Origin of the sequence: Halomonas sp. IOP_14 (assembly GCF_021021315.1) — a bacterium.
Classification (GTDB): Bacteria; Pseudomonadota; Gammaproteobacteria; order Pseudomonadales; family Halomonadaceae; genus Vreelandella; species Vreelandella titanicae.
On sequence record NZ_JAINWD010000040.1, the window covers coordinates 1 to 51,862 of the forward strand.

At 55.5% G+C, this 51,862-nt stretch carries 51 protein-coding genes and 1 riboswitch; of the genes, 29 read left to right on the plus strand and 22 right to left on the minus strand.

The window, feature by feature from the left end:
• The first annotated feature begins 51 nt into the window (after positions 1 to 51).
• On the plus strand, positions 52 to 738 hold the full coding sequence (gene nfi, locus K7H09_RS19645) for a deoxyribonuclease V (protein ID WP_230805671.1): 687 nt from the start codon (positions 52 to 54) through the stop codon (positions 736 to 738).
• Positions 739 to 762: 24 nt separating this feature from the next.
• Here nfi and K7H09_RS19650 read toward each other — a convergent pair whose 3' ends face one another.
• Positions 763 to 1,479: a glutamine amidotransferase gene (locus K7H09_RS19650; protein WP_230805649.1), complete on the minus strand. Its 717-nt coding sequence runs from the start codon at positions 1,477 to 1,479 to the stop codon at positions 763 to 765.
• Between the two features lie 136 nt (positions 1,480 to 1,615).
• Between K7H09_RS19650 and tpx the strand changes: the two genes are divergently transcribed.
• Positions 1,616 to 2,116 (plus strand): thiol peroxidase, encoded by a 501-nt coding sequence (gene tpx, locus K7H09_RS19655; protein WP_230805651.1) that lies wholly within the window; start codon positions 1,616 to 1,618, stop codon positions 2,114 to 2,116.
• Here tpx and K7H09_RS19660 read toward each other — a convergent pair.
• Positions 2,113 to 2,796 carry a gamma-glutamyl-gamma-aminobutyrate hydrolase family protein gene (locus tag K7H09_RS19660; protein WP_022520653.1) on the minus strand — a complete coding sequence of 228 codons (684 nt, stop codon included), beginning with the start codon at positions 2,794 to 2,796 and terminating at the stop codon, positions 2,113 to 2,115. The two genes, tpx and K7H09_RS19660, sit on opposite strands and share 4 nt — an antisense overlap.
• Positions 2,797 to 2,870: 74 nt before the next feature.
• A complete protein-coding gene (locus tag K7H09_RS19665) occupies positions 2,871 to 3,881 on the minus strand; it encodes an amidoligase family protein (RefSeq protein ID WP_009287187.1) in 1,011 nt (336 codons plus the stop codon).
• 127 nt (positions 3,882 to 4,008) lie between these two features.
• On the opposite strand from K7H09_RS19665, the gene K7H09_RS19670 reads away from it, so the two are divergent.
• On the plus strand, positions 4,009 to 6,543 hold the full coding sequence (locus K7H09_RS19670; protein ID WP_022520652.1) for a mechanosensitive ion channel family protein: 2,535 nt from the start codon (positions 4,009 to 4,011) through the stop codon (positions 6,541 to 6,543).
• On the opposite strand, the gene K7H09_RS19675 is transcribed toward K7H09_RS19670, so the two are convergent.
• Together K7H09_RS19675 and K7H09_RS19680 are read right to left on the minus strand one after the other, a co-directional pair.
• Entirely contained in the window at positions 6,460 to 6,891 is a 432-nt protein-coding gene (locus K7H09_RS19675; RefSeq protein ID WP_022520651.1) for a hypothetical protein, read from the minus strand. The genes K7H09_RS19670 and K7H09_RS19675 overlap by 84 nt on opposite strands.
• Before the next feature lie 59 nt (positions 6,892 to 6,950).
• Entirely contained in the window at positions 6,951 to 7,970 is a 1,020-nt protein-coding gene (locus K7H09_RS19680; protein WP_027959891.1) for a J domain-containing protein, read from the minus strand.
• A gap of 112 nt (positions 7,971 to 8,082) precedes the next feature.
• Between K7H09_RS19680 and K7H09_RS19685 the strand changes: the two genes are divergently transcribed.
• Both K7H09_RS19685 and K7H09_RS19690 read left to right on the plus strand, forming a co-directional pair.
• Positions 8,083 to 9,513, plus strand: a complete 1,431-nt coding sequence (locus K7H09_RS19685; protein WP_027959890.1) for a hypothetical protein — start codon at positions 8,083 to 8,085, stop codon at positions 9,511 to 9,513.
• A 165-nt stretch (positions 9,514 to 9,678) separates the two neighbouring features.
• Positions 9,679 to 10,368: a CBS domain-containing protein gene (locus K7H09_RS19690; RefSeq protein ID WP_027959889.1), complete on the plus strand. Its 690-nt coding sequence runs from the start codon at positions 9,679 to 9,681 to the stop codon at positions 10,366 to 10,368.
• Between the two features lie 43 nt (positions 10,369 to 10,411).
• Here the strand turns inward: K7H09_RS19690 and K7H09_RS19695 are convergent, their stop codons facing one another.
• Positions 10,412 to 11,536, minus strand: a complete 1,125-nt coding sequence (locus tag K7H09_RS19695; protein WP_230805652.1) for an aminotransferase class V-fold PLP-dependent enzyme — start codon at positions 11,534 to 11,536, stop codon at positions 10,412 to 10,414.
• Positions 11,537 to 11,808: 272 nt separating this feature from the next.
• Here K7H09_RS19695 and K7H09_RS19700 point away from each other — a divergent pair, with 272 nt between their 5' ends.
• The 6 genes from K7H09_RS19700 to K7H09_RS19725 all read left to right on the plus strand — a co-directional run bounded on the left by K7H09_RS19700 (position 11,809) and on the right by K7H09_RS19725 (position 16,264).
• Positions 11,809 to 12,588 carry a ThuA domain-containing protein gene (locus K7H09_RS19700; protein WP_230805653.1) on the plus strand — a complete coding sequence of 260 codons (780 nt, stop codon included), beginning with the start codon at positions 11,809 to 11,811 and terminating at the stop codon, positions 12,586 to 12,588.
• On the plus strand, positions 12,585 to 13,634 hold the full coding sequence (locus tag K7H09_RS19705; RefSeq protein WP_230805654.1) for a Gfo/Idh/MocA family protein: 1,050 nt from the start codon (positions 12,585 to 12,587) through the stop codon (positions 13,632 to 13,634). The genes K7H09_RS19700 and K7H09_RS19705 overlap by 4 nt, the downstream gene beginning before the upstream one ends.
• Before the next feature lie 86 nt (positions 13,635 to 13,720).
• Entirely contained in the window at positions 13,721 to 14,710 is a 990-nt protein-coding gene (locus K7H09_RS19710; RefSeq protein ID WP_230805655.1) for a LacI family DNA-binding transcriptional regulator, read from the plus strand.
• Between the two features lie 114 nt (positions 14,711 to 14,824).
• Entirely contained in the window at positions 14,825 to 15,055 is a 231-nt protein-coding gene (gene vapB, locus K7H09_RS19715; RefSeq protein WP_141439728.1) for a type II toxin-antitoxin system VapB family antitoxin, read from the plus strand.
• Positions 15,052 to 15,465, plus strand: coding sequence for a type II toxin-antitoxin system VapC family toxin (locus tag K7H09_RS19720; RefSeq protein WP_141439727.1), 414 nt, complete (start codon positions 15,052 to 15,054; stop codon positions 15,463 to 15,465). Before vapB ends, K7H09_RS19720 begins: the two co-directional genes overlap by 4 nt.
• A gap of 364 nt (positions 15,466 to 15,829) precedes the next feature.
• Positions 15,830 to 16,264: an acyl-CoA thioesterase gene (locus K7H09_RS19725; RefSeq protein ID WP_141439726.1), complete on the plus strand. Its 435-nt coding sequence runs from the start codon at positions 15,830 to 15,832 to the stop codon at positions 16,262 to 16,264.
• Positions 16,265 to 16,293: 29 nt separating this feature from the next.
• Here K7H09_RS19725 and cdd read toward each other — a convergent pair whose 3' ends face one another.
• The 7 genes from cdd to K7H09_RS19760 form a co-directional block, all read right to left on the minus strand.
• Positions 16,294 to 16,713, minus strand: a complete 420-nt coding sequence (cdd, locus tag K7H09_RS19730) for a cytidine deaminase (protein ID WP_141439725.1) — start codon at positions 16,711 to 16,713, stop codon at positions 16,294 to 16,296.
• A gap of 12 nt (positions 16,714 to 16,725) precedes the next feature.
• A complete protein-coding gene (gene deoD / locus K7H09_RS19735) occupies positions 16,726 to 17,451 on the minus strand; it encodes a purine-nucleoside phosphorylase (RefSeq protein ID WP_230805656.1) in 726 nt (241 codons plus the stop codon).
• A gap of 12 nt (positions 17,452 to 17,463) precedes the next feature.
• Positions 17,464 to 18,708 (minus strand): phosphopentomutase, encoded by a 1,245-nt coding sequence (locus K7H09_RS19740; RefSeq protein WP_009287195.1) that lies wholly within the window; start codon positions 18,706 to 18,708, stop codon positions 17,464 to 17,466.
• Complete coding sequence (gene deoA, locus K7H09_RS19745) at positions 18,705 to 20,060, minus strand: thymidine phosphorylase (RefSeq protein ID WP_009287196.1); 1,356 nt, start codon at positions 20,058 to 20,060, stop codon at positions 18,705 to 18,707. The genes K7H09_RS19740 and deoA overlap by 4 nt, the downstream gene beginning before the upstream one ends.
• Entirely contained in the window at positions 20,060 to 20,854 is a 795-nt protein-coding gene (gene deoC, locus K7H09_RS19750; RefSeq protein WP_009287197.1) for a deoxyribose-phosphate aldolase, read from the minus strand. The genes deoA and deoC overlap by 1 nt, the downstream gene beginning before the upstream one ends.
• 85 nt (positions 20,855 to 20,939) lie before the next feature.
• A complete protein-coding gene (locus K7H09_RS19755; protein WP_009287198.1) occupies positions 20,940 to 22,223 on the minus strand; it encodes a NupC/NupG family nucleoside CNT transporter in 1,284 nt (427 codons plus the stop codon).
• Between the two features lie 36 nt (positions 22,224 to 22,259).
• Positions 22,260 to 23,105 (minus strand): outer membrane protein OmpK, encoded by an 846-nt coding sequence (locus tag K7H09_RS19760; protein WP_022520639.1) that lies wholly within the window; start codon positions 23,103 to 23,105, stop codon positions 22,260 to 22,262.
• Positions 23,106 to 23,415: 310 nt separating this feature from the next.
• On the opposite strand from K7H09_RS19760, the gene K7H09_RS19765 reads away from it, so the two are divergent.
• The 6 genes from K7H09_RS19765 to cyoE all read left to right on the plus strand — a co-directional run bounded on the left by K7H09_RS19765 (position 23,416) and on the right by cyoE (position 29,354).
• Entirely contained in the window at positions 23,416 to 24,198 is a 783-nt protein-coding gene (locus K7H09_RS19765) for a DeoR/GlpR family DNA-binding transcription regulator (RefSeq protein ID WP_022520638.1), read from the plus strand.
• Positions 24,199 to 24,543: 345 nt separating this feature from the next.
• A complete protein-coding gene (gene cyoA, locus K7H09_RS19770; protein ID WP_141439717.1) occupies positions 24,544 to 25,551 on the plus strand; it encodes a ubiquinol oxidase subunit II in 1,008 nt (335 codons plus the stop codon).
• Positions 25,552 to 25,554: 3 nt separating this feature from the next.
• Positions 25,555 to 27,531 carry a cytochrome o ubiquinol oxidase subunit I gene (gene cyoB / locus K7H09_RS19775; protein WP_009287202.1) on the plus strand — a complete coding sequence of 659 codons (1,977 nt, stop codon included), beginning with the start codon at positions 25,555 to 25,557 and terminating at the stop codon, positions 27,529 to 27,531.
• On the plus strand, positions 27,531 to 28,151 hold the full coding sequence (gene cyoC, locus K7H09_RS19780; protein WP_009287203.1) for a cytochrome o ubiquinol oxidase subunit III: 621 nt from the start codon (positions 27,531 to 27,533) through the stop codon (positions 28,149 to 28,151). The genes cyoB and cyoC overlap by 1 nt, the downstream gene beginning before the upstream one ends.
• 1 nt (position 28,152) lies before the next feature.
• Positions 28,153 to 28,473, plus strand: coding sequence for a cytochrome o ubiquinol oxidase subunit IV (cyoD, locus tag K7H09_RS19785; RefSeq protein WP_022520636.1), 321 nt, complete (start codon positions 28,153 to 28,155; stop codon positions 28,471 to 28,473).
• A complete protein-coding gene (gene cyoE / locus K7H09_RS19790) occupies positions 28,431 to 29,354 on the plus strand; it encodes a heme o synthase (RefSeq protein WP_141439715.1) in 924 nt (307 codons plus the stop codon). Before cyoD ends, cyoE begins: the two co-directional genes overlap by 43 nt.
• A gap of 88 nt (positions 29,355 to 29,442) precedes the next feature.
• Here cyoE and pta read toward each other — a convergent pair whose 3' ends face one another.
• Together pta and K7H09_RS19800 are read right to left on the minus strand one after the other, a co-directional pair.
• On the minus strand, positions 29,443 to 31,623 hold the full coding sequence (pta, locus tag K7H09_RS19795) for a phosphate acetyltransferase (RefSeq protein WP_009287205.1): 2,181 nt from the start codon (positions 31,621 to 31,623) through the stop codon (positions 29,443 to 29,445).
• Positions 31,620 to 32,804 (minus strand): acetate/propionate family kinase, encoded by a 1,185-nt coding sequence (locus K7H09_RS19800; RefSeq protein ID WP_230805657.1) that lies wholly within the window; start codon positions 32,802 to 32,804, stop codon positions 31,620 to 31,622. The genes pta and K7H09_RS19800 overlap by 4 nt, the downstream gene beginning before the upstream one ends.
• A gap of 186 nt (positions 32,805 to 32,990) precedes the next feature.
• On the opposite strand from K7H09_RS19800, the gene K7H09_RS19805 reads away from it, so the two are divergent.
• From K7H09_RS19805 to K7H09_RS19825, 5 genes are all read left to right on the plus strand, one after another.
• A complete protein-coding gene (locus K7H09_RS19805; RefSeq protein ID WP_230805658.1) occupies positions 32,991 to 33,911 on the plus strand; it encodes an EamA family transporter in 921 nt (306 codons plus the stop codon).
• Between the two features lie 77 nt (positions 33,912 to 33,988).
• Positions 33,989 to 34,501 carry a porin family protein gene (locus K7H09_RS19810; protein ID WP_027959874.1) on the plus strand — a complete coding sequence of 171 codons (513 nt, stop codon included), beginning with the start codon at positions 33,989 to 33,991 and terminating at the stop codon, positions 34,499 to 34,501.
• Positions 34,502 to 34,733: 232 nt separating this feature from the next.
• On the plus strand, positions 34,734 to 35,795 hold the full coding sequence (locus K7H09_RS19815) for an HlyD family secretion protein (RefSeq protein WP_230805660.1): 1,062 nt from the start codon (positions 34,734 to 34,736) through the stop codon (positions 35,793 to 35,795).
• Positions 35,785 to 36,909, plus strand: coding sequence for a DUF2955 domain-containing protein (locus K7H09_RS19820; protein ID WP_230805662.1), 1,125 nt, complete (start codon positions 35,785 to 35,787; stop codon positions 36,907 to 36,909). Before K7H09_RS19815 ends, K7H09_RS19820 begins: the two co-directional genes overlap by 11 nt.
• Before the next feature lie 123 nt (positions 36,910 to 37,032).
• On the plus strand, positions 37,033 to 37,218 hold the full coding sequence (locus tag K7H09_RS19825) for a CsbD family protein (RefSeq protein WP_039859265.1): 186 nt from the start codon (positions 37,033 to 37,035) through the stop codon (positions 37,216 to 37,218).
• Positions 37,219 to 37,352: 134 nt separating this feature from the next.
• Here K7H09_RS19825 and K7H09_RS19830 read toward each other — a convergent pair whose 3' ends face one another.
• The 3 genes from K7H09_RS19830 to tenA all read right to left on the minus strand — a co-directional run bounded on the left by K7H09_RS19830 (position 37,353) and on the right by tenA (position 41,922).
• Complete coding sequence (locus tag K7H09_RS19830; protein WP_230805664.1) at positions 37,353 to 39,062, minus strand: hypothetical protein; 1,710 nt, start codon at positions 39,060 to 39,062, stop codon at positions 37,353 to 37,355.
• A gap of 240 nt (positions 39,063 to 39,302) precedes the next feature.
• On the minus strand, positions 39,303 to 41,207 hold the full coding sequence (gene thiC / locus K7H09_RS19835) for a phosphomethylpyrimidine synthase ThiC (RefSeq protein WP_009287210.1): 1,905 nt from the start codon (positions 41,205 to 41,207) through the stop codon (positions 39,303 to 39,305).
• A 31-nt stretch (positions 41,208 to 41,238) separates the two neighbouring features.
• Positions 41,239 to 41,922 (minus strand): thiaminase II, encoded by a 684-nt coding sequence (tenA, locus tag K7H09_RS19840; RefSeq protein ID WP_230805665.1) that lies wholly within the window; start codon positions 41,920 to 41,922, stop codon positions 41,239 to 41,241.
• Between the two features lie 89 nt (positions 41,923 to 42,011).
• Positions 42,012 to 42,174: riboswitch (TPP riboswitch) on the minus strand.
• A gap of 213 nt (positions 42,175 to 42,387) precedes the next feature.
• On the opposite strand from tenA, the gene K7H09_RS19845 reads away from it, so the two are divergent.
• Positions 42,388 to 43,344 carry an NAD(P)-dependent oxidoreductase gene (locus tag K7H09_RS19845; protein ID WP_230805667.1) on the plus strand — a complete coding sequence of 319 codons (957 nt, stop codon included), beginning with the start codon at positions 42,388 to 42,390 and terminating at the stop codon, positions 43,342 to 43,344.
• Between the two features lie 53 nt (positions 43,345 to 43,397).
• The gene (locus K7H09_RS19850; RefSeq protein ID WP_230805669.1) at positions 43,398 to 44,165 is read left to right on the plus strand and encodes a class II aldolase/adducin family protein; all 768 of its coding nucleotides are present in this window, start codon (positions 43,398 to 43,400) and stop codon (positions 44,163 to 44,165) included.
• A gap of 153 nt (positions 44,166 to 44,318) precedes the next feature.
• On the opposite strand, the gene K7H09_RS19855 is transcribed toward K7H09_RS19850, so the two are convergent.
• The 4 genes from K7H09_RS19855 to K7H09_RS19870 form a co-directional block, all read right to left on the minus strand.
• Positions 44,319 to 45,149, minus strand: a complete 831-nt coding sequence (locus tag K7H09_RS19855; protein WP_041157800.1) for an ABC transporter permease — start codon at positions 45,147 to 45,149, stop codon at positions 44,319 to 44,321.
• Positions 45,150 to 45,158: 9 nt separating this feature from the next.
• Positions 45,159 to 45,878 carry an ABC transporter permease gene (locus K7H09_RS19860; protein ID WP_027959867.1) on the minus strand — a complete coding sequence of 240 codons (720 nt, stop codon included), beginning with the start codon at positions 45,876 to 45,878 and terminating at the stop codon, positions 45,159 to 45,161.
• Positions 45,879 to 45,944: 66 nt separating this feature from the next.
• Positions 45,945 to 46,721, minus strand: coding sequence for a transporter substrate-binding domain-containing protein (locus tag K7H09_RS19865; RefSeq protein WP_009287214.1), 777 nt, complete (start codon positions 46,719 to 46,721; stop codon positions 45,945 to 45,947).
• Positions 46,722 to 46,792: 71 nt separating this feature from the next.
• On the minus strand, positions 46,793 to 47,563 hold the full coding sequence (locus tag K7H09_RS19870; protein ID WP_027959865.1) for an ABC transporter ATP-binding protein: 771 nt from the start codon (positions 47,561 to 47,563) through the stop codon (positions 46,793 to 46,795).
• 324 nt (positions 47,564 to 47,887) lie between these two features.
• On the opposite strand from K7H09_RS19870, the gene K7H09_RS19875 reads away from it, so the two are divergent.
• From K7H09_RS19875 to K7H09_RS19895, 5 genes are all read left to right on the plus strand, one after another.
• A complete protein-coding gene (locus K7H09_RS19875; RefSeq protein ID WP_041157801.1) occupies positions 47,888 to 48,565 on the plus strand; it encodes a TetR family transcriptional regulator C-terminal domain-containing protein in 678 nt (225 codons plus the stop codon).
• A 10-nt stretch (positions 48,566 to 48,575) separates the two neighbouring features.
• Positions 48,576 to 49,763 carry a pyridoxal phosphate-dependent aminotransferase gene (locus K7H09_RS19880; RefSeq protein WP_039859267.1) on the plus strand — a complete coding sequence of 396 codons (1,188 nt, stop codon included), beginning with the start codon at positions 48,576 to 48,578 and terminating at the stop codon, positions 49,761 to 49,763.
• Between the two features lie 372 nt (positions 49,764 to 50,135).
• Positions 50,136 to 50,324, plus strand: coding sequence for a 2-hydroxymuconate tautomerase (locus K7H09_RS19885; protein ID WP_022520619.1), 189 nt, complete (start codon positions 50,136 to 50,138; stop codon positions 50,322 to 50,324).
• Positions 50,325 to 50,614: 290 nt separating this feature from the next.
• A complete protein-coding gene (locus K7H09_RS19890) occupies positions 50,615 to 50,977 on the plus strand; it encodes a DUF1304 domain-containing protein (RefSeq protein WP_041157803.1) in 363 nt (120 codons plus the stop codon).
• Between the two features lie 119 nt (positions 50,978 to 51,096).
• Positions 51,097 to 51,681, plus strand: coding sequence for an HD domain-containing protein (locus K7H09_RS19895; RefSeq protein ID WP_041157804.1), 585 nt, complete (start codon positions 51,097 to 51,099; stop codon positions 51,679 to 51,681).
• The last annotated feature ends 181 nt before the right edge of the window (positions 51,682 to 51,862 follow it).

Sequence of the window (51,862 nt, forward strand, 5' to 3'; positions counted from 1 at the left end):
TTCACCATTCACCATTCACCATTCACCATTCACCACTTCAAGGAGGAAACCATGTCCGCACCACTACACGAATGGAATCTGGCACCCAAGGAAGCGATGGCGCTGCAGTTGCAGTTGGCGAGGCGATTGGAACTTACTGATCGCCTAGCGCCGATAACGCATATCGCCGGGGTGGATATTGGGTTCGAAGAGGGCGGCGAAATCACTCGGGCAGCGGTGGTGGTATTGAAATGGGATCCTGCCACCGCACCCGATTTAAGCGTGGTGGAACAGGTCGTCCATCGCGAGCCCACCCGAATGCCGTATATCCCCGGCTTGCTTTCGTTTCGAGAAATCCCCGCCGCGCTAGGCGCGTTTGAAAAACTCAGCGTGATGCCTGAACTGGTGATGGTCGACGGCCAGGGGATTGCGCACCCACGCCGGTTAGGTGTGGCGGCTCACCTAGGGCTATGGCTCGATCTACCTACCATCGGTATTGCCAAGTCACGCCTATATGGCCAACACGCCGAGGTGGGCGAGCAGCGCGGCGACTGGGTGCCGCTCTCCGCGGGGCAGGAAACCATTGGTGCCGTTTTGCGTTCCCGCACCAAGGTCAAGCCCGTGTACGTATCACCTGGCCAGTGGATCACTTTAGAAACCTCGCTGACCTGGGTGCTGCGCTGCTTAGGGCGTACCAAGCTACCCGAGCCAACGCGGCTGGCGGATCGGCTGGCCTCACGGCGTGATCAGCGTAAGTAGCCGTCGATTGCCAATGGCTAAGGGCTATACAAACGCCAAAAAACGTCGCAGTAGGCTGGAGGCCTCTTGGCAGTCAGTAATGTTCGCCAGCAGGGTGTCGGGCTCTTCGCCTTGGTCGCGTAGGGCGGCGCGTTGGCGTTCAAGGTAAGCACGCATCACCGGCGCCGTAAATTCCGGGTGAAACTGCACGCTCCACTGGCGCGGGCCGTAGCGCAGCGCCTGGTGGGCGTCGTGGCTGTTATGGGCCAGCACCGTGCAACCTTGGGGCGCCTGCATCACCGACTGGGCATGGGTCAGGTGGGCGGCAAAGCTTTCCGGTAGTTGGCTAAACAGCGGGTCTTGCTGGCCCGCTTGGGTGAGTCGCACGGTGTGCGTGCCCGATTCGCGGCCAGCCGGGTGGTAGTCACTCATGCCACCAAAAGCGGCGGCCATTAACTGGTGGCCATAGCAAACGCCTAGCATGGGAATGTCGTTTGCCAGCACCTCCTTCAGCCACGGCTTCAGTGCTTCGCTCCAGGGTTCCGCCTCACTGACCATGCTGTGCGAACCGGTAATCACAATACCCGCGAGTGTATTAAGTTCAGGAGCGCTGGGTTGGCGGGTTGCATCCCACACCTGTAGTTCTAAATGCGCGGGCAGCGCGATGTTAAGCTGCTTTATAAATAGCCTTTCAAAATCACCGTGCTGGTCGACGACTTCCGGAAAAGCGTCGCCGGTTTTAACGATCAATACACAGGCCATATCACTCCCTCGGTATGATGAAACGCAAACATTGAACAAAGGCCTTTCAGGAAGAGCGCAAAGGCGTAAAAATAGCCTACCATGGCTGCTTAAATGGTAAGAACGCATTAATTATGCACATCATAAGGAGACAATAATGCAACAGATTACCCGTGCAGGCGAACCGCTGGATGTGGCTGGCACACTGCCTGCAAAAGGGCAGGCGGCACCGGCGATGACGCTGACCAACACCGATCTGCAAGACGTTACGCTCGATACGTACGCAGGAAAGCGTAAAGTGCTCAATATCATCCCCAGTGTGGATACGCCCACTTGTGCCATGTCCACGCGTCACTTTAACGAGCTGGCGTCTAACCTTGCCGACACCGTGGTATTGGTCGTCTCCGCGGACTTACCCTTTGCGGCCAAACGCTTTTGTGGCGCGGAAGGGTTGGATAACGTCGAAACACTGTCTACTTTTCGCCACCCCGAGTTTCGCGAAGCCTGGGGCGTAGCGCTGTGCAACAACTCCATGGAAGGTCTTTGCGCCCGTGCAGTCGTCGTACTGGATACCGATAACCGGGTGCTGCACAGCGAGCTGGTGAGCGAGTTGAAGAACGAGCCTGATTATGATGCTGCTTTGGCGGTGCTGAGCTAGCTCGTATGCCGTGTAGCATACCGCTCTGACGCCCTCACCAGCGCGCGAATCAAGCGCTGCTGGGGGCGATTGAAAATCAGCCACTCCGGGTGCCACTGCACGCCAATCAAGAAGTCGTGCTCCGGTGACTCAATGCCCTGCACTAGGCCATCCCGGTCGCGTGCAACGATTTCAATCCCTCTGCCTGCCTGATAAACGGCTTGATGATGCAGGCTGTTAACCCGACACCAGGTAACTCCTAGCAGGCGATGCAACTTACTTGCCCCCACGATATCAACGGTTTTTCGCGGCAGAACGGTGCGTCGCCGTTTTAACCCTTCGTGGGTGGTGTAGATATCGGGATCCAGTGTGCCACCAAGATGCACGTTGATTAATTGTGCCCCTCGGCAAATACCCAGCACTGGTGTATGCAGCGGAATAAAACGTTCAAGCAGGGCTAGCTCCAGCTCATCCCTTGCAGGGTCTAAACGAACATCTAATTGTACTTCGCCACCGTAGAGGTGGGCCTGAATATCGTCGCCGCCGCCAATGATCAAGCCGTCCAGGCTTTCCGGCTGCGGGCGCGAAGGCGATAACCGCAACGGTTTGCCGCCATGCCGCCAGACGGCGAACCAATCAAACCACCACGCTAAGTGGCTTTTTTGGTCAGAGGTAGTAATTCCGATAAGCGGCCGAGTCATGTGGATAGTTACTCACTGTGACAGGAAATGAAGAATGCTAAACGGGTTTTATATAGCTGGGCTCTACAACACAATCAGTGTTCGCGGCGAAGCAAACGAACTAGTTTTTCTTTTACGCGGGTCAGCATCGGTCGGTTATGGTCGGCGATATATTCAGCGCAGCGAGCGAGTAACACCTCAGAATTAGCGGCAAGTTTCTCGACTTCCACCCAGCGATTCCACTCGGTCACTGAGCCCCACCCCGGCTGGGAAAGCTGAGCGTTGGGTAAGCGGTAGTGAAAGGTGGGGCGCGGCTTGGTAAGCTGCGTATGCAGCAATTCATGAGAGTGGTCGGGGCGTAGATAGGCAAATAGCGGCAGCATATCCAGCTCGCGATTGCGCGTGGGATTATGGTGCAAGTAGTCGTCAATTAACGTGTCGAGATCAGGCGAATAGTGGCTATCCAGTATTTTTAACGCATAGGCTTTGTGAAATGGATTCGCGTGGGGCAGCATCTCACGGGTAATATCGACTTTAATTTCGTCGCGCAGCCAGCCAGCTAGCAGCAGGTACGCACGCAGCATGGCTAGCAAATAGTCAACATCGAAACGCTCCGCTTCAGGGTTTAGGTGTAAGCCGAACCCATACAGCAGGCTGGCATCGGTGCCCTTAGCGCCATGCTCTCGTAGTGTCTCGAACAGCGCGTCTAAATCTTCCAGCTCATTCCAAGGTATCGGTGGGCAAACGATTTCGGTAGGCACCAGGCCTGTGACCATGTCGCCAATCAGCTCGCGGGTTTTGTGATGGAACTCGACCCGGCGTTGATGCTGATGGCGCGCCCACTCGCTATCTTCTGGGTGAGGGTCGTCGGCCAGCGATTTGTCGGGATGCGCGTATTGGGTGTCGAGCTCGATACCAAATTCTCCCCAGCGGGTATCCTCAACGAGTAGCCGATGGGGGCTTACCACGTTAAGCTCCCCGCCAAACAGTTCACGTACGATCATCGCCGTGTCTCGGGGCGGCAGGCCAGCGAACTCGATTTCAATGCCAACGTGCCGGATTTTCCCCTGGCTGTTTAAGCGGTTAGGTGGAGCTTGTAGCGTCATCTCGGCGTCCTTGAGGTGAACGTTTAAGTCTTCAGCCTATCATAGTCACGCGTTGAGACTGAGCGTATTAATAGCGGCGGCAAATGATAAGCAGGACGCCATCTAAGCTAATTTTCAGGAGTAAGGCGTGCGACAGCACTGGTTAATCAATTCGTTAATAGGTTTTGTCTTGTTTGTATTGGCAAGCCTAGCAATGACGAGCATGGCAATCACTCAAGCCCAGGCGCAAACGGTGTCGCTGCCCGGCCTGAGCAGCGGTTCCGAAGAGGAAAGCGCTGACGTTAGCGGTGAAGAGTTTCAGAAGTCGCTCACTGACGTCATCACCATGCTTGAAAACGAAGAGCGGCGCACAGAGTTGCTTAAATCGCTACGCGAATTGCAAGTAACCGCAGACGCTGCCAGCGCAGATGAGGGCGTAGTACGCCAGGGATTACTGGGTGCTCTCGCCGATACCTTAAGTGACCTGGGTGATCAGGCCCAGGCGGGGGATTCGCCGGTTGATCAGTGGTCACGCCAGCTGGTTCAGGGCGTAGATGATTTGCGCGCGCTTAACGATGATGCCGACCAGGGGGAGGCGATTCGAGCGGTTGCCGAAGGGGCGGTGCTGGCCTTGGTTTGGGGCGTACTGTTGGTGCTGATGATTGCCTTTGGGCGCATGATCGCTACCCGGCGTGAGTGGCCGTTGGATCTGCCTCGGGATCCCAAGGGCTGGCTGATGGCAGTGCACTTTTTGCGCCGCATGCTGCCCTGGGCACTGTCGTTTGCCATTACCTTGGGGATTGGCCAGGTGCTGCCCGATAGCCCTGGGCGTACGCTGGTATTGGTAGTGGCCTATATCTGCCTGTGTGGCAGGGCGCTATCGGTGGTGTTTGAAACAGTCATCGCGTTCTTTAGCCGTGGCCATCGTTTTACTGCGGTTCAACTGCTTCAACAGCGTGCGCTGCGCGGGCTGTTTGTGATTGGTGCTTTGATTGCGCTTGGCGACGCGGTCAACTCCACTCGTCTCGTTGAAATGCTGGGTAGCGAGCTGTCGAGCCTAGCCTCTGTGCTTTCCAATATGCTCGCGGCGTTGCTTGCAGCGCGGTTTATTCTCAAGTTTAAGCGCCCCGTGCGCCACCTGATTTGCAACCGGCCCTTCAAGCAGCGGCGTGACGCCAGCACCGCGGTCGAAATGATTCGCTCCCTGGGGGGGCTATGGCACATACCCGCGCTGCTGTTGGTGAGCGGTTCGCTGCTGGCGATTTTTATCACCGTGGGCGATGTGGGCACTGCTCTGGCGCGCTCGATTATTTCCGCCAGCCTGCTGGTACTGACACTGGTAGTCACCGGGTTGCTGCGCCGCCAAGCGGAACGGATGGGCAAGCGTCGCCACCGCCGCCGTTATAGCCAATATCGCAAACGTTTAGAGCGCTTCGGCTTCGTGTTGGCGCACATCTGCTCGTGGATGGTGTTTGCCGAACTCTCAATGCAGGTGTGGGGCAGTTCGTTCTTCGGTTTGGGCCAACAAGCCGTGGCCAGCGCGCGGATTGGCCAAGCGCTGGTTAGCTTGGGGGCCACGGTGTTGCTTGCATGGCTGGTATGGATATTTGCCGATACCGCCATTCAGCGAGCGCTAACATCGTCAGCCCGTTCACGTGGGCGGCGGGTCAATCAGGCCCGGGCGCAAACCATCACGCCGATGATCCGCAACGTCATCTTTGTAACAATTCTGATTATTGCCGTTATCGCCGGGTTGGCTAATTTGGGTGTCAACGTCACACCGCTGCTGGCGGGTGCTGGTGTGATCGGTCTGGCGATCGGTTTTGGTGCGCAAACGTTAGTGCAGGATTTGATTACCGGTATTTTTATCTTGATCGAAGATTCGTTAGCGGTCGATGACTTCGTGCAGATCAATAACCATATGGGCACGGTCGAGGGGCTGACGCTGCGCACTGTGCGGCTACGCGATTTGGATGGCATTGTGCACATCATCACCTTTAGCCGCATTGAGTCGATTCATAACATGTCCCGCCAGTTCGGCATCGCGCTGATGCGAATACGCATTCCGTTTGATATGAAAATCGACGATGCGATTACGCTGATGCAGGAGACTGCCCAGGAGCTGCGCCGTGATCCGATGATGCGCCACTACATCTGGTCGCCGCTGGAGATGCAGGGCGTTCAGGGTTTTGAAGATGGCTGCCCCATTTTACGCATGCGCTTTCGCACCGCGCCGGAGATGCAGTGGGATGTCTCGCGGGCGTTTAACCTGTTGCTGAAGCAGCGTATGGAAGCTCAAGAGATTGACCTGGGCGTGCCGCGTCTTAGTGTCAGTATGGAAGCACGCGCTGAAGACCGCATGGAGGCGACCGCGGGTACTTCATTCTCTTTAGAAGAGGGCTCGCAAGAACAAGCTGGGCAAGAAAACACTTCGCCTGAGAGTGAACAAGGCAAGCATAGCGCGACGCAAGCAAGTGACTTCAACCCACAGGAGCATAAGAAACCAACACCTCCGAAGCCCGCGCCGCGTCCGACAAAAGCTGAGATTCGCCAGGATGAACAGGCACGCAGGCACGATAATACGAATAATCGTGCTGCGTCACATCGGCAAAAGCCCCAGGCACAGGGCAAGCCCCAGAGCGATTCCTATGCCAGCCCCGGTGGCGAACACGGCGATGAGTAACCACGGGCCCCGCCAGCGGCGCCAACGGTTGTACAACGAGACCGCGTGGCTAACGCGGTCGACCAGTTCGTCGTGACGGGAAATGGCGTGATCCGGCGGCAGCGAAAAGTCGTTGGCGACATCGCCCTGCCAGTGGGCGCCGTGGCTGAGCCCCAGGCGCGCTCGTAGCTTACCGATATCGCTGACGGTGTCGTGCAGCGTATCGTAGGTTTCGCGGCGTTCGGCAACCGCGAACACCGCCTCGGCATCCTGGCGTAGCGCGCTATGCTGGCAGCTAGCCACGGCTTGGCTGATTTCTTGTTCGTTGGCCTCGGGGGAAACCGCGAGGCGCTGGTACAAATCGCGCATAGGGTCAATTTATTCTCATGGGCCAGTGCATCCTGCGAAACGTCTAGCGTTACATGGTCTTAGTAAGTTTGCATCAAATAATCATAGGCGTTTTTAATACGCTGAAACCGCGCTGAGGCCAAGGCGACCTGTTGTTCACTTTCCGAATAGAAGCGGTCTGGATGGTGGAGCTGCGCCATCCGCCGATAGGCGTGGCGAACCTCTACCCGGGTGGCACCTGGGGTAAGTCCTAGCACCGAAAGCGCCCGAGTGGTGCGATCGGGCGGCGGTGAGGCGCGCTGCTGGCGATGCTCTTGTTGGCGATGCTGGTGACGAGAATCTTGCTGGCGAGAGCGGCGCCGTTCGCGCTCGGCCTGTTCGCGCTGCTGTTGTTGCCGTTGCCGTTCCTGCTCCTGTTGGCGCGTCTGTTCACGCTGGCGCTGCTGTTCCTGTTCGCGGGCTTGGCGAGCCTGCTCCTGGCGTTGCTGTTTCTCCTGCTGTTTTTGTTGCTTCTGCTGGTGGCGTCGCTCTTTCTGTTGTTGCTGCTGTTCGGCCCGAGCATTGGCCTGTTGGTGGTACTGCTCAGCGGCCTCGGCTTCGCGTGCTTTTCGGGCATGATAATCTGGGTCGTGTGCCTGCCAGTAAGCATCACGGCTGGGGTCTTCGGGTGTGGCAAGGGGTGTGCCGGTGAGCTCTTTAAACAGAGTATTCAAGGTCATTGGTGCGATACTTAGCAGGTCGGCCAAAAAACGCAAAATATAGTGGTTGGCCAGGGACAGCTCGCCGTCGTCAGTGGCGACGGTAATCGCTTGATGAATAACGCTCAGGCTGCGTTCTGTGCCGCATTCTTTGCGAACCACCTCGGCAGCTAGTTGGATCGCTTGCAAGTCTTGGCTACGGGCAATACTCATTACTGGCCCCAGCTCATGCCCGTGGCGAAACTGTGCGGTCACCTGAGCCAGGCGGCGCCGCCGCTGCCCCTCTGAAACATGTTGACGGTGCACCAGCACCCAGGCCAACAGCAGCAGGGTTGCCGTATCCACTTGGCTGCGGCTCTTTAATAGCAGCAGCTCAAAGGGTGAAAAACGGGCAATGGACATTTCCTAGCTCCATAGGTGAAGAGGTGAGCAGAGGGGTGGCTTTAGGTAGCGCCATGATCAAGTTAGCCATGGTATATCATCGCGTTAGGCAAAGGAGTAGGAGATTGATGAGTTGATCAACGTTGAGCGTAAAAACAGCTTTCAGCTGCGTCTTACCCGGCGGCTCAAGGAAGAGACATCGCATAACCTCGACGTCTATCTTTTTGTGCCTGGCGATTTGGGATTAAGCACCCAGCTTATCTCAGAAGAAGCCTTTTATCATGCCGCTATCAATGTCTCGCGCACCTACTATAGTGACGAGTATCTCTTACCGCTGGTGCACAGTCGGCTGGCCAGCCGTAATCGGCTCGGCAGCGACTCGTATCGGTTGAGCTTGAGTCTCTACGCCTATCAATACGTGGAAGCGATGGAGCGCACTACTCGAGCAATGTTGGTGAATGCCAATAAGCTGCGCCATGCTCGCCAAGAGGAGCGCGAAGAGAACAGTGAGGTGCAAGAGAGTGCCGTTGCCCTACGTGACCAACTGCATGAGATGATCGACTTGAGCGATGGTATTCTCAAGCGGCTGCGTCGCCACCAGCCTGATGACGAAAGTCTATATAAGTACTTTGCCAATATCGATAACTACCTCTCCTGGTTTACCGAACAACAGCTGCTGGCGCTGGTGGCACACATGCCCCGCGGCGGAGAGTTTACCGATATTCGCCGACGTTTTATTAGCGTGTGTCACCGGGAGGGCGAGTATCGCCGCGAACAGCAGTACAACGCCGAGCGCGTGATGGCTGATCCCACGCGGATGTCGAATAAAATGCGCTTGTTGCGGCGCCTGATTGAGCACCCGATTACCCTGAAACAAGAGGCATTGGAGCTGGGTGGCGGCGAGCAAAAAGCGGTCAAAGCGCTTGCCACCGCCGTGGTAATGGCCTTTGTATCGTTAGGCGTGCTGCAGTTGCGTAATGCTCTGGGAGATATCACCGCGCTGTTCGTATTAGCCATGGCGCTGCTCTACGCCCTGCGCGAAGTGTTTAAGGATGATTTGCGCAATACCCTGTGGCGCTGGCTGCGTAAAGGCCGTCCCAAGTGGCGGCGCCAGTATTTAGACCCCACGCGCAACGCCGTGGTGGGCCGCCAGTTGGAGTGGTTTGACTACAAGCGCTACGCATCGCTGGGCGATGATATCAAGCAGATGCGCCGCCGTACGGTAGCCCAGCGTGAAGAAGTGGTGCTGCACTATCGTTCAAGCTCACGTATGTCGCCTACGCGCTTTTTGAGCGGCTACGAGCATACCCGCGAAACGCTCAATCTGGATATCTCCATGCTTACGCGACTAATGAGTAAGGGCAAGCATCACATCTACCGTTTAAAAGATGGCCAAGCAGTTCGCGAGGGCGTCGAGCGCCGTCATCTGTTTAACTTAGTGGTTCGGGAGACGGGCAGTGAGGATAGCCCTTACTTGGCCCGCTGGAAGGTTGTCGTTAGCCGCTCGGGCATTGTCGATGTCGAGAAAGTCGAAGAGAGCAGCGTGGTGAAGGAAAGCGAATAACAAAAGTGCCAATAAACTGCGCCAGGTCAACGCAGCCTCAATGCGTTCTTTGAGATCGCTAGCCAGCATGGGCAAATCTTCAGCAGCGAGCTAGGCTCAAAGAACAAGCAGGATAATCTGCATCTGCGGCTCAGTCTTTAAAGGTTGAGCTCAAGGAGGAGTACAATGCAAGCTATCGATATTATGACGCCCAAAGTGGTGAGTGTGGGGCCTGACGCCGAAGTACGTGAAATTGCGCAACTGCTGCTCAAGCACCGTATTAGTGCGGTGCCTGTCGTAGATAGTGAGCGGCGGGTGATTGGCATTGTCAGCGAAGGTGATTTAATGCGCCGGGTAAAAAGTGACAGTGATCACGGACACTCCTGGTGGTTATCGCTGTTTACCGGCGGCAAGGATGCTGGCGACTATGTTAAGTCCCATGGTCGTAAAGCCCACGAGGTCATGACCCCGAATCCAATGACCGTGGAAGAGAACACGCCGCTGCATACCATTGCGCGAATGCTGGAAAAACATCATATCAAGCGGGTGCCTGTGCTACGTGATGGCAAGTTAGTGGGTATTGTTAGCCGTGCTAACTTGCTCCAGGGTATCGCCAATGCCGCAGTGGCGCCAACCCAGTCGCCCACGGATGATCGTCAAATTCGTGAGGCTATTCTCAAAGAAGTTGAGAATAATACCGGCGTACAAGTTGAAGGCATTAGCGTGATTGTGGATGGCGGCGCTGTGGAGGTATGGGGGCTGGTCGAATCCCTTGAACAGAAGCAGGCGGTAACCGTTGCTGCGGAAAACGTGCCTGGGGTTACCCAAGTTGAAAATCATCTGGGCATGATGCCGCGGGGCGTGGGCTATATGTGACCTAAAGCCCGCTATTAAAATAGCGGGCTCTGCCTTCTTTACCTTACACCACTGCTTTAATCGCCTGCTCTAAGCTGTTCACGCTGCGCTCTGTGTGGTGCAGCTTATCGAGGCCAAATAGACCGATGCGGAAGGTTTGGAAGTTATCGCCCTCATCGCACATTAGCGGTACGCCGCCCGCCACTTGCACGCCCGCCTGGGCAAGTTTGCCCACTAAGCCACTATCGTCGCTATAGCACACCACTACGCCTGGGGCTTCAAAACCTTCCGCAGCAACGCTCACAAAACCGTGGCGTTTAAGCATGGCGCGGACTTCCCGGCCAATCGCCTGCTGCTCCTCTTTTACCTTGGCAAAGCCATAAACACGGGTCTCCTGCATAATGTCCCGTAATTGCCGCAGTGCATCGGTAGGCATGGTGGCGTGGTAGGCGTGCCCGCCATTTTCATAGGCCTGCATAATGCTGTGCCACTTGCCCAAATCGCAGGCAAAGCTGTTGCTCTGGGTCTCACTCAAGCGCTGCGTGGCACGTTCCGAGAGCATTACCATGGCGCAGCAGGGCGAACCGCTCCAGCCTTTTTGCGGCGCGCTTACCACCACATCAATGCCGAGTGCCTGCATATCCACCCACAGAGTGCCCGCGGCGATGGCATCCAGTACAAACAGGCCACCTACCTCGTGAGTGGCTTCGGCGAGCGCTTGAATATAGTCATCCGGAAGTAGCAAGCCCGCAGAGGTTTCGACTTGCGGGGCGAACACAACGGCAGGTTTTTCGCTACGAATCTGCGCGACGGCCTCCTCAATGGGCACTGGCTGAAAAGGCGAGCGCGGGTCATCGGCCTTTAGACGCCGTGCTTTAAGCACCGTGTGCTGGTCGGTTAAGCGACCCATCTCAATAATTTGCGTCCAGCGGTAGCTGAACCAGCCGTTGCGAATAACCAAGGTTTTCTGGTCAACGGCAAACTGGCGCGCCACCGCTTCCATGCCAAAGGTGCCGCTACCGGGCACGATAACGGCCGCTTGGGCGTTGTACACCTCTTTCAGCGTGGCTGAAATATCCCGCATCACACCTTGAAACTGCTGTGACATGTGATTCAGCGAACGGTCTGTGTAGACCACCGAGTATTCAAGCAAGCCGTCGGGGTCGACGTTGGGTAGTAAACCAGCCATGGCGTTCTCCTGTTTTTAGAAACAGCCTGTTGTTAGAAGCAAATAATTAAACACGCATCGTGAGTCACGCTAAAGCGCGAGGTTGCGTTTCAGAATACGGATAACTTCGTCGCGATGCCAATGGTGATGGTCTAGACACTATAAACGGGTTAGCGACTAAAGTTGCACATGAGTAAACGTTTACGTTGACGGGGTAAGCGTTTACTTTGTGGGTTATGCAGCACTTTTAAGCTGCTTTTGTGCTGTTAACCGGCTACGGCTAAGGAGAATAGATGACCATTAACGTTACCGTTTGGGGTGAAAACGTCCACGAACAAACCAATGAAGTCGTGGCGCGAATTTATCCAGAAGGTATGCATAACTGCATCGCCAAAGGGTTAAACGAAGCTGAAGGGCTCGATGCCCGTGCGGTCACTCTGCAAGACCCTGAACAGGGGCTAAGTGAAGAGATCCTAGAAAATACCGACGTGCTGCTGTGGTGGGGCCACGCTGCCCATGGCGATGTGTTGGAGGAAACCGTCGACCGCGTGCAGGCGCGCGTGTTGCAGGGGATGGGGCTAATTGTGCTGCATTCTGGGCACTACGCAAAAATCTTCAAACGCCTGATGGGCACGACCTGCTCACTCAAGTGGCGGGAAGCGGGAGAGCGCGAGCGGCTGTGGGTCGTTAACCCTGGTCACCCTATCGTTCAGGGCCTGGGCGACTATATCGAGCTGCCGCATACTGAAATGTACGGCGAGCCGTTTGCGGTGCCCAACCCCGATGAAGTGATCTTTATCAGCGCCTTTGAGGGTGGTGAGGTATTCCGTTCAGGGCTGACCTACAAGCGCGGCAACGGCAAGATTTTCTACTTCCGCCCAGGTCACGAAACCTATCCGATCTATTACAACGAACAGGTAAAAACCGTACTGAAGAACGCTGTGAAATGGGCGCGCCCGGAAGGCTCCCGCTGGATCGATAGCTGCCCCAATGTTCCTGCCGACCAGGCCCCCAACCCGGTGGAAATCAAAGGCGAAGGGCTGCATAAACCTGGCGAGGAGGGCTTCAAATGATCCGTTTAGCGATTATTGGCGCTGGCAGTATGGCGGGTGAACACGCCAAGCACTTTAGCCGGATCGAGGGAGTGGAAGTGGTGGCGGTGTGCGATATGGAGCTGGCCAAGGCCCGCGACTTTGCTGGCCGTTTTGGTATCGCCGATGCGTATGACGACCTGGAAGCTATGCTGGCGCGGGAGGATATCCAAGCCGTTAGCAACGTCACGCCAGATGGTGTTCATAAGCGCACGTCATTGGCCGCGATCACCGCAGGTAAGCATATCCTGTGCGAAAAGCCGCTGGCGACGAATGCGGATGATGCGCATGAAATGGCCCAAGCGGCGCAGGCCGCTAAGGTCATCAATATGGTCAATTTTAGCTATCGCGATGCCCCGGCCATTCAACACGCTCGCGCGCTGATTACCGCTGGGGCGATTGGTCAAGTTCGCCACGTAGATGCCAGCTATCGGCAAAGTTGGCTGGTCAGCAATGAGTGGGGGCGCTGGGATCAGGAGAGCCAGTGGCTATGGCGGCTCTCGGAAGCCCATGGCAGCAAAGGTGTACTGGGCGATGTGGGCGTTCACATTGTTGATTTTGCCAGCTTTCCGGTCGGCGATATTACTCGCGTTAACTGCGAACTGACCTGTTTTGAAAAAGCTCCAGACAACCGGATTGGTGACTATTTGTTGGATGCCAACGACGCCGCGCTAATGCGAGTGACGTTTGCCAATGGGGCCAAGGGCACCATTCAAGCCACCCGCTGGGCGACCGGGCATCACAACTCGTTAACCCTGAGTGTACACGGCGATAAAGGTGCTATTCGCGTCGATTTAGACGCCTCAAAAGACGACGTGCAGGTGTGTTTGGACGATGACGTTCACCCGGCGTGCTGGAGCACAGTGAAGGCACCGCCAACACCCAGTATCTATCAGCGTTTTGTTGAAAGCATCCGCAGTGGTCAAAACGACCAGCCGGACTTTGCCCGCGGGGCGGCGATTCAAACCGTTCTTGATGCCTGTGTTATCTCCAGTCAGGAAGATCGCAGCCTGGAAATTGCAGTGTAATCAGCGTCGCAACACAGGGCGTTTTTCGGCACACTGACAGCCTTCCAGATGAGTGATAGGGCGGGAAATAGTCGTTGAGAGATTCGGTGATAAAGAGCAAACAAAGCGCCCAAACGGCCACCATTCGAGAAATTGCCCGGCGGGCCGAAGTATCGATTGCCTCGGTCAGCCGGGCCCTGAACGGCAAGCCAGGGCTCAGTGACGCCCTGCGTGAGAAGATTTTGGCGATTAGCCATGAAGTGGCCTACCAACCCAGCGCCGCGGCTCGTCAGCTAATAAGCGGTAAAACGGCGGTGGTAGGCATCTCTCTTGGCCGTCAGGATATCGAGCTGCGCCCTTACTATATCTTGCTCTACCAGCACCTTACCGTGGCCCTTCATCAGCAGGGTATGGTGCCGGTGTTCTTTAATCACCAACAAACCGCTGAATTACCCGAACGCGCGGGGGCAGCTATTTTGCTTGGTGAAGCCCCAGACGATGAGCGCCCAGCGCTGCTTAAGGCCGCTGCGATTCCTTTTGTGCGCATAGGTGATGCCGGGGAAGGCTTTTCCGTCGCCCCGGACGATCGGCAGGGGCTGTATGAGATGACCCACCACCTCATTACCCAGGGTCGCAGGCGGCTGGCGTTTATGGGCGGCGAGCTAGAGGTGCCGCGTCCCCATAGCCGTTTGGAGGGCTACCGGCGGGCGTTGGCAGAGGCTGGGTTTGCTGAACGCTTGATCAGCCTACCGCACCGCTTCGCGTCAGACTCCCTTAACAGCTATCGCTATCTAAATCGCTATTTAGACGAAGAGGGCACTCAATCACTGCCTTTTGATGCGCTGGTATGCGCCACCGACGAACTAGCGTTGGGCTGTGTGGCCGCGCTGGAAGACCGCGGGATCGAGGTGCCTGCTCAGGTCGCGGTGACAGGCTTTGATGACCTGCCCGCCCTCGCCACTGGGCTCACCACTGTTCGCCAGGATATTGCCGAGATAGCCGCGACGAGCATGTCACTACTGGCAGAAGCAAGGGCGGGAGAAGCGCCCCGGCACGTATCGCTGCCGGTGGCGCTGGTGGTGCGCGAAACGAGTTAGCGCGGGGGTAGCTGCTCCAGCCCGAAGGCGTCGGGGAGTAGTGCTTGCATATGCCTTGCATATGCAAGTATGGGTGGCTATATTGTACAGATAAGGCATTTGTAGGGGGTTTTTATGCGTACAGTATCCATTTTCAAAAACGGCAAAAATCAAGCCGTCCGGTTACCTAACGATATGGCATATGAGGGTATCGGAGAGCTTGAAATCACGCGTGAAGGCGACGTCATCACATTGCGGCCTGTACGCCCCTCGTGGGTATCCTTCTCTGAACTACCCAAAGCGGATGACGATTTTCTAATTGAGCGTCCTAACGTTGTGAGTGATGAGGGCAGGTTCGATCTGTGACGACCTATATGCTGGATACCTGTATCTGTTCATTCATTATGCGCGAACAAGCAGCATCGGTTATCAGTCGCCTAGCCACTGAGGTTGGGCAGGGGAATCGAATAGTTGTATCGACGGTTACCTATGCAGAAATGCGCTATGGTCAAATCGGCAAGAAAGCATCTGCTAAGCACAAGTCTCTTGTTGATGAATTCGTGAAGCGATTGGATGCTGTATTGCCCTGGGATAAGCAAGCCGTGGATGCAACCGTTGAGATAATGCGGGTGTTAGCTAAAGCAGGCACGCCTATTGGCTCAAACGACTCGGCCATTGCAGGGCATGCAATGGCCTCGACTTGCACCCTGGTTACCAACAACGTGCGTGAATTTAGCCGTGTTCCAGGGTTGGTTTATGAAGATTGGGTGCATTAACACTAACTATTTAACGAGAACTGACAGAATTATAAAACCAACGGTATTGCACCATAATTTCATTAAACAACATGGTGCAGCAATTAATATCATCGGTTCTCCCGCTTTCTATTACGTCATGTGTCACTCCTTGACAAGATGTTGCACTCAATTCTTACGACCACGTATCCAGAATTACTGCGATATAACCTTACCGCTCGGTTTTCCACAACTGGAGGGCATCTAGGTTTCTACCAGATGCGTGAAGGCAAGTTCTGGCCAAGCTGGCTCGATAACGTGATTGATTTTTTATGGGGACAACACAGTGAATCTATATTTTCGAATGATCTGGCTACTACTGACTGCGAAGCGTCGACGCGGTTGGATGCGCCTTAATGCCCTTGAAAATACCCTTGAGGGGCTTGTTTTACCCAATGATATCGACGTGAATGGCCATATGAACAATGGCCGGTTCATGACGATCTGCGATCTTAACCGCATTGACTTGTTCATTCGCACAGGCTTGGCTCGAATCATGCTTCGTCGAAAATGGATGCCCATCATCTCGTATCATGACATGAGCTACTATAAGTCACTCAAGCTTGGTCAGCGTTATCGTTGCAATATGAGTATGGAGCATTGGGACGAGAAGTACTTTTACATGCGGCACAGGTTTACCAACCCCAGCGGTGCCACGGTTGCTGAAGGTGTTTCGCGTGCGGTTATTCGTGGTAAAGACGGCGTCATTCCACCCGAAGAAGTGGTGGCTGCTGTGGAAGCGTATCAACAGTTGTCCACGGAAAAGCCGTCAGCTAAATAAAGCGAAACGGCTTCTTTTGTGTAGGAATATTAACGCGGCGGCAGTTGCTCGGGCCCAAAACCGTCGGGCAGCAGGGCTTCCATGGTGTAGGTTTTCAGTAGTTCGCCGCTGCCGGATAGCACCTTGATTTGCGTTTCTGGCGTGGCGAACTCGCGGATGCGCTGACGGCAGTCGCCGCAGGGCGTGCATAAGTGATCGCCTGGGCCCATGACGTAGACGATGGCTAACTGGCGTTGCCCTGCGGTGATCATGGCGGAAATGGCCGAGGCTTCGGCACACAGGCCTTTGTAGTGCGCCACTTCTACGTTAGTGCCCGCAAACTGCTGGCCATCCGGCGTCACCATTACTGATGCCACCGGGTGTGCTGAGTAGGGCACATAGGCGTTAGCCCGCGCGCTGAATAACTTCTCAACGATCTCTTCTGATACTTCATCCGTTTGCTGACTCATCACAACTTCCTCTTAAGCGTGGGCTGCGTCGTCGCGTAACACGGTGTCCAAAGCAATCAGCATCATATCGTCGAAGGTGGTTTGACGGTCGGCGCTGGAGAGCGAGTCGCCTTTCAGGATGTGATCCGACACGGTGCAGATGGTCATGGCGCGGGCGCCAAACTCAGCGGCGACGCCGTAAAGACCTGCGGCTTCCATCTCGACGCCGACAATGCCGTAGCGCTTGAGCATTTCAGCCATTTCGGTTTGCGGGTTGTAGAACAAGTCTGCAGAGAAGATGTTGCCCACTTTGACCGGCACGTTTTTGGCCTTGGCGGCAGCCACCGCGTGCTGAGTCAGTTCGAAGTCGGCAATAGCAGCAAAGTCGTGGTCGTTAAAGCGCATGCGGTTGACCTTGGAGTCGGTGCTGGCGCCCATGCCGATGACCACATCGCGGACGTTGACATCGTCGCGCACCGCGCCGCAGGAGCCCACACGAATCAGCGATTTAACGCCGTAGTCGGTGATCAGCTCTTTGGCGTAGATGGAGACCGACGGAATGCCCATGCCGTGGCCCATCACGGATATCTCGCGGCCTTTGTAGGTGCCGGTGTAGCCGAACATGCTGCGCACGTCGTTGACCTGGCGCACGTTCTCCAGGTAAGTATCGGCGATGTATTTGGCGCGCAGCGGGTCGCCGGGCATCAGTACGGTATCGGCAAAATCACCGGGAGCAGCGTTAATATGTGGGGTTGCCATCAAAGGTCTCCTTTAAGCGGCGTCGGGTAGAAAGCTTTTGCCATCGGCCATGGCCGGTAACAGGAAAAAGTCGGCCAGGGTTTGGCCAATATCGGCAAAGGTGCCGCGCTCGCCCAGCGGGCCGGGGGTAAAGCCGGGGCCGTGTACCAGAATGGGGATGTACTCGCGGGTGTGCTCGGTGCCGTGCCAACTGGGGTCGCAGCCGTGATCGGCGGTGAGAATCAGCAGATCATCTTCGCTTAGCGCAGCCAGGAGCTTAGGCAGCTTGGCGTCGAAATCTTCCAGCGCGGCGGCGTAGCCCGGCACATCCCGGCGGTGGCCATAGACCGAGTCAAAATCGACAAAGTTGGTCATGATCATGGCGCGCTCGCCTTCGTCGCGTTGGTTGGTGCGCGCGATCTCTTTGAGCGTGGCGTCCATTAGTGCATCGTGGCCGCTGGCTTTTACCTTGTGAGTAATGCCGCAGTGGGCGTAGATGTCGGCAATTTTACCAATCGAGACTACTTCGCCGCCGGCATCATCAAGCTTTTGCAGCACGGTGGGTGAGGGCGGCTCAACGCTGTAGTCGCGGCGGTTGCCGGTGCGGGTGAAAGTGGTGCTGTCTTCGCCGATAAACGGACGCGCAATCACACGGCCAATATTGTAGGGCTCAAGCAGTTCGCGGACGGTTTCGCACAGCTTATAAAGCCGTTCAAGGCCGAAATGCTCTTCGTGAGCGGCGATCTGAAACACTGAATCCGCCGAGGTATAAACGATGGGTTTGCCGGTGGCTATGTGCTCTTCACCCAGGCGAGAGATGATCTCGGTGCCAGAGGCGTGGCAGTTGCCAATCACCCCAGTGAGATCGGCTTCTTGCACGATGGCGTCGAGCAGCTCAAGGGGGAAACTGTCGGTTTTATCCAGAAAGTAGCCCCACTCAAAGCGTACCGGGACACCGGCAATTTCCCAATGGCCGGAGGGGGTATCTTTGCCGCTGGAAATTTCTTTGGCGTGGGCGTAAGCGCCTTCCAGGCTTTCCGGCAGCGTGACGCCTTCGGCAACGCTGTCCGTGGCATCGCGGTGGGCATGAAATAGTCCCAGCTTGGCCATGTTGGGCAGCTTGAGTGGCCCAGAACGGTTGGCGTTATCCGCCTCACCACGGGCGCAAGCGGCGGCTATATGACCCAAGGTGTCGGAGCCTTCATCACCGAAGGTCGCGGCATCCGGGGCGGCGCCAATCCCAAAGGAGTCAAGTACCAGTACAATCGCGCGGCTCATAAGGCTTCTCCACGGAAAGTGTCTTGTAGCAGGGTGTCGGCGTTGGCGGCACCTTCGCCAATTGTAAACGCTGCACGCAGCTGTTCGGCGGCGCGCTCGGCGGCGGCGTCACTGCGGGCGTGCACCATGGCAATGGGGCGCTGGCTATCCACGCTCTCACCGATTTCGACGATGTCGGTGAAACCGACGCTGTGATCGACGCTGGCATCGTTGCGCAGGCGACCACCACCCAGTTCCACCACGCTCATGCCCACCGCACGGGTATCGATGCGTTGCACGATACCCGATTGCTCGGCATATACCGGCTTGATTACCTCGGCCTTGGCTAGGTAGTGTTCGGAGCGTTCCATAAAGTCGCTAGGCCCACCGAGTTCGTGCACCATGCGGGCGAATACTTCAGCAGCTGCGCCAGAGGTTAGCGCCTTCTCAAGCTGAGTAAGTGCTTCTTCACGTGAGCCTGCGAGCCTGCCGGCGATCAGCATTTCCACGGCCAGTTCACGGGTGACTTGCATCACGCGGCTGTTGGGGCGGTCGCCACGCAGCAGGGCCAGAGTCTCAACGATCTCTACGGCGTTACCGGCGCAGGGCGCCAGCGGCTGACTCATATCGGTGAGCAGGGCGGTGGTGGGCGTGCCTGCCTGGGTGGCCACATTGGCGATGCTTTTGGCCAGTTCGCGGGATTTTTCCGGCGTAGGCATAAAAGCGCCGCTGCCGACTTTAACGTCCATTACCAGCGCATCCAGTCCGGAGGCCAGCTTCTTGCCCAAGATAGAGGCGGTAATCAGCGGAATCGATTCCACGGTGGCGGTCACATCGCGCACGCCGTAGATGCGCTTGTCGGCGGGGGCGAGATCACCCGTTTGGCCAATAATCGCTACGCCGGTGGTTTTCACCACCTCGCGGAAGCGCTCAGGGGCAGGGTAGGGGTCGTAGCCGGGGATCGATTCGAGCTTATCCAGGGTGCCACCGGTGTGGCCCAGGCCGCGACCGGAGATCATCGGTACAAAGGCGCCGCAGGCGGCGACCCAGGGGCCGAGCACCAACGAAACCAAATCGCCCACGCCGCCGGTGGAGTGCTTGTCGACGATCGGACCGGGCAGGTTTAGATCGCTCCACTGCATCACGTGGCCAGAGTCGCGGGTGGCGGTGGTCAGCGCAACGACTTCTTCACGGCTCATGCCGTTGAGAAACACGGCCATGGTGAAGGCGCCAATTTGGGCGTCGCTGATGCGATCATCGGCAATGCCCTGCACAAAGGCTTTAATCTCTTCCGCGGGCAGCGGCTGGTTATCACGCTTTAGGCGAATCAGCTCCTGGGGAAGAAGGGTGTGTTTAGTCGCGTTGGCAGACATTAGTAACCTCCGTCAGTGGTGGCCGCGTTGGTGTTGCCGGTCAACGTAGCCAGCAGATTACCCAGCAGGCTAGAGGCACCAAAGCGGAAGTGAGCGGGCGTCGCCCAGCCTGAGCCCATAATATCGTTAGCAAGAGCCAAATATTCTGCTGCGTCTTCGGCGGTTTTGACGCCACCTGCTGCTTTAAAACCAACGTCTTGGCCACTGGCCTTGATGGCTTTGAGCATAATTTCTGCGGCTTCCAGTGTAGCGTTAACAGCTACTTTGCCGGTCGAGGTTTTAATGAAATCCGCACCGCCTTCAATGGCCAGTTCGCTGGCGCGTTTGATCAGCGCAGGTTCTTTGAGCTCGCCGGACTCAATGATCACTTTGAGCAGTGCTTGACCAGCGCAGGCGGCTTTGCACATTTCTACCAGCTCAAGGCCGGTCTCTTCGTCGCCTGCCATCAACGCGCGGTAGGGAAATACCACATCAACTTCATGGGCGCCGGAGGCAACCGCATCGCGGGTTTCACGGGCGGCGGCCATAATGTCGTCGTCGCCATTAGGGAAATTGGTGACCGTGGCGATCTTCACCTGCTCGTTTAGCTTGTGAGCCGTAAGGGCACGCTGGGCGGTGACAATAAACTGTGGGTATACGCAGACCGCGGCAGGGGTGCCAAAGGGCGTTTTCACCTGCTGGCAGAGCGCTTCAATGGTGCTGTCCGTGTCGTTGTCGTTCAGGCTCGTCAGATCCATGAGGGTGAGTGCTTGGCGGGCGGCTTGGACGATATGGGGAGAGGCGGTCGCAGTCATGGAATTCTCACAAATCAGTAAAAGATAAAAACGGGCACTGCGGATAAAGCCGCAGTGCCCGCCACCTTCAGTAAAACCCGCTGCGTTAAGCAGTGACGTTACTTAGGGCGATAAAGAAGCCAGCAATCGAGGCCGACATCAAGTTGGACAGTGTACCGGCCAATACGGCTTTGACGCCAAAACGAGCAATCTCTTTGCGGCGGGTAGGGGCAATGCTACCCAGGCCACCCAGCAGAATCGCAATGGAGGAGAGGTTCGCAAAGCCACACAGCGCAAAAGAGAGGATCGCCATGGTGTGCGGTGTCATCATCTGACCCGTCGCAGCTACCACCTGTTCCCCATCAATGTAAGGCGCTAGGTTGATGTAGGCGACAAACTCGTTGACCACTAATTTTTGGCCAATGAATGAACCAGCCAGCGTCGCTTCTTCCCAGGGTACACCCAACAGGAAGGCAAGCGGGGCAAACAGCCAGCCCAGGATCAGCTCCAGGCTCAGCGAGTCAAAGCCCACCCAGCCGCCAATGCCACCCAGGATGCCGTTGATCAACGCAATCAGCGCGATAAAGGCGAGTAGCATGGCGCCCACGTTGGCCGCGAGCATTAGGCCCGAGGTAGCGCCCGATGCTGCAGCGTCCAGTACGTTGGCAGGTTTATCTTCCAGGGCTTCAATCTCTTCTTCCACCTTGGTAACGCTGTCGCTGTCGGTAACGTCTTGGGTTTCCGGCATGATCAGCTTGGCGAACAGCAACCCGCCCGGCGCCGCCATAAAGGAGGCCGCTACCAAGTACTCCATGGGAATACCCAGCGCGGCGTAGCCCGCCAATACTGAACCGGCGACCGATGCCAGACCACCACACATAACGGCAAACAGCTGCGAAGGCGTCATGCGGGCGATAAACGGACGCACCACCAAAGGTGCTTCGGTCTGGCCGACGAAAATATTTGCCGTTGCAGAAAGCGACTCCGTGCGAGAGGTGCCCAGGGCTTTTTGCAGGGCACCACCGAGGATGCGAATCACCCACTGCATAATGCCGATGTAGTAGAGCACGGCGATCAGCGAGGAGAAGAAGATAATGACGGGGAGTACTTTGATCGCAAATACAAAGCCGACATTATCCACATCGGCTAAGCCGCCGAACAGAAAGCCGATACCATCGTTGGCATACACCAAAATTTGGCTAACGCCGGAGGAGATGGCCTGTAGTACCGCTTGGCCAAACGGCACATAAAGTACAAAGGCACCAATCCCCGCTTGTATAGCAAAGGCGCCCAGCACGGTACGTAGCCGGATCGATTTACGGTCGTAGGAGAAGATCAGGGCAATGGCCACCAGAGTGACCATACCCACCAAGCTCATAAGGAGTGTCATAAGGAGATCCTTCGAGTCCGCGAGTAAGAAGCGCGTTTATAGTAAGTTGAGCTTGACGGAGTAGATCATCGCATTCTGATAATTGTTGGGGGTGCCCAACTTATTGTCAGAGTAGCGATACTGAATGCCAGTGGTGATCAAATCACTCGGATGCCACCATAGGCTCAGTGCACCGTTGGTGCCTACACTGCCCGCTGTATCGCCCACGTAGTTCTGCTCCAGATACTCATCGTCGCGACCAAAGGTCTGTTCGTGCCAGTTGGTGACGCTGAAGTCCTGGTTGAGTGCAGTGAAATCATAACCCGCGACCCAGCCTGCCATATAGCCGTTCATGCCGGTATAGCTGTTACTTTGTACCCGCGCAGCACCGATAAAGGGCTTGAACCACAGGCCATTGTCGAAGGTAGTGCGGTAACCCAAACCAAGAATCTGATCCTGCTCGCGGCTGTCATAACCGTAATCACGGAAGTCATACAGGTGGGCGTAAATCGACAGCGAGCTGTCACCCAGGTAAATGTGTGAGGTCACTTTACCCGCGGTGCGGAAGTTGTCTTTACCACCGCTGGACTCATCGAACTGGTCGTTGGTGGGGTTCTCGAAATCAAAGAAGCCGTAGAACTCGCCCCAGCTAAAGCCAGCGCCGCCTTCGATTTCGAGAAACATAAAGTCGCTTTTCGCCGCGTTGGAAGCGGTGCGCGCCTCGGTGCCGTTTGACCAGTCCAGGTAGTTAACCGAAACGTTGGCGAATGACCACAGTCGATCTAGAGGATGCGACTGAGCAGCCTCGTCTGCCATTAGCGGCGTAGTGAGTATGGCCCCTAATACGCCAGCGCCAAGCGCGATCTTAGACGAAGGGGGGCGAGAGTGTGTACGAGCAGTCATGAGAGCCTCAACATTGGTTGTCGCGGAGCCACTTGGGTGTGGCTATCCGAGGTTGTAGTCGTGCGGGCTGGCGTTAATGTTAAAATTATAACATTTAGTGTTATTTTTCTAACGTTGATTTGCAAGAGTTGTCACATCAACGCTATTTAAATGTCATATGGCTCTCATTGTGGCACTAATAGCACCAATAGCCGTCGTAGCAGTGGAAATTACGCCGCCGCTCGCTCAGCATAGAAATGAAAATGGACGCAACACCGATGCTCTCGTTGCGAAAATCACAACAAGAGGGGTTTGCCAGGAGATGCCCACCATGAATGGCCGTAGTGCGCTGCGCCTTGCCAAGCTTCAGGAAGCGCTTGCCAGTGGCGGTACTCTTCATCTGCGCGATGCCGCAGAGCTATGCGATGTTTCCGAAATGACCATCCGTCGCGATCTGACGACTCAGGATACTGCCATTAGCCTGCTGGGTGGACGCCTAGTGATGGCAAACTACCCTGGCGTAACGCCTATTTATGACTTGACCGAACAGCAGGCTAGCCACTACCAGGCCAAGTATCGGCTTTGTCAGCGGGCGTTAGCCTACATAGAAGAGGGCGATACGCTGTTTATCGACTGCGGCTCAACGCTAATGCCGCTGCTGAGCCAGTTAAGTCATTTCCGAGAGCTGACGGTAGTGACCTATGCGCTTAATGTTGCCAATGCCGTTGCCGCCCTGCCCAACGTGCGCTTGGTGCTACTGGGCGGGCTGTTTTATGCCACCTCGCAGTCATTCGGTAGCGACAATATGACTGCTGCTATCGAGCGGTTAGGCATTAATAAGGCGCTGATCTCCGCTGCAGGGGTGGATTTAGAGCGTGGTGTTAGTTGCTTTCACTTTCACGAAGTGGCGCCTAAACAGGCTGCCATTGCCACCGCTATGCAGCGCCTGTTGGTGGTAGATGCCAGTAAGTTCAGCGTAGTTCGCCCGGCCTATTTCGCTGCTCTGGACGATTTTGATGTGGTGGTTACCGACGAAGAGGGCGCCCCGCAGTTGCTTAAAAAAAATGGCCGCGTTGTACCTGAGATAGTGGTTCCCACCGTCACAGTGGCGTAAGCGATTTCCCCCTTGCTCATCCCAGTCAATACCTTGGGTGCGGCAATGCGCCACTTCTTTCATGATCTCGATCAATAGAAAATACTTTAGTCTTAACTGCTTAAGCCTTTAGTGCTTAGGCCAGCGAGGCTCGTCGCCAATTCCCATCCGGCGACGCATATTTTTCCCGGAGCAATGGCGCCCAGCGTCACGTGTGCACTGTCCTTGAGAGCGTTTTCCTAGCTCGTTTTCAAGAGCGCCATGCAGAGCATGTTTTGGGAAGAGTATGGGGTGGTAGTTAGCCTGCTATGTAGAAGGGCGACATGGCTAGCTAGTGTTTTAAACAACCTCTGACGAGATCACACCATGCAACGACGCTCACTTTGGCGCAGGCGAGGCACTCTAGTGCTCCTTGCGCTGTGTCTGTTTCTAGCAGGCTGTAGTTCAGCGCTGCTAGACCCAAAAGGCCAGATTGGCGCTGAGCAGCGCACACTGATTCTGACCGCCTTTGGCCTAATGTTGATTGTAGTTATTCCTGTGATTGTCATGACGCTGCTGTTTGGCTGGCGTTACCGGCGTAGTAATAGCCTGGCTAAATACACGCCTGATTGGGCGCACTCCAACGTGATTGAAGCGGTGGTGTGGATCGTGCCCTGTGCGATTATCGCGGTGCTCGCCCTGTTGACCTGGAAGACCTCCCATAGCCTTGATCCCCACAAACCGCTGGAAAGCGATGTGGCGCCGATCGAAATACAGGCGGTGGCGCTTGATTGGAAGTGGCTGTTTATCTACCCCGAGCAGGGTATTGCCAGTGTTAACGAAGTGGCCTTTCCGGTAGATACACCGGTGCGCTTTAGGGTCAGCTCAGGCTCAGTGATGAACGCTTTCTTTATCCCCCATCTTGGCAGCCAGATTTATGCCATGGCGGGCATGGATAACGATGTCCATCTCATCGCCGATGAAATTGGTAGCTACCCTGGTCGTTCCACCAACTACAGTGGCGCGGGCTTCTCTGGCATGACCTTTGAAGCCAAGGTGACCAACCCCGAGGATTTTGACGCCTGGGTGGAAATGGTACGCGCTGCTCCACAAACGCTGACCTACCCAGAAGGTTATGAAGCGTTGGCGGAACCTAGCGAATCGAATCCGGTTGAGTACTTCTCAGCCATTTCACCATCGCTGTATGAAAGCATCTTACGAAGCTTCCATACCGGCGGCGAGCATCAGATGGGCGGCGATCATGCTGACTCCCACGATGGCGAAAATGAGAAGACTGCCGATCACGCGGCCGAATCAGGTCATGTCACTAACAACCATGCTAGTCAGGATAATGCCATGCGCAGCCACTCCTCTAGCGTAGAAGTGGGAGGTTAAGCCGTGTTTGGAAAACTCACGTTAGAGTCAATTCCCTACCACGAGCCGATCATCATGGTCGTCGCGGCCTTTATGGCCATTGGTGGGATCGCACTGTTTGGTTTAATCACCTATTACCGTAAGTGGGGCTGGCTGTGGAACGAGTGGTTTACCTCCGTTGACCATAAAAAGCTCGGCATTATGTATTTCATCGTCGCTCTGGTGATGCTGCTGCGCGGCTTCTCGGATGCGATAATGATGCGCACCCAGCTGGCGATGGCCGCCGGGGATGCAGCGGGCTATTTACCCCCCGAACACTACGACCAGATCTTTACCGCCCACGGCGTGATTATGATCTTCTTTGTCGCCATGCCCATGGTCATCGGCTTGATGAACCTGGTGGTGCCGCTGCAAATTGGTGCCCGCGACGTTGCTTTCCCTTTCCTGAATAACTTAAGCTTTTGGCTGTTTGCGGTCTCCGCGATACTGGTCAATATCTCGCTGGTGGTGGGCGAATTCGCCAAAACCGGCTGGCTCGCTTACGCGCCGTTATCGGGGATCGAGTTTAGTCCCGGGGTGGGGGTCGACTACTGGATATGGGCGTTGCAGATATCCGGTATAGGCACCACGCTGACCGGTATTAACTTTTTCGTGACCATCATTAAAATGCGCACCAAAGGCATGACGATGTTCCGCATGCCGATCTTCACCTGGACCTCGCTGTGCGCCAACGTGCTGATCATTGCTTCCTTCCCAATTTTGACCGCGACCATCGCGCTGCTAACGCTGGATCGCTATTTGGGTATGCACTTCTTTACCAATGATTTTGGCGGCAACATGATGATGTACGTCAATCTCATCTGGGCCTGGGGCCACCCGGAAGTTTATATCCTGATTCTGCCAGCCTTCGGCGTGTTCTCTGAAGTGATTGCGACCTTTGCCCGTAAGCGGCTGTTCGGCTACGCCACCATGGTGTGGGCGACCATTTCGATCACCTTGCTCTCGTTTGTGGTTTGGTTGCACCACTTTTTCACCATGGGGGCGGGCGCCAACGTCAACGCCTTCTTCGGCATTATGACAATGATCATCGCCATTCCTACCGGGGTGAAAGTGTTCAACTGGCTGTTCACCATGTTCCGCGGCAGCCTGGAACTCACTTCGCCGGTGCTATGGACGCTGGGCTTTATTATCACCTTTACCCTAGGCGGTATGACCGGCGTTATGCTGGCGGTGCCCGCAGCTAACTTTGTGTTGCATAACAGCCTGTTCGTTATTGCGCACTTCCACAACGTTATTATCGGCGGCGTGGTGTTCGGCATGATGGCGGGGCTTACCTATTGGTTCCCCAAAGCGTTCGGTTTCACTTTGAACGAAAAGTGGGGCAAGCGGTCGTTCTGGTGCTGGTTTATCGGCTTCTACGTCGCCTTTATGCCGCTTTACGTACTGGCCTTCTTTGGTGCCGTGCGCCGCATGCAGTCCTACGCCAACCCCGAATGGCAGCCGTGGATGATTCTGGCTTGGGTAGGCGCGGTAATCATTATGCTGGGCATTGTCTGCACCATCATCCAGTTCTGGGTGAGTATTCGTGACCGCAAACAGAACGCTGATGTCACCGGCGACCCCTGGAATGGCCGCACCTTGGAGTGGTCAACCTCTTCTCCAGCGCCGTTCTACAACTTTGCACGTCTGCCGGAAGTGGGCGATATCGACAGCTTCTGGTCGCAAAAGCAGCGTAGCGAAGAGCAGCTTGAAGAAGCCCCCTATACCGATATTCATATGCCTCGTAATACCGTGGCCGGGCCAGTTATCAGCTTCTTTGCGCTGGTCATCGGCTTTGCGCTGGTGTGGCATATCTGGTGGTTAGCCGGCGTCGGCGCCGTGGGTGTATTCATCAGCTTTATGGCACGGGTATTTAACGACGATATCGACTACTACGTTCCCGCTGCTGAAGTTGAGCGAATCGAACGTGAGCATCAACAACGCGTGGAGGCGCAAGCGTAATGTCGACTGATACGCTAAATCATAGCTCGCACCACCCGGTAGAGCACGAAGAAGAGCATCACGATGCCTCGGGCACGAAATTGTTTGGTTTCTGGGTCTACTTAATGAGCGATTTGGTGATCTTCGGGTCACTGTTCGCCACTTACGCCGTGCTGATGAAGGGCACGGCGGGTGGGCCAACTGGCGCTGATATCTTTGAATTACCTTTGATCCTTTTCGGAACCTTTGCACTGCTGATCAGTAGTTTCACCTTCGGTATGGGCGTTTTGGCAATGCATGCCAACCGTGTTGGCCAAGTGAAAGTGTGGCTGATTATTACCTTTCTACTGGGCTTGTGCTTCCTGGGGATGGAAGTCTATGAATTCCAGCATCTGATCCATGAAGGGTACGGTCCGGACCGTAGCGGCTTTTTATCGGCCTTCTTTACCCTAGTCGGTACTCACGGGTTGCACGTTACGTTTGGCATGATCTGGATTTTGGTGATGTTGGTACAGCTTTACACCAAAGGGTTGAACGATATGACCCGGCCGAGGATTTTGTGCCTAAGCCTGTTCTGGCACTTCCTCGATATTGTCTGGATCTGTGTCTTCTCATTCGTCTATCTGATGGGAGTGTTGTGAGATGAGTGCAAGTTCAACCAATGCCCATGGCAGCGTTAAGTCGTATGTGACAGGACTGGTATTGTCGCTGATACTGACCATTATCCCTTTTGCGGTGGTGATGAGTGGCGCTTTTAGCGTATTGGCTACCGTGATTGTGATAGCCGTGACCGCGGTGTTGCAGATACTGGTGCAACTGGTCATGTTTATGCATATGAGTACCAAAGCCGACGAAGGCTGGAATCTGATGTCCTTCGTCTTCACACTGACGATTCTCGTCCTAGTGGTAGGAGGCTCGCTGTGGATCATGCAGCATCTGCATCTCAACATGATGATCGGCTAATCTCAGCGCCCAGCCGCTGGCGGGATCTGCTCGAGCTGACCAAGCCGGGCATTATCGGCGGCAACCTGATTGCCACCCTAGGCGGCTATTTTCTCGCCGCCCAAGGCCAGTTCGAGTGGCTCAGCTTTGTCTCGGTCATGGTGGGGATTGCGTTAATCATCGCGTCGGGCTGTGCGTGTAACAACGTTATTGACCGCGATATTGATGCATTGATGGCGCGTACGCGCCATCGCCCTCTGGTAAGAGGCAGCATCTCTATTACCCAGGCACTGGGCGTTTCGGCACTGCTGGGTGTGTCGGGAGTGGTGTGTCTGGCGCTGGGCACCAACGGGTTAACCGTTGCCTTGGCGGTCATTGGCTGGGGCGTTTATGTGGGGCTTTATAGCCTCTATATGAAGCGCCGCTCAGAGTACGGCACCTTGGTAGGTAGCCTTTCCGGTGCCATGCCGCCAGTGGTGGGCTACTGTGCAGTCACGGGGCAGTTCGACAGCGGTGCGATCATGCTGCTGGTGATTTTCTGTCTGTGGCAGATGCCGCACTCCTATGCGATTGCGATCTTCCGCTACGCCGATTACCGCCGCGCGTCGATTCCGGTACTGCCGGTGGTGCGCGGAGTGAAAATGGCAAAACACCATATCCTGGGCTACATCGTGGCGTTTATACCCGCCTCGTTGGCGCTAGGGCTGGCCAGCCAAGCGGGCGCGGGATATCTGTGCGTGGCGCTGACCATGGGCGGCTACTGGCTCTACTTGGCACTGCGCGGCTACCGTTTAGATGACGATGTGCGCTGGGCCAAAAAGGTGTTTGGCGTCTCTATCCTTACCATCACCGCGATGAGTTTAGTCATGGTGCTGGAATCGATGGTGCCGATGTGGGTTTAGCCCTCACATACCGTTAAGCCGTTAATAAAACGCCCCAAGCAGTTATCTGCTTGGGGCGTTTTTATTGGCTAGGGAAAGTTTCTGTAACTCAGCTTTCCCGCTGACTGGCCTGAATGGCGGTTAGTGCAATGGTGTAAACGATATCGTCGACCAGTGCGCCGCGGGAAAGGTCATTCACTGGCTTGTTCAACCCTTGCAGCATGGGGCCAACGCTCACGACGCGGGCACTTCGCTGCACTGCTTTGTAGGTGGTATTGCCGGTGTTGAGGTCGGGGAACACAAACACGGTGGCTTTACCTGCCACTGGCGAGTCGGGGGCTTTCTGTTTGCCCACGCTCTCGATAGCGGCGGCGTCGTACTGTAGCGGGCCGTCGATGGCCAGGTGCGGCGCGCGTTCTTTAGCAATCCGGGTGGCTTCGCGGACTTTATCCACATCCGCGCCGGTGCCGGAGTCGCCGGTGGAGTAGCTGATCATGGCGACACGTGGCTCTATACCGAAGGCTTCAGCGGAGCGGGCACTTTGTAGGGCGATTTCGGCCAGGGTTTCAGCGTCTGGGTCGGGATTCACCGCGCAGTCGCCGTAGACCACCACCTGCTCGGGCAGCAGCATAAAGAAGATCGACGAGACTTGATTATACTCCGGCGCGGTTTTAATCAACTGGAAGGCGGGCCGCACGGTGTTGGCGGTGGTGTGTACAGCGCCGGAAACCAGTCCGTCGACTTCATCTAACTGCAGCATCATGGTGCCGAGCACCACGTTATCTTGCAACTGCGCTTCGGCGGTTAGCTCGTTGAGTTTGCCACGACGACGCTCGACCATCGGGCCAATATAGTTCGCACGGGTGCTTTCAGGGTCAACAATCGTCAGTGATTCTGGCAGTGTCAGCCCACGGTTGCGCGCTACATTTTCGATATCGTCGCGCTTACCCAGCAGTACGCAGTCGGCAATGCCGCGGCGCTGGCAGATTATTGCCGCTTCTACGGTGCGCGGTTCGTCCCCCTCCGGCAGCACTACGCGCTTTTTAGCCAGCTGGGCAAGTTTAACCAACTGGTGGCGAAACGCTGAAGGTGAAAGGCGGCGGGTATAACCGCTGCTCAGGTGGGCTTTCAACCACTCAAGATCCATATGGGCTGCGACGTAACGGGCCACCTGTTCGGCGCGCTCGAAATCGTCCATAGGGATTTCGCTGCTTAGCTGGCTGAGGTGCTGTGCTGTGGTCAGGCTGTCGGTTTCTACTGCCAAGACCGGTAGACCCGTTTTGAGCGCGGGGCGGCACATCTCGATCATGCTGTCGTTGGGCATAAAGCCGTTGGTCAACAGTACGCCCGCTAGCTGAATACCGTTCATGGTCGCCAGCGCTGAGGCCAGCACCACATCGTCGCGGTCACCGGAGGCCACTACCAGGCTACCCGGGGTGAAAATATGCAGTGCGTTGGCAGCACTGCGGGCGCAGAGGCTGGTGGAGAGTACCCGACGGCTGGCCGCCTCGCCTTCGTTCAACAACTTGGCATTAAGCGCCCGGGCCACATCCAGGGTGCGCGGGGCGCTAAGCGTTTTGCTGTAAGGCACCACACCAATCAGGTGGAATTTATCGGTCGCCAGGGCGGGGGAGTACTGGCGCAGCTCAGCGAGCACTGACTCTTCCAACTGCGGTTTGAAGGTGCCCGGTGCTGCAGAAAGATCATCTTCCTGCGCGTAGGGCAGATTTTTCATGCGCATCAAAATGCCGCCCAGCGTGCGGCTGGAGCTAACCCCGCCAAAGCTGCGGGCGTGCATATCAAGCTGCTCGGCCAGCGCCTGGGGCTCGTTTAAATCACCGGATCCGACAAGAATAATTCGCGCATTAAGCGCGTTGGCGAGCTGGGCGTTGGTTTGGGTGGCGTAGGTGGTGTGCTGAGTGGGCACTACGCCCTCTACCACGACTAGGTCTAGGGTGCTGCCATCGCGGTGGGCCTGTTGAACAACCTGTTCATAGAGCTCGACGGCATTTTCCATCAGCTCATCGATTTGGTCGTCGCGCAGCAAGCGCTCAAGGCGAGCCTGGGAAATCGGCGAAGGCGGGCGCTGATTGAGTGCCCGGGAAACCAATGCGGTGGATCGATCCAGGCCTGGGCCGTTCAGCTCGTTCTGCATAAACGGCTTTAAAAACCCGGCTTTCAGACCGATGGTATCCAGCGCTTGAATTAACCCCAGACAGGCGGAGGTAAGCCCGACGCCCTGGCTGGTCGGCACTAACAGAATCGCTTGTGGCTGGTCGGGGTGAGTCATACACGTGTCTCTAGGCAGTGGCGGGTTTCCATGGCAATGCGGCCTTCTTCATCGGTAGGGATCACCCACACCTGGGGGCCTTCATGGCTGGCGCTATCTAGCTTGCCCTCTTTGCCGCGGATAGTCGCTTCGTTAGCGTCGTTATCCAGCGCAAAGCCGAAGTGGGGCAATAGGGCGAGCACACGGCGACGTACAATCGGCGAGTTTTCGCCGATACCGCCGGTGAAAATAACCCCATCAAGCTGGGGCAGGGCGCAGGAGAGCCCCGCCAGAGATTTAGCGATCCGGTAGCAGAATACCTCTACCGCCAGCTGTGCGGTGGCGTGCCCTTGTTCAGCAGCCTCCTCAATTTCGCGCATGTCGTTGGTTAAGCCTGAAAGGCCCAGTAGGCCGCTCTCTTTATTGAGCACGTCGTCGATTTTGTCTAGCGACCAGCCCAGTTGGCGGTGCAGGTGGGCGTGCAGGCCAGGGTCAACGTCGCCACTGCGGGTGCCCATCACCAAGCCTTCCAGTGGGGTAAGGCCCATGCTGGTATCCTGGCTTTGATTGTTCCAAACCGCGCTGGTGGAGCAGCCATTGCCCAGGTGGGCAGTCAGCCAGCCGCCTGTGCCACGGCTACTCAGTTCGCCCGCCCGCTGGCTAACATAAGCATGGCTGGTGCCATGAAAGCCGTAGCGGCGAATGCCATGCTCAGCGTAGAGGCTTTCTGGCAGTGCGTACCGGTAAGCACGCGGCGGCATGGTTTGGTGGAAAGCGGTATCGAACACTGCCACTTGGGGCAGCTCAGGAAAGACGTTCTGGGTCGCCGCAATACCCGCTAAATTTGCTGGGTTATGAAGGGGGGCAAGTGCTGCGGTGGTTTGGATAGCCGCAATGACACTAGCGTCGATGAGTGCGGCCTGGGTGAAGTGCTCGCCGCCATGCACGATGCGATGGCCCACCGCCGCTGGTAATCGGCCCTCCATACGCTCAAGGATCGCGTTAAGTGCTTGGGTGTGGTCAGCGCCAGGAAGTGGTTGGCTGAAACGATCACCGGCGCTGTTTTTGCCCTTGAGGCGTGCATCCTCGCTACCCAAGCGTTCCGCTATGCCCTCAAGTCGCGGTGCCTGAGGGTCGGAATCAATCAACGCGTATTTAATAGAGGAGGAACCGCAGTTAATGACCAGCACCGGTGCGTTCATAAAAACCTTTTCGCTAGGAGGTTATTGAGCAAAGGGGTAGACTTTAGTTTAACATGTTGCGGCGCGCAAAAGCAGCGTCAGGCTTTCGTTAGCCTTCTAGGCAAAAGCTTGGCATGCTGGGATCTTTGCCTACCTGGCTACTCGCCATCTTACACCTTCACCCCTATAACGAGCCGTACCGTTCTTATGTCAGCGTCCTCTTTGCCGAAACTACTGCCGCGCCATTTGGCCATTCTGTTAATGATGACCGTGGCCACCATGTTCGCCGCCAATCACGTTTCAGCTCGGCTGGCGTTTGATAATGGCACCGGTCTGTTACTGGCGGTATTAACCCGCTCGGGGGTTGCCTGCCTGATTTTAGTGGCGCTAGTCATCGTGCAGCAAAAGCGCTTGTGGCTGCCCGCGGGATCTTGGCCGTGGCAACTGACCGTGGGGCTACTGATTGCGATCCAAAGCGTTAGCCTCTACTCGGCGGTGGCCAGGCTGCCTGTGGTGATCGCACTGCTATTGGTCAATACCTTTCCTATTCAGCTGGCGCTGCTCAGTTGGGCGTTGGGCGGCCCGCGTCCTACTCTGCGTAGCTGTCTGATCATGGGCACGATTTTAATCGGCTTACTGGTGGTGCTGGATATTCCCTCATGGATTGCCAGCGCCGATGGCATGGGGCCGGGGTGGATAGCAGGCATTGGTTTTGGATTAATGGCGGCCTTCGTATTTGCCTGCGCGCTGTGGGTTACCGAGCACCGCCTTGCAGGAGTGGGCAGCACCCTGCGCAGCCTGTTGACCATGCAGACCGTGTTTATTGTCATGATCATTGGCGGAATCGCCGGTGTAGTGCCAGGGGGTATGAGCCTGCCGGATAACAGTACCGGCTGGCTAGGGCTGACGCTGCTTGGTCTGCTGTATGGCTCGGCGTTTTCGACGCTGTTTATTTTTGTGCCGCGACTCGATATGGCACGCAACGCACCGGTGATGAATATCGAGCCGGTTGCCTCCCTGGTGCTGGGTTACTTCGTGTTGGGGCAAATGCTTAGCCCCGGCCAGTTGGTAGGTGGGGCAGTCGTCGTTGGCGGTATTGTCGTGCTGAGCTTATCCAAGGGGCGGTAAATGTTTGCGTTCTTCATAGTTATGAATCACAATACAAATGTGTAAGGAAACACTGTTTTTTAACTGAGGTGCAAGCTATGAAGATGTCCATGTTGTCACTTACATCGGCGGTACTCCTGGTGGGTGCAGGCGCATTTGCAACCACTGCTCAAGCACAACAGTCTACCGGTTATCCGCAAGCTTACCTGGGCGCTGATGCCATGTTCTGGAGTCTGGATCCAGACAGAGGCTCGTCCCGTGATGACGTAGGCTTACGCCTGCGCGGCGGTGCCCAGTTCAATGACTACTTTGGCATTGAAGGTCATTTAGGTACGGGCGGTTCCGACGGTGGTGCCGAATTAGACTATGTAGCGGGTGCTTATGCTAAAGGGATTATTCCCATAGCACCTGAAGTACGTCTTTATGGCCTGGCGGGTTTTACGGAAGTAGAGTTTGACCGCGGCGACAGCGAAAGCGACTTCTCCTACGGCGCAGGCGCTGAGATGGATGTGGCCAGAAACCTCTCCCTCAGCGCGGACTATATGCGCTACCTGGATAAATCAGCTTACTCCTTTGATGCTGCAAGCGTAGGTTTACGCTACCGGTTCTAAATCCTTAGCGTAACAGCGTAGCGAATGACTAAACCCCATGGCCTTTATGCCATGGGGTTTTTGTTTATAGGCTTGTAGAGAGCGTTTATGTAGCAGTAGATAGACATAGATATATTGTTAGCGCGCTAATTGATTGTTAGACTAAAGTCCCCTATGTGATTCCCTACACGATGCGCGCCCGTTGAGAGGCGCTGGCCAGGTGGTTTCCTGGTGGCTAACAAGTGAGCTCTGCATGACCCCCGATCAAATATTTGCCCGATGGGTGAGGGTAGCCCTTGCTACCTTTGTACTGCTTTTTATCTATTTTCTGGTGGCCGATAGCTTTATGCCTATGACGCCCGAGGCGAGAGTAATGCGGCCGGTCACGCGAATAGCGCCCGAACTCAGCGGCCCAGTGAGTGAGGTGCTGGTCAGTAATCACCAGCATGTAGCAAAAGGCGATGTGCTGTTTCAGATCGACCCGGCGCCATTTCGATTAGCCGTTGAGCAGGCGCAGCTTAATCGCGAACAGGCCGAGCGGGAGAATGCCCGGTTGGAAGCAGAGCTTACCTCTGCCCAAGCGGAGCTGGCGTCCGCTGAGGCAACGGCTGCCGAGCGTCGGGGAGAACTTCAGCGTGCTGAAACCCTTGTGGCGCAGCAGAGCGTATCGCGCCAACAGTACGAACAGCAGGTGGCTGCTGAGCGTACCGCACAGGCCAGTGTGGCGGCAGCCAGGGCTAAAATCGTCAGCCTGGAAGTGCAACTGGGCGAGGCCGGTGAGACGAATCTGCGTTTGCGCCAAGCAGACAATGCGCTTTCCAAGGCGCAGTTGGATCTTGCTCATACCCAGGTGCGCGCCGCGCAAGCCGGAAGTGTTTCCAACCTGCAGCTAGATGTAGGCGACTACGTTCAGGCGGGGCAGCCAGCGGTAGCAGTAGTGGCGGATGCGATAGATGTCATTGCCGATTTTCGCGAAAAGAGCCTGCGCCATGCGACACCTGGTGACGCAGCGCAAGTAGTGTTTGATGCTTGGCCAGGCCAGGTATTTGATGCGCAAGTGCTCGCCATGGATGCCGGTGTTCGTGAAGGACAGTTGGCTGCCGATGGTCAACTGGCTGATATTCCCACCACCGATCGCTGGATACGCGATGCCCAGCGGATGCGTGTACACCTGGTGCTAACTCAGCCAATCGCGAATTTATTACCCAGCGGCGCCCGCGCCACGGTGCAGCTTCAGCCAGGAGATGCTGCTTTGGCCAAACCATTTGTGTGGTTACAGGCACATCTGATCAGCTGGTTGCACTATGTTTATTAAGAGCCCGTATATTAAGCGCCTGTTGTTGACCCCGTTTAAAGGTTGGTGGGGGAGGCGCGGCGGGGCTAATGCCCAGCGAACTGCTCGCCCGGTGTTAACCCAAAACGGCCTGCGTCAGTGCTTGCGGGTGGCCGGTGGTGGCACGCTGGGGTTTGTGGTCAGCCAGCTAATGGGCTGGAACTACGGGGTGTTTTTTACTGTTTTCCCGATGTTCTTGCTGGGCATGGTGCCGATTCTGAATGGCCATATTATTCGCCAGTTTTTAGCCAACGTATCGCTTAACGTGCTTGAAGTCAGCCTGGTGGTGGGGTTACTCAAACATATACCGGTGGTGATGACCCTGGTGGTGATGGGCATTTTTCTGTTTCGCTTTAACCTGATGGCGAAAGGGCCGCTGTTTCTGTTTGGCGCCAACGGTGTGCTGACGCTCAGCATTCTGCTTCACTTCGCCAGCTACCCCAATGTGGACTTGAGCGATTTACTGGCCTGTAATATCGTCGCCAGTGGTTTGGCGGTGTTTATTGCCATGCTGATGCATACGCTGTTTCCCGACGTGGAAGCCCGCAAACCGCCGCCCAGGGTTACCAAAACACCCTCGCAAATTCGCCATGAAACTTTAATCGGTGGATTAACCGCCACGCTCTCATTTGTAGTGTTTCAGATGTTCGACTTGCAAGGGTCGCTCTCTGCGCAGATGGCGACCATCCTGGTGCTGTTTACGCTGGGGTACTCTGGAGCGAAAGTATCAGCCGGTAAGCGAGCCATAGGAACCCTACTAGGGTGCAACTTGGCTCTATTAATGCAGTTATTCTTATATACACAGAGCCACCATTTCCTGCTGGTGGTGTTGCTCTACTGGCTGGGGTTAATGCTTTTCGCTCGGGAGCATATCCATGAAGGGGGCGGTTCAGGGATTGGCTTTGGTGGACTGACCACTCTGGGGATTCTGTTTGGCCAGTCGTTAGGCCCGGAGCAGGATCTGGTGTATAGCGCGCTCTATCGCTTCTCTTCCATGAGTGTGGCACTGGTTCTTACGCTTCTGGCTATGGCTTCCCTGCACTTCGTGTTGAACCGCTGGGCACCAACGCGGTTACCCGCCAACAACCCGGCCTAAATTAATTAGCGCAACTTTTTTAATAAAGGCTACTCTGATGAATGTGTCGACGTGTGATTAGCCGTGCTACTCGCACCTTTCACACACGGCGTTTTCCCTACTAACGGATTAGAGGTGTTCGTCATGGCAACTGGTAAAGAAGATAAAGCGAAAGGAACGGCCAACAAAGCAGCGGGAAAAGTGAAAGAAGCCGCGGGCAAGGCAACAGGAAGCGCTAAAACTGAAGCCAAAGGTAAGGCCCAGCAGGCTAAAGGCGAACTGCAAAAAGGCAAAGGCGACGCCAAGGAGAGCCAGAAAAAACAGCGCTAGTTATGTAACACTGATACCAACAGGGGGCTTCGGCCCCCTGTTGGCGTTTAAGTGGTTTTAAACAGTTGTCTTGCTCAAACGAAAAAACCGCTAACCCACTAGCAGGTTTTTCGCATTATTGAAGCGGCCTGATCTTAGTTTAATTCCAGCGATAAACTCATTTCCACGCCAGCGTCATCTACTCTGAACCAGTACTCCATGTTTTTGTAGATGTCACCATATTGCTTGAGCATATCAATATCGGACGCTGACAAATCATCTGATGGTATCTGTTCCACAAAGTCGGCCAGTGAATGGTAGAACTCGCCTGTTATGTGTCCATGAACAAGCAGATTGCGCTCTGAGGCAGGGGCTTCCAGCTCTTTCTGCAGTGTCGCCGAATCACTGATACCAGCGCCCAGTACAATAGCCGTGTCAGACATGGCGGCGTAGAGTTCCGGTGCCTCAGGGGGCAGCATCATGCTCTCGACTTGCTTGGCTTCCCCACCGGGTTCAAGCCCTAGAGTCCCTAACTCCGGCGCGAAAGAGCTTGCGGCAGAAAGCAGGGAAAGAGGATTTTGTGAAGCAAGCGTCAGGAGCCCCGTCATGGTAGGTTCGCCGTCTGTCATTGTCAGACTGTTGATACGAGCTCTGAAGCCAGATAGTGACTGACCAATCATCATGGTGATCGGGTTATTAATCGCCATGTTGATCTCATTCCAGGAGCTGTTCAGATCTTGTAGTTCATCACAGCTGAAGGGGTTCTGGCGCACTTCCTGAGCATATTTCTGAACGGTCTGAACCAACAGCGGCATGTTCAGACCTAAGCCATAGCTGGCCATACCTTCTGTGCTACCTAGGCCCGGCACCTGAGTCGTCAGAGTGCGCAGGTCGCTGACAATATCCTCATCGGTTTCTAGAATCAGGTTCATTTCCATGCGGTCAAGATCGTTCTCGCGCGAGCCCATTACAAGGCCAGGGAAGCGGTTCGTGATACGGTCGATATCTGCCTGGCAGGCGGATAAATCCAATTGCTCGGCATCAACCGCTTCCATCAGTGCCTGAGTACCTGAGTGAGTGGGGGTGCTCAGCTCATTAAGTAGGCGTGAGGAGTCGATTTTCCCCGCGCCGTAAGGTGTAAAGCCATGGCGCTTTTCAAGCTCTGCCAGTGCATCGGTATCACCGATGCTGCTGTCGGGCAGGGTGTTGCCCAGCACTTGTGCTAGCAGCTCGTCACTAGCATTCTGTGGTACCACAGACACCAGCAGTTGCTGGTCGTCAATGGCTAGAATCGCCTTGACGGGCCCCTCAGGCGTCAGCACCCAGTATTCAGTGTCGTTGGTGGTGGCCGTGCTCAGGTTAATGTCTGCTTTGGTCAAAATGCGTTGCAGCGTTTCGCGGAAGGCATCTTCATCCTGCAGTTGCATACGTAAAACAGGCAAGACACCCAACCCATAGAGGGCGGCCTGAGGGTTCATTTTCAGGCCCAGCGCATGGACATCGTCCAGCGTTTCAACATCGACTAGCTCTTCACTCATGGCGATCAATACCGTCATCAACGAATGCATCACTTCATCGTCTATCTCGGGCAGTGTCTCGCGTAGCTCATCCAGACTAGACTCAATGCTAGCCTTGGGCTGCATGCGTTGATAACGATCAAAAGCATCTTGTTCAGGCATTGCTTCACGTGTTGCCATGAAGTAGGGAGAGTCAGCCGGAATATATTTCAGCATGGGAGCTGCATTATTTTTCGGCGCTTCCTCCTGTGTGGCTGCTGACGTTGATTCGTTATCATCGCTGCAGCCGGTTAACATGCCTGCGCTGAGCAGAGCCGCGGTTACCGCCAAGGAAAGTTTGGTTTTCATCTGGAATCGGTTCTTTGAATGGTGTTGGTTTTAAATAGAACGCCGTAACAGAGCGCTGCGCAAATGAGAATCATACACGAGCAATGTATAATTAATCTACTTGGACGGTAATTACTTTTAAATACTGTTAGAGCAAATTCAGTGGCTGGCCTGTGGCGATTAGATATTAATGTGACCCTTGAGTTTTGCTAAGACTCAAGGGCCACATATAGTCACAATGCTGTTCAGTAAGTCGCTATTTTAAACTTCCTGATACAGCTCACTGCCTTTGTTGCGGAACTTCTCTGCCTGCTCTTCCATGCCTTTCATCACCGCTTCTTGATCGCCGTTTAGGCCATGTTCGTTGGCGTAATCACGCACCTCCTGGCTGATCTTCATGGAGCAGAACTTTGGTCCGCACATGGAGCAGAAGTGCGCCACCTTGGCGGAGTCTTTGGGCAGGGTTTCGTCGTGGTACTCTCGGGCAGTATCCGGGTCTAGCCCCAGGTTGAACTGGTCTTCCCAGCGGAACTCGAAGCGTGCCTTAGAGAGTGCATTATCCCGCCGCTGCGCTGCCGGGTGGCCCTTGGCGAGATCCGCCGCGTGGGCAGCAATCTTGTAGGTAATGATGCCGGTTTTGACGTCGTCTTTATTGGGCAGGCCCAGGTGCTCTTTGGGGGTGACGTAGCAGAGCATGGCGCAGCCAAACCAGCCGATCATCGCCGCCCCAATGCCCGAGGTAATGTGGTCGTAGCCGGGGGCTATATCGGTTACCAGCGGGCCTAAGGTATAGAAGGGCGCTTCGTCGCAGTATTCCAACTGCTTATCCATGTTCTCTTTCACCAGGTGCATGGGCACGTGGCCGGGGCCTTCGATCATCACCTGCACATCGTGCTTCCAGGCAATATGGGTCAGCTCGCCCAAGGTTTTTAGCTCCGCCATCTGTGCTTCGTCATTGGCATCGGCCACTGAGCCAGGACGCAGGCCATCACCGAGGGAGAACGCCACATCGTACTGCTTGCAGATCTCGCAGATCTCCTCGAAGTGGGTGTACAAGAAGCTCTCCTGGTGATGGTACAAACACCATTTGGCCATGATCGAGCCGCCGCGGCTGACAATGCCGGTGACCCGCTTGGCGGTGAGCGGCACATAGCGCAGCAGTACGCCCGCGTGAATGGTGAAGTAGTCCACGCCCTGTTCGGCCTGCTCGATCAGCGTATCGCGGAAGACTTCCCAGGTGAGGTCTTCGGCCACGCCTTTGACCTTTTCCAGCGCCTGATAGATAGGCACTGTGCCAATCGGCACCGGCGAGTTGCGCAAAATCCACTCGCGGGTTTCGTGGATGTTCTGCCCAGTGGAGAGATCCATAATGGTGTCCGCGCCCCAGCGGATGCCCCAGGTCATCTTATCTACCTCTTCTTCGATAGAAGAAGTCACCGCTGAGTTACCCAGATTACCGTTAATTTTGACCAGGAAATTACGGCCAATAATCATCGGCTCGCTTTCTGGGTGGTTGATGTTATTGGGAATAATCGCCCGCCCTCTGGCGACTTCATCACGCACAAACTCAGGGGTGATTTCTTCCGGCAGGCTGGCGCCAAAGCTCTGGCCTTTGTGCTGATGGCCCAGAATGCGCTCTACTTCAGCGGTACCTAGCGCTTGACGGCGCTGGTTTTCGCGCAAGGCGATAAACTCCATTTCCGGGGTGATAATGCCCTGGCGGGCGTAGTGCAGCTGGGTCACGTTCTTGCCCGGTTTTGCTCGGCGTGGTGTGCGGGTTAGATCAAAGCGCAGCTGGGCAAGCGTCGGGTCGTTGGCGCGGCGGTTGCCGTAATCAGACGTGGGGCCTGATAGAAATTCGGTATCGTCACGCTCTTCAATCCAGGCTCGGCGTAGTTCCGGCAGACCGCGGCGCAGGTCATTGTTAGCATCCGGATCGCTATAGGGGCCTGAAGTGTCGTACACCAGCAGTGGCGGGTTCTCTTCATCAATGCCGGTGGTTTTGGTCGGCGACAGTGAAATTTCCCGGAACGGCACACGGATATCCGGGCGCGAACCTTCGATATATACCTTACGTGAGCCGGGCAGCGGCGCAATGGCGGCGGCATCGACCTGGGCGGTTTCGGCTAAAAAGTGGCTGGTTTTGCTTGTTACGGTCTTAGTCATTACTGTCGTTTCCTTGTGTTGTTTTGCTGAATTAGTGGGTGAGGTCTTGGTCTATCAGCTCTAGGCCCATCTGCCAGAAGTCGATTTCCAGGCGGGTGGCGTCGCGGAAGATCTTGCTCAGTTCGGCAAAGCGGGCGGAGGTAATGTCGGCAAGGCGGATATTCAGCCATTCAAGCTCCGCCTGCATGGCGGCCTGAAACTCCTCGCCTTCGTACATGGCTATCCAGGCGTCGTAAGGGTTTTGCGCGCCGCGCAGGGTGGAAGGCTGGGCGTTTAGCCAGTTGGCGATTTCGCCGTAGCCCACCAGGCAGGGGGCTAGCGCCACGTGCAAATCCAGCAGGTCGCCGCGGTTGCCGGTATCCAATACATAGCGGGTGTAAGCCAGGGTGGCCCTGGCTTCGGGAAGCTCCACCAGTTCTTGCTCGGAAATCCCCCACTCCTGACAAAAGCCCACGTGCAGGCCCAACTCCACATCCACAATGGCTTTCAAGCCTTCGTGGGCCTGGCGCAGATCGGCGAGTGTGGGGCTTTTATAAGCAGCCAGCGCGTAGGCACGGGCGAAGTGAATCAAAAACAGGTAATCCTGCTTTAAATAGTGGCGAAACGACGCCTCAGACAACGTGGCGGTGCCCAATTGGCGCACAAAATCGTGCTCAATATAGGCGCGCCAATCGTCTTGGCAGGCGGTGGTGAGATCAGTAAAGCGGTAGCCCATGATGCCTCCGGTGGTAATGATCCGGAGGGGGGGGCGAAAAAGATCGAGGGAGTGGCGCAGAAGGGCAGCGTGCGATCGTGAGAGAGCAGCCGTGGCCATCGCTTGATCCCTACGCCGGTACCCTCGCTGCGAACTTGTGTAAGTAGCAGCGCATTAGCCGGATCAGGTTCTGCGGGATCAGCGCTCGGCAGCATTAATTGCTACGCCCTGCGCCATCTCAGCCGGATTTCACCGGCACCCCGTCAAGCTGTTCGTTGGTGGAGTGTAGGAGGCGGGTGGGGGAGATGCAAGGGTGTATGACATGGAAAGTTATCGGGAAACAATTTATTAGCATCATTACAGCGATGAGAGTTTAGGTGCTGTAATGGCGTTTCATGGCATCGGTACGTGAATTATTATACAGTTGAGTAACAAGTGGCTGTTTTACAGCCACTGCTATTTCGAATGTGAACCGTAGGAAGTTGCATGACCAACACGAACTCGATTTTAGGCGTCTATCTCAGTGATTCGCTCGACTTTGATGCCATTTATGGTAACGCCTTGCGCGATGAAGCGAGTGATGTCGTCCTGCGCCATCCCCATGAGATCGATAACCCCGAAGATGTGCGTTTTGCGATCTGCTGGTTGCCCAATGACGAGGCTTTCGAGAGCTATCCTAATCTTGAGCTGGCGATGTCTATCGGTGCCGGTGTTGATGCCCTGCTGGCGCATCCTGGCCTGAGCGATGAAGTACATATCGCCCGGGTGCGGGATCCACATCAGGCCGACTTGATGGCGGGTTTTGCCGCGCATGAGGTGCTCCATCGTGAGCGTGAGTTCACCACCCTGGAGCAAAATGCTGCCAAGGCGCATTGGGCGCCATTGACGATGCGCGCGCCAGCATCAAGAAAGGTGGCGGTGCTGGGACACGGCACCATGGGGCGCGCCGTGGTGAAAGCGGTGGCCGCGCTTGGCTTTTCTGTACACGTAGCCTGCCGCAGCGAGCCACAAGCCCCGGTTGAAGGCGTGACCTATCTGACAGGTGACGGGGCTGTCATGGCGGCAGCGGATGGCGCCGATTATCTGATCAATGTGCTGCCACTGACGGCTACCACTGAAAACGTGCTTAACAAGGCGCTGTTCGCGAAGCTCGCCAAAGACGCTTGGTTGGTGCAGATCGGTCGGGGTGAGCACTTGGTCGAGGACGATCTTCTCCTAGCGCTCGAACACGGCCATTTGGGTGGGGCGAGCCTGGATGTGTTCCGTGCAGAGCCGCTGCCTGCGGATCATCCCTTCTGGCAGCATGAGTGCCTACGCATCACGCCACACATTGCTAGTGATTCGTTGCCAGAGGTGGTCGCAGGGCAGGTTGTCGACACCGCCCGCGCCCTTCGCGATGGGCAGCCGCTTGCCATGGGCGTTGATCGGGCGCGCGGTTACTGACGTAAACGCTAACCACGTTGCATGACAATCACTTTGCTGCAAAGGAACACCTGATGAGTCTCAATAAGTCTCAACGCACCACGACGAGCAACGCCGAACAAGAAACCCGCATCGCGCTGGCAGCCTGCTATCGTCTGGCCGCCCACTATCGCATGACGGATCTGATCTACACCCATATTACCGCGCGGGTGCCTGGTGAGAAGGGACGTTTCCTGATCAACCCTTACGGTTGGCGTTGGGAGGAGATTACGGCTTCTTCGCTGGTGAAGATTGACGTTGATGGCCATAAGATTGATAACAGCCCAGAACAAGTGAATCCGGCTGGTTTCACCATCCATTCCGCGATTCATACTGCTAGCCACCATGCGGCCTGGGTGATGCATACTCACACGCGCGCTGGCGTGGCGGTGTCGTCGCTGGAGTCGGGCCTTGAAACACGGCTTAACCAGATTGCGCTGCAGTTTCACGAACGGGTGTCTTACCACGATTATGAAGGCATTGCCCTGAACCTGGCTGAGCGTGAGCGAATAGTGGCAAGCCTTGGCGACAACCCCGCATTGGTGTTGCGTAACCATGGCCTGCTGACGACCGGTGCGTCGGCTGCAGAGATGTTCAACAATATGTTTTATCTTGAGCGTGCCTGTGAGCTACAGGTGGCGGCGCAGTCTACTGGCCAGCCCTTACGGCTGGTGCCAGAAGAGGTGGCGCGCCACGTGGCGCGCCAATACGACCAGACTATTCATGAAGACGGCGATCTTGAACTCGAATGGGCCGCGCACCTGCGCACGCTTGAGGCGCTGGATCCAAGCTATAAAGACTAAATCGGCGCGGTTGCCAGCACGGCAAGCAAGCCAGTATCAGAACTATACGAATATCAATACAAGCAAAAAGGGGCTGCTGGACGGCCCCTTTTCGGTTATACCACGTCCTGAATTAGCGTTGACAAACGTGATGCTCGCACAGGCCAGTGACCGTTAGTGTGGTACGCGGTTTTCCAGCCAGCGCAGCCCAACGATCAAGACGCCGCTCAGGCAGAGGTAGACGGCGACCAGGAAGAGTAACGGTTCGTAAGTCAGGTAAGTGGTCTGGCGTACCTGGGTGATGACGGCATACAAGTCCATCACGGTGATGGTGGCAACCAGCGGTGTGGATTTCAGTTGCAGGATGATCTCGCCCGTCAGCGTTGGTAGAGCACGATGAACAGCACGCGGAAACCATACGCGGCTAAAAACCTTGCGACGCGACATGCCGAAAGCCTTGGCGGCTTCCAGCTCGCCATGCGGTACACCGGCAAAGGCACCGCGCATAACCTCACCCTGATAGGCGGCGAATGAAACCGTGAGGGCAATAAAACCATAGGGCCAGGCCTGGCGCAGGTAGTCCCAGGCCCAGGAGTCACGAATTTCCGGGAACTGGCCGAACAGCGCTCCCAGCCCGAAATAGAACAGCCACAGCTGCAGTAGCAGTGGCGTGCCACGGATGACGGTGCAGAAGCCGGTGGCTAGCCATCGCAGCGGCCACGCTCCTTTGACCTGCGCAAGCCCTAAAGGCAAAGCAATCAGAAAGCCCACCACCACGCTGGATACCAGCATGATCAAAGTCATCTGCAGGCCTTCCCAGAGCTTGGGCAAGTAGCGGGGTAGCCAGCTCCAGTCCATCAGTTGAATCGCGGCCACCAGACCGACGATGAATATCAAAAGCAGGATAATACGGTGAGGCTCAAGTAGGCCCGGCAGTTTGGTTAACGTGGGCGTTCGCGACGGGCGGGTAAGCGACGCCAGAGTTTGAGGGTCAGACACAGGCATTCCTTGAGTTCAGCGTGTAGAGACAAGACCACGCCGTGCGTAGCGTTCGAAGCGGCGCAAGGCCACGTTTGATATCAGCGTTAGCGCCAGATACAGCACGCCCGCGGCCAGAAAGAACATAATGTAATGCTGCGTAGCGCCAGCGGCCTGCCGGGTGACCAGTGTGAGCTCGCTGAAGCCGATGACGGCAAGCAGGGCGGTGTCTTTAGTGGCAATCATCCACAGGTTGGCCATGCCGGGCAGGGCATGTGGTGTCATTGCTGGCAGCGTGACCCGACGCAGCACCTGGGCGGGCGACATGCCAAAGGCGTGGGCCGCCTCGGTCTGCCCGCGGGGGACGGCGAGAATGGCCCCGCGAAAGACTTCGGTCGCATAGCCGCCCTGTACCAAGCCTATTACCAGAATCCCGGCGGTCAGGCCGTCGATATCGACGCTGCCAAACCCCATGGCGGTTGAAGCACGGCTTAAAAGATCGGTGCCAACATAGTAGAACAGCAGCATCAGCACCAATTCGGGCACGGCACGAATGACCACAGTGTAGATTTCAAACAGGTCGCGAACGACCTTGTTGCCGTACAGTTTGCCAGCGGCACCTGCGATGCCGATCAGGATACCCAGCAAATAGCCACCCGCCGCCAGCTGGATCGAGCGCATGAACCCGACGAGCAACACCTTGCCCCAGCCGGGAGGCTCATAGGCCAACAAGCTTAAATCGAAGACAGTCGTCATAGTGGCTTGTCCTTGTGAAATTGGAAAGCAAAGGCCGCCTGGGTGGGCGGCCTTTGCTGGTGGGGATTAGCTGCCGTAGATATCAAAGTCGAAGTAAGGGGCGCTAATTTCTTCATAGGTGCTATCGGCGCGCATCGCGTCGATGGCTGAATTGACCCGTTCGCGAAGTTCGGTATCACTCTGGCGCAGGCCTACTCCCATGCCTTCGCTCATGAGTTCAGGGTCGCTGGCCACCTCGCCGCGGTATTCGCAGCAGGATTGGCCGGTCTCAGAGTTGATAAAGGTCTGTACCGCCAGGGTATCGGCGACGATGGCATCAATACGGCCAGCGACCAGATCCTGTAGCTCTTCGTTGAGGGTTTGATAGACATTAAGGGTGGCGCTATCCGCGAAATGCTTGCGTGCATACTGCTCTTGGTTGGTGCCCGACTGAATGCCCAGGTAGGCGCCTTCCAGGCCTTCGGGAGTAGGCTCTATGTCAGTGGACTTGCGTGCCAGGATGCCGGTGGGGCTGGAGTAATACTTATTCGAGAAAGCGATTTGTTCGGCACGTTCAGGGGTGATCGACATTGAACCGATGATCATGTCAATCTTGCCGGTTTTCAGGGCCGGAATGATGCCTTCCCAGGCCACTGGCTTGATCTCGCACTTGGCATCCAGGCGGTCACACAGCTCCTCGATGAAATCGATTTCCCAGCCCGACCAGTTGCCGCTGGCATCTGGTGCATAAAAGGGAGGATAAGGCTCTGCGGATAGCCCGATCTTGTAGCTATCTGCCAACACAGGGGCAGCGAAAATGCTCAGGCCGATAAGGCCGGCGGTAGCAGTGAATGTCTTGAACATGGGGATTACCTCTGTTGTTTTCGGGGTTGTCTTCCAGATTGTTTGCAGGAGTGGTGGGATATCGGTGGCGGTCAGGCCACCGAACTGATGAACTGCTTCAAATGCGGTGAGCGAGGGTCACCAAAAATCTGATCAGGAGGGCCCTGTTCTTCGATTATGCCCTCTCGCAGGAACACCACATGTGTGGCCACATCACGCGCAAACGCCATCTCGTGAGTCACCAGCAGCATGGTGCGATGCTCGGCTGCTAGGTCACGAATCACGGTTAGCACTTCGCCGACCAGCTCCGGGTCGAGTGCTGATGTGGGCTCATCGAACAGCATGGCCAGCGGGTCGACGGCCAACACGCGAGCAATCGCTGCGCGCTGCTGTTGCCCGCCGGACATGACGGCCGGATATATGTCTTTCTTGCTGCCAAGTCCCACTCGGTTGAGTAGTTCCTCAGCGCGATGAATGGCCTCGTCGCGCTTCATGCCCAACACATGAATAGGCACCTCGATCACGTTTTCCAGAACCGTACGGTGTGGCCACAGGTTGAAGTTCTGGAAAACCATGCCGAGGTGAGCGCGAATACGCTGAACCTGGCGACGGTCTGCGATTTCAAGACCGCCATGGCGGGCGTCCTTCATGCGATAGGGTTCACCCTGGATAGCTATCTCGCCCGAGGTCGGGCGCTCCAGCAGATTAATGCAGCGAAGTAGTGTGGACTTTCCCGAGCCTGATCCACCAATGATGGCGACGATATCGCCTTGGCGTGCGGTCAGGGAGATACCCTTGAGGACCTTGAGAGAGCCAAATTGTTTGTGAAGATCACGGATCTCTATTGCAGGTACGTTTGCCATTGATTGTCTCGTCTCTGGGGGCGCCCATCTGCCTCCCGGAGGGGAAACATCTTCATCATTTAGCAGGCGCTTGCAATTAGTTCCTTGTTATACGACAGTATAACTGTAAGCCAAGTACGGTCAGATTCAAAGCATCAATGTTCAACGAAAGGTGAGTCGGTTGCTGTTGGTGATCGACTGTTGAGGCAGGTTTTGTATTGATCTCACAAGGTTATTCAGTTGCTTAACTTATGTGCTGGAAACAATGCGAAGTAGATCCTGTGAAGTAATTTACGTGGCATTAAATGCCTAGGCGGATGTTTCTTAGCGGAAACGAAGGGAATTATGAGTAGGAAATCATTTCAGCGCTGGTCTATGGATGCACGGCGGCGCAGCTTACTCGAAGCCACGCTGCAATGTATTGCTGAGCACGGAATGAATGGTGCCAGCGCGCGTCGTGTGGCCGAACGTGCAGGGGTAACGGCTGGGCTGATTAGGCATTACTTCGGCTCTAAAGATGCCATGGTGAGTGCTGCTTATGCCTACCTGATTGGCCAACTGACGGGTGAAGCCGAGGAATCTTCTGAGCAAGCGGGCGAAGTGCCAGAGCGGCGCTTGGCACGCTTTATCGTCGCTAACGTAACCTCGCCGAACCTGTCGTCTCGAAAGGTCGCACTGTGGGCAACCTTCATTGGTCGCGTGCGAACCGAGCCGGAATATTCCGATATCCACCGCGAAAGCTATCGAGAATTCCTGGCTTTGCTGGAAACATTGATCCATCCGGTACTTTTAGCGCTGGAGCGTCCGGCAGACCCCGTTACCTGTAAACACTACGCTATTGCGCTGAATGCGCTGATTGATGGCCTGTGGCTTGAAGGGGGGCTGGGTCACGGCCTATATGACACAGCGTTGCTACCTAAGATCGCGTTGAGCGCCGCCGAAGGCATTCTAGCGCTGCCCAATAACACACTGATGCAGTATGTCGCTGTCGACAAATCGTCTTCTCAACCCGCAACACAATAGGGATTTATTCATGCGCTACGCAGCGATTACCGACCGTCTTTATGAACTTGGCGGTGACAAATGGGCGGTGCACAATGCCGCCAGAGCGCATCAAGCCAAAGGCAAAGAGGTCATTGAACTGAGCATCGGTGAGCCGGATATCACCACAGATCCGGCTCTTGTCGAACACTGCATCAATGCTTTGCGGGCGGGGCGAACGCGCTATTCTAACGGGCGTGGTGAACCGGGATTGGTCGATGCGCTTATCGACACCTATGCACCACGCCTTCCTTCTATCAGCGAAGAGAACGTGCTGTGTTTTCCCGGCACCCAAACTGCATTGTTCGCTGTCATTCTGGCACTGGTCGGTGAAGGCGATGGTGTGTTGAGTGGCGACCCGTACTATGCCACCTATGAAGGGGTTATTCGCGCGGCAGGTGCGCATTTACAACCGGTACCGCTGCGTATGGCGAATAGTTTTATCATGCAGCCCGATGATCTGGCCGACGCTATTACTCCGGAAAGTCGGGTGCTAATGCTCAATACTCCGCACAATCCTACCGGCGCGGTGTTGGATCGTAAGACCTTGGTGCAGCTGGGCGAGCTGTGTATCAAGCACGATTTGTGGATTCTCTGTGATGAGGTTTATGAAGCGTTGATTTTCGACGGTGATTTTGTCTCACCGCTGGAAATCGACAGCCTACGAGAGCGAACCGTGGTGGTGTCATCGATCTCCAAGAGCCATGCGGCAACTGGTTTCCGTAGTGGTTGGTCAATTGGGCCGGTGGAGTTCTCGCGCCGCTTGCTGCCCATCTCTGAAACCATGTTGTTTGGCAACCAGCCATTTATCGCTGACATGACCGAGGTAGCCCTGCGCCAGCATTTCGATACCGCCGAGCGTCTGCGCGAAGCGCTGGGACGTCGCGCCAAACTACTGCACGAAGCCATCAGCCAAATCCCCATGCTGTCTTCAAGCCTGCCCCAGGGCGGCATGTTCCTGATGATCGATATCTCCAAAACAGGTATGGACGGCGAGGCCTTCGCTTGGCGCCTTCTCGAAGAGCAGGGTGTGGCGGTGATGCCGGGCGCTTCCTTTGGCGAGAGTGCTACATCTCTAATTCGGCTGGCGCTGACAGTGCCGGATGAAGTGTTGATGCAGGCGGTCGACAGGTTGGCAGCGCTTTGTCGAAGCCTGGAAGGGCATCACCTTGAGGCGTAACAGACAAGATATAAGAATGCGTTGACTGTGATATTTAACCCCCTACTCCGGTGTCTGCACAGGCAGTGCATTAGCCGGATCAGGTTTAGCGGGATCAGCGCTTGGCAGCAAAATGCTCACCTTGCGCGATCCCAGCCTGATATCACTGGCACCCCGTCAAGCTTTTTGTTGGTGGAGTGCAGGAGGCGGGTGGGGGAAATGCAAGGGGAAGGTTGATACTGCCGAATTAGGCTTTGCTTGGTTGTGAAAGAGTGGAGTAGAGTCAAAATATAGTTGATAGAACTTCAGTGGAAGAGCCGTCAGGTTGAATAAGGTTGCTCAGGGTGCCTCATTTAAACCTATATATATCTTTGATTTTATTAGGAGATCTATATGCCAATCGTAACCGTTCAGCAGTCTCCAGGCAGGACTAAAGAGCAACGTGAGCTCTTAGTTAAGCGTATAACCGAAGCATTTTCAGAAGCATATGGAACCAGCCCTGAGGCAGTAACAATCTTCCTTCAAAATTTTGATGATGAGCATTGGGCCAAAGGTGGGAAGCTACATTCTGATCGTTCCTGAGCAGCTTTCCCGAATGGACAATGGTGATCAGTGGGGCAAGTCGAGATATTGAATCCGTATAGCGTTTGATTCTGAGGGTAGCCTTCACCCGCTCCATCAGTTTCATAGGGGCCGCTCCCTACAAAATGTGTGCTTATATATACAGCGTTATCGAGTTGAGCAAAACACGCAAGCACCCGAATCTTGGGTGTACTGCCGAAATTTTCTTTGCTACCTGAAGAATCAATGGGGTAGAGTTAATTTTGGTGGCTACATAAGCTCAATTATGTCTCAAAAGTAGGTAAGTGCACATGGCAATGATTACTGATTTGGTAGTGTTATTGGTAGCTTTGCTCCACGGATATTTCTTGATATTGGAGATGTTTCTTTGGGATAAGCCGATGGGCCTTAAAGTCTTTGGTCATTCCAAAGAGCAAGCCGCAACGACAAAAGTTTTGGCATCGAATCAAGGTCTTTATAACGGTTTTATTGCAGTCGGTCTTTTGGTTGGTATCTTTCAAGGTGCGGCAGGATACGATTTCAAGTTATATTTCTTGGCGTGCGTTGTTGTGGCCGGAATCTACGGTGCAGCAACAGCAAGCCGGAAAATTCTATTTGTGCAGGCATTGCCAGGCGCAATTGGCTTGCTTTTAGTTCTTTTCGCTAATCATTAAGTGCAGGTTCGCCATAACAATTCGCATCAGTACGCGGCCTGCGACCGCCGGATACCCTTTACATGGCTCCTTCGTCACCATTCCAAGGTCGCCGCTGTGCTCGGAGTTAGGAGGAGTACGTGACCAAAAAAGTCACTCAGATATCGGAATTTTTACTTCAGTTTGATGCGTTAAAATCGGTAAACCGCAAAACCTACATCAACGGTGGAGAGCGAGCTGAGAACTCAGCAGAACATTCGTGGCACCTAGCGATGGCTTGCTGGGCTTTTGCGGAGCAGTCACAGGAAGACTTTGACCTCTTAAAATTACTTAAACTGGCCCTGGTGCATGATCTTGGTGAGATTGGTGCAGGAGATACATTTCTCTATAGCGCAAACCGCAATGATGCCCACATTGAAGAGCGTAAATATATCGAGAAACTGGCTTCTCATCCCGGTAACCCAATCGGAGCTCTTCCAGAGCTCTGGGAAGAGCAAGAGACTGGGGAAACTAAGGAAGCAAGGCTTCTGAAAGTCATCGACCGTCTATTACCCTTTCTGCACAATGTAACGAGCGAGGGTCGTGCCTGGAGAGACCATGGCATACGGAAGAGCCAAGTGCTGAAAATGCATGGGTTCATAGAGCAGGAAAACCCAGAAATATACGACTGGTTTATTTCAAAGGTTGAGTACGCCGTGGATCAAGGCTGGCTAAAGAACTCCTAACCAGGTCAGTCACGGCGACGCCTTCATTTCGTAGCCGCGCGTGCTGAACGGCGTTAGATCTACAACCAAGCACTAAAATGGAGCTCCTAATGAAAGTTGCATACAGGATGGCAACACCTGACGATGCGGCCGAATGCATTGCCTTGAGATCCTGAATTCAAACATTAAGCGCAGCACCCGC

Coding starts and splice junctions, on each gene's coding strand:
- K7H09_RS19740 (WP_009287195.1), bottom strand. CDS start 18,708: ATGAGCCGCGCGATTGTACTGGTACTTGACTCCTTTGGGATTGGCGCC.
- deoC (WP_009287197.1), bottom strand. CDS start 20,854: ATGACTGCGACCGCCTCTCCCCATATCGTCCAAGCCGCCCGCCAAGCA.
- deoD (WP_230805656.1), bottom strand. CDS start 17,451: ATGGCAACCCCACATATTAACGCTGCTCCCGGTGATTTTGCCGATACC.
- tpx (WP_230805651.1), top strand. CDS start 1,616: ATGCAACAGATTACCCGTGCAGGCGAACCGCTGGATGTGGCTGGCACA.
- K7H09_RS19755 (WP_009287198.1), bottom strand. CDS start 22,223: ATGACACTCCTTATGAGCTTGGTGGGTATGGTCACTCTGGTGGCCATT.
- cyoD (WP_022520636.1), top strand. CDS start 28,153: ATGAGTGCAAGTTCAACCAATGCCCATGGCAGCGTTAAGTCGTATGTG.
- K7H09_RS19880 (WP_039859267.1), top strand. CDS start 48,576: ATGCGCTACGCAGCGATTACCGACCGTCTTTATGAACTTGGCGGTGAC.
- K7H09_RS19885 (WP_022520619.1), top strand. CDS start 50,136: ATGCCAATCGTAACCGTTCAGCAGTCTCCAGGCAGGACTAAAGAGCAA.
- K7H09_RS19815 (WP_230805660.1), top strand. CDS start 34,734: ATGACCCCCGATCAAATATTTGCCCGATGGGTGAGGGTAGCCCTTGCT.
- K7H09_RS19870 (WP_027959865.1), bottom strand. CDS start 47,563: ATGGCAAACGTACCTGCAATAGAGATCCGTGATCTTCACAAACAATTT.
- vapB (WP_141439728.1), top strand. CDS start 14,825: ATGCGTACAGTATCCATTTTCAAAAACGGCAAAAATCAAGCCGTCCGG.
- K7H09_RS19650 (WP_230805649.1), bottom strand. CDS start 1,479: ATGGCCTGTGTATTGATCGTTAAAACCGGCGACGCTTTTCCGGAAGTC.
- K7H09_RS19800 (WP_230805657.1), bottom strand. CDS start 32,804: ATGAACGCACCGGTGCTGGTCATTAACTGCGGTTCCTCCTCTATTAAA.
- K7H09_RS19865 (WP_009287214.1), bottom strand. CDS start 46,721: ATGTTCAAGACATTCACTGCTACCGCCGGCCTTATCGGCCTGAGCATT.
- pta (WP_009287205.1), bottom strand. CDS start 31,623: ATGACTCACCCCGACCAGCCACAAGCGATTCTGTTAGTGCCGACCAGC.
- K7H09_RS19680 (WP_027959891.1), bottom strand. CDS start 7,970: ATGTCCATTGCCCGTTTTTCACCCTTTGAGCTGCTGCTATTAAAGAGC.
- K7H09_RS19690 (WP_027959889.1), top strand. CDS start 9,679: ATGCAAGCTATCGATATTATGACGCCCAAAGTGGTGAGTGTGGGGCCT.
- K7H09_RS19695 (WP_230805652.1), bottom strand. CDS start 11,536: ATGGCTGGTTTACTACCCAACGTCGACCCCGACGGCTTGCTTGAATAC.
- K7H09_RS19855 (WP_041157800.1), bottom strand. CDS start 45,149: ATGCCTGTGTCTGACCCTCAAACTCTGGCGTCGCTTACCCGCCCGTCG.
- K7H09_RS19825 (WP_039859265.1), top strand. CDS start 37,033: ATGGCAACTGGTAAAGAAGATAAAGCGAAAGGAACGGCCAACAAAGCA.
- K7H09_RS19660 (WP_022520653.1), bottom strand. CDS start 2,796: ATGACTCGGCCGCTTATCGGAATTACTACCTCTGACCAAAAAAGCCAC.
- K7H09_RS19810 (WP_027959874.1), top strand. CDS start 33,989: ATGAAGATGTCCATGTTGTCACTTACATCGGCGGTACTCCTGGTGGGT.
- K7H09_RS19760 (WP_022520639.1), bottom strand. CDS start 23,105: ATGACTGCTCGTACACACTCTCGCCCCCCTTCGTCTAAGATCGCGCTT.
- deoA (WP_009287196.1), bottom strand. CDS start 20,060: ATGTCTGCCAACGCGACTAAACACACCCTTCTTCCCCAGGAGCTGATT.
- K7H09_RS19725 (WP_141439726.1), top strand. CDS start 15,830: ATGCGCCTTAATGCCCTTGAAAATACCCTTGAGGGGCTTGTTTTACCC.
- cyoC (WP_009287203.1), top strand. CDS start 27,531: ATGTCGACTGATACGCTAAATCATAGCTCGCACCACCCGGTAGAGCAC.
- K7H09_RS19765 (WP_022520638.1), top strand. CDS start 23,416: ATGAATGGCCGTAGTGCGCTGCGCCTTGCCAAGCTTCAGGAAGCGCTT.
- K7H09_RS19890 (WP_041157803.1), top strand. CDS start 50,615: ATGGCAATGATTACTGATTTGGTAGTGTTATTGGTAGCTTTGCTCCAC.
- K7H09_RS19845 (WP_230805667.1), top strand. CDS start 42,388: ATGACCAACACGAACTCGATTTTAGGCGTCTATCTCAGTGATTCGCTC.
- K7H09_RS19705 (WP_230805654.1), top strand. CDS start 12,585: ATGATCCGTTTAGCGATTATTGGCGCTGGCAGTATGGCGGGTGAACAC.
- cdd (WP_141439725.1), bottom strand. CDS start 16,713: ATGAGTCAGCAAACGGATGAAGTATCAGAAGAGATCGTTGAGAAGTTA.
- nfi (WP_230805671.1), top strand. CDS start 52: ATGTCCGCACCACTACACGAATGGAATCTGGCACCCAAGGAAGCGATG.
- K7H09_RS19665 (WP_009287187.1), bottom strand. CDS start 3,881: ATGACGCTACAAGCTCCACCTAACCGCTTAAACAGCCAGGGGAAAATC.
- K7H09_RS19860 (WP_027959867.1), bottom strand. CDS start 45,878: ATGACGACTGTCTTCGATTTAAGCTTGTTGGCCTATGAGCCTCCCGGC.
- K7H09_RS19830 (WP_230805664.1), bottom strand. CDS start 39,062: ATGAAAACCAAACTTTCCTTGGCGGTAACCGCGGCTCTGCTCAGCGCA.
- K7H09_RS19820 (WP_230805662.1), top strand. CDS start 35,785: ATGTTTATTAAGAGCCCGTATATTAAGCGCCTGTTGTTGACCCCGTTT.
- K7H09_RS19675 (WP_022520651.1), bottom strand. CDS start 6,891: ATGCGCGATTTGTACCAGCGCCTCGCGGTTTCCCCCGAGGCCAACGAA.
- K7H09_RS19700 (WP_230805653.1), top strand. CDS start 11,809: ATGACCATTAACGTTACCGTTTGGGGTGAAAACGTCCACGAACAAACC.
- K7H09_RS19850 (WP_230805669.1), top strand. CDS start 43,398: ATGAGTCTCAATAAGTCTCAACGCACCACGACGAGCAACGCCGAACAA.
- tenA (WP_230805665.1), bottom strand. CDS start 41,922: ATGGGCTACCGCTTTACTGATCTCACCACCGCCTGCCAAGACGATTGG.
- K7H09_RS19875 (WP_041157801.1), top strand. CDS start 47,888: ATGAGTAGGAAATCATTTCAGCGCTGGTCTATGGATGCACGGCGGCGC.
- thiC (WP_009287210.1), bottom strand. CDS start 41,207: ATGACTAAGACCGTAACAAGCAAAACCAGCCACTTTTTAGCCGAAACC.
- K7H09_RS19805 (WP_230805658.1), top strand. CDS start 32,991: ATGTCAGCGTCCTCTTTGCCGAAACTACTGCCGCGCCATTTGGCCATT.
- cyoA (WP_141439717.1), top strand. CDS start 24,544: ATGCAACGACGCTCACTTTGGCGCAGGCGAGGCACTCTAGTGCTCCTT.